The sequence below is a fragment of the Polyangium jinanense genome, from assembly GCF_028435365.1.
Map to the genome: position 1 here is coordinate 57,672 of NZ_JAGTJJ010000014.1, position 57,671 is coordinate 115,342.

Annotated in this window: 43 protein-coding genes and 2 tRNA genes (2 of these 45 cut by a window edge); 16 read left to right on the plus strand and 29 right to left on the minus strand. The window is 69.8% G+C overall.

Features of this window, described 5'->3' with window-relative positions:
* The 3 genes in view from KEG57_RS23550 to KEG57_RS23560 are tightly spaced (each overlapping or abutting the next) and all read right to left on the minus strand, a layout consistent with a single transcriptional unit that may run on beyond the window.
* Positions 1 to 1,086: the 5' portion of a carboxylate-amine ligase gene (locus KEG57_RS23550; protein WP_272423120.1), read on the minus strand. The gene continues 42 nt to the left of window position 1, outside the view; only the first 1,086 of its 1,128 coding nucleotides appear in the window; it begins with the start codon at positions 1,084 to 1,086; its stop codon lies beyond the left edge, outside the window.
* Positions 1,083 to 2,474: a hypothetical protein gene (locus KEG57_RS23555; protein ID WP_272423122.1), complete on the minus strand. Its 1,392-nt coding sequence runs from the start codon at positions 2,472 to 2,474 to the stop codon at positions 1,083 to 1,085. The genes KEG57_RS23550 and KEG57_RS23555 overlap by 4 nt, the downstream gene beginning before the upstream one ends.
* On the minus strand, positions 2,471 to 3,451 hold the full coding sequence (locus KEG57_RS23560; RefSeq protein WP_272423123.1) for an ATP-grasp domain-containing protein: 981 nt from the start codon (positions 3,449 to 3,451) through the stop codon (positions 2,471 to 2,473). The genes KEG57_RS23555 and KEG57_RS23560 overlap by 4 nt, the downstream gene beginning before the upstream one ends.
* A gap of 185 nt (positions 3,452 to 3,636) precedes the next feature.
* Here KEG57_RS23560 and KEG57_RS23565 point away from each other — a divergent pair.
* Both KEG57_RS23565 and KEG57_RS23570 read left to right on the plus strand, forming a co-directional pair.
* Positions 3,637 to 3,708 (plus strand) — tRNA-Val (locus KEG57_RS23565).
* A 138-nt stretch (positions 3,709 to 3,846) separates the two neighbouring features.
* Positions 3,847 to 3,920 (plus strand) — tRNA-Asp (locus KEG57_RS23570).
* Between the two features lie 124 nt (positions 3,921 to 4,044).
* Here the strand turns inward: KEG57_RS23570 and KEG57_RS23575 are convergent.
* Together KEG57_RS23575 and KEG57_RS23580 are read right to left on the minus strand one after the other, a co-directional pair.
* The gene (locus KEG57_RS23575; protein WP_272423124.1) at positions 4,045 to 4,779 is read right to left on the minus strand and encodes a LysM peptidoglycan-binding domain-containing protein; all 735 of its coding nucleotides are present in this window, start codon (positions 4,777 to 4,779) and stop codon (positions 4,045 to 4,047) included.
* A gap of 92 nt (positions 4,780 to 4,871) precedes the next feature.
* Positions 4,872 to 5,699, minus strand: a complete 828-nt coding sequence (locus KEG57_RS23580; protein WP_272423125.1) for a hypothetical protein — start codon at positions 5,697 to 5,699, stop codon at positions 4,872 to 4,874.
* Between the two features lie 148 nt (positions 5,700 to 5,847).
* Here KEG57_RS23580 and KEG57_RS23585 point away from each other — a divergent pair, with 148 nt between their 5' ends.
* Complete coding sequence (locus tag KEG57_RS23585) at positions 5,848 to 6,636, plus strand: exodeoxyribonuclease III (protein ID WP_272423127.1); 789 nt, start codon at positions 5,848 to 5,850, stop codon at positions 6,634 to 6,636.
* Here the strand turns inward: KEG57_RS23585 and KEG57_RS23590 are convergent.
* From KEG57_RS23590 to KEG57_RS23630, 9 genes are read right to left on the minus strand one after another with little or no spacing between them, the layout of a single operon-like run.
* The gene (locus KEG57_RS23590; RefSeq protein WP_272423128.1) at positions 6,633 to 7,670 is read right to left on the minus strand and encodes a hypothetical protein; all 1,038 of its coding nucleotides are present in this window, start codon (positions 7,668 to 7,670) and stop codon (positions 6,633 to 6,635) included. The two genes, KEG57_RS23585 and KEG57_RS23590, sit on opposite strands and share 4 nt — an antisense overlap.
* Positions 7,671 to 7,722: 52 nt before the next feature.
* The gene (locus KEG57_RS23595; protein WP_272423129.1) at positions 7,723 to 9,072 is read right to left on the minus strand and encodes a serine/threonine-protein kinase; all 1,350 of its coding nucleotides are present in this window, start codon (positions 9,070 to 9,072) and stop codon (positions 7,723 to 7,725) included.
* An 18-nt stretch (positions 9,073 to 9,090) separates the two neighbouring features.
* Entirely contained in the window at positions 9,091 to 10,557 is a 1,467-nt protein-coding gene (locus KEG57_RS23600; protein ID WP_272423130.1) for a chemotaxis protein CheB, read from the minus strand.
* Positions 10,557 to 13,280 carry a response regulator gene (locus KEG57_RS23605; protein WP_272458811.1) on the minus strand — a complete coding sequence of 908 codons (2,724 nt, stop codon included), beginning with the start codon at positions 13,278 to 13,280 and terminating at the stop codon, positions 10,557 to 10,559. Before KEG57_RS23605 ends, KEG57_RS23600 begins: the two co-directional genes overlap by 1 nt.
* Positions 13,280 to 13,885 (minus strand): chemotaxis protein CheW, encoded by a 606-nt coding sequence (locus KEG57_RS23610; RefSeq protein WP_272423132.1) that lies wholly within the window; start codon positions 13,883 to 13,885, stop codon positions 13,280 to 13,282. The genes KEG57_RS23605 and KEG57_RS23610 overlap by 1 nt, the downstream gene beginning before the upstream one ends.
* Positions 13,882 to 15,285 (minus strand): CheR family methyltransferase, encoded by a 1,404-nt coding sequence (locus KEG57_RS23615; protein WP_272423133.1) that lies wholly within the window; start codon positions 15,283 to 15,285, stop codon positions 13,882 to 13,884. Before KEG57_RS23615 ends, KEG57_RS23610 begins: the two co-directional genes overlap by 4 nt.
* On the minus strand, positions 15,272 to 15,682 hold the full coding sequence (locus KEG57_RS23620) for a chemotaxis protein CheW (protein ID WP_272423134.1): 411 nt from the start codon (positions 15,680 to 15,682) through the stop codon (positions 15,272 to 15,274). The genes KEG57_RS23615 and KEG57_RS23620 overlap by 14 nt, the downstream gene beginning before the upstream one ends.
* A 14-nt stretch (positions 15,683 to 15,696) precedes the next feature.
* On the minus strand, positions 15,697 to 16,782 hold the full coding sequence (locus KEG57_RS23625; protein WP_272423135.1) for a methyl-accepting chemotaxis protein: 1,086 nt from the start codon (positions 16,780 to 16,782) through the stop codon (positions 15,697 to 15,699).
* A 60-nt stretch (positions 16,783 to 16,842) separates the two neighbouring features.
* Positions 16,843 to 18,030: an FIST signal transduction protein gene (locus KEG57_RS23630; protein WP_272423136.1), complete on the minus strand. Its 1,188-nt coding sequence runs from the start codon at positions 18,028 to 18,030 to the stop codon at positions 16,843 to 16,845.
* 336 nt (positions 18,031 to 18,366) lie between these two features.
* Here KEG57_RS23630 and KEG57_RS23635 point away from each other — a divergent pair, with 336 nt between their 5' ends.
* Complete coding sequence (locus KEG57_RS23635) at positions 18,367 to 20,079, plus strand: serine/threonine-protein kinase (RefSeq protein WP_272423137.1); 1,713 nt, start codon at positions 18,367 to 18,369, stop codon at positions 20,077 to 20,079.
* Positions 20,079 to 21,146, plus strand: a complete 1,068-nt coding sequence (locus tag KEG57_RS23640; RefSeq protein ID WP_272423138.1) for a PEGA domain-containing protein — start codon at positions 20,079 to 20,081, stop codon at positions 21,144 to 21,146. The genes KEG57_RS23635 and KEG57_RS23640 overlap by 1 nt, the downstream gene beginning before the upstream one ends.
* Positions 21,147 to 21,283: 137 nt before the next feature.
* Here the strand turns inward: KEG57_RS23640 and KEG57_RS23645 are convergent, their stop codons facing one another.
* The 3 genes from KEG57_RS23645 to KEG57_RS23655 form a co-directional block, all read right to left on the minus strand.
* Positions 21,284 to 23,017, minus strand: a complete 1,734-nt coding sequence (locus KEG57_RS23645; RefSeq protein WP_272423139.1) for an ABC transporter substrate-binding protein — start codon at positions 23,015 to 23,017, stop codon at positions 21,284 to 21,286.
* Positions 23,018 to 23,131: 114 nt separating this feature from the next.
* Positions 23,132 to 25,672, minus strand: a complete 2,541-nt coding sequence (locus KEG57_RS23650) for a dynamin family protein (RefSeq protein WP_272423141.1) — start codon at positions 25,670 to 25,672, stop codon at positions 23,132 to 23,134.
* Between the two features lie 31 nt (positions 25,673 to 25,703).
* Positions 25,704 to 27,152, minus strand: coding sequence for a DUF8728 domain-containing protein (locus KEG57_RS23655; protein ID WP_272458812.1), 1,449 nt, complete (start codon positions 27,150 to 27,152; stop codon positions 25,704 to 25,706).
* A gap of 101 nt (positions 27,153 to 27,253) precedes the next feature.
* Here KEG57_RS23655 and KEG57_RS23660 point away from each other — a divergent pair, with 101 nt between their 5' ends.
* On the plus strand, positions 27,254 to 29,611 hold the full coding sequence (locus KEG57_RS23660) for a PQQ-binding-like beta-propeller repeat protein (RefSeq protein ID WP_272423144.1): 2,358 nt from the start codon (positions 27,254 to 27,256) through the stop codon (positions 29,609 to 29,611).
* A gap of 720 nt (positions 29,612 to 30,331) precedes the next feature.
* Here KEG57_RS23660 and KEG57_RS23665 read toward each other — a convergent pair.
* A complete protein-coding gene (locus KEG57_RS23665) occupies positions 30,332 to 30,799 on the minus strand; it encodes a septal ring lytic transglycosylase RlpA family protein (RefSeq protein WP_272423145.1) in 468 nt (155 codons plus the stop codon).
* 72 nt (positions 30,800 to 30,871) lie between these two features.
* On the minus strand, positions 30,872 to 31,390 hold the full coding sequence (locus KEG57_RS23670) for a hypothetical protein (RefSeq protein ID WP_272423147.1): 519 nt from the start codon (positions 31,388 to 31,390) through the stop codon (positions 30,872 to 30,874).
* 183 nt (positions 31,391 to 31,573) lie between these two features.
* Here KEG57_RS23670 and KEG57_RS23675 point away from each other — a divergent pair, with 183 nt between their 5' ends.
* Positions 31,574 to 32,392: a hypothetical protein gene (locus KEG57_RS23675; protein WP_272423148.1), complete on the plus strand. Its 819-nt coding sequence runs from the start codon at positions 31,574 to 31,576 to the stop codon at positions 32,390 to 32,392.
* 28 nt (positions 32,393 to 32,420) lie between these two features.
* Entirely contained in the window at positions 32,421 to 34,901 is a 2,481-nt protein-coding gene (locus tag KEG57_RS23680; RefSeq protein WP_272423150.1) for a hypothetical protein, read from the plus strand.
* Positions 34,902 to 35,032: 131 nt separating this feature from the next.
* Here the strand turns inward: KEG57_RS23680 and KEG57_RS23685 are convergent, their stop codons facing one another.
* Both KEG57_RS23685 and KEG57_RS23690 read right to left on the minus strand, forming a co-directional pair.
* Positions 35,033 to 35,815 (minus strand): sigma factor-like helix-turn-helix DNA-binding protein, encoded by a 783-nt coding sequence (locus KEG57_RS23685; protein WP_272423152.1) that lies wholly within the window; start codon positions 35,813 to 35,815, stop codon positions 35,033 to 35,035.
* A 209-nt stretch (positions 35,816 to 36,024) separates the two neighbouring features.
* Positions 36,025 to 36,549 (minus strand): MerR family transcriptional regulator, encoded by a 525-nt coding sequence (locus KEG57_RS23690; protein WP_272423153.1) that lies wholly within the window; start codon positions 36,547 to 36,549, stop codon positions 36,025 to 36,027.
* 285 nt (positions 36,550 to 36,834) lie between these two features.
* On the opposite strand from KEG57_RS23690, the gene KEG57_RS23695 reads away from it, so the two are divergent.
* Genes KEG57_RS23695 through KEG57_RS23705 form a run of 3 tightly spaced genes read left to right on the plus strand, consistent with a single transcriptional unit; the run spans position 36,835 to position 41,320 of the window.
* On the plus strand, positions 36,835 to 37,686 hold the full coding sequence (locus KEG57_RS23695) for an alpha/beta fold hydrolase (RefSeq protein ID WP_272423154.1): 852 nt from the start codon (positions 36,835 to 36,837) through the stop codon (positions 37,684 to 37,686).
* Positions 37,683 to 40,295, plus strand: coding sequence for an ABC transporter substrate-binding protein (locus KEG57_RS55695; RefSeq protein WP_272423155.1), 2,613 nt, complete (start codon positions 37,683 to 37,685; stop codon positions 40,293 to 40,295). The genes KEG57_RS23695 and KEG57_RS55695 overlap by 4 nt, the downstream gene beginning before the upstream one ends.
* Positions 40,286 to 41,320, plus strand: a complete 1,035-nt coding sequence (locus KEG57_RS23705) for an ABC transporter permease (protein WP_272423157.1) — start codon at positions 40,286 to 40,288, stop codon at positions 41,318 to 41,320. The genes KEG57_RS55695 and KEG57_RS23705 overlap by 10 nt, the downstream gene beginning before the upstream one ends.
* On the opposite strand, the gene KEG57_RS23710 is transcribed toward KEG57_RS23705, so the two are convergent.
* The 3 genes from KEG57_RS23710 to KEG57_RS23720 form a co-directional block, all read right to left on the minus strand.
* Positions 41,321 to 43,864, minus strand: coding sequence for a response regulator (locus KEG57_RS23710; protein ID WP_272423158.1), 2,544 nt, complete (start codon positions 43,862 to 43,864; stop codon positions 41,321 to 41,323).
* 113 nt (positions 43,865 to 43,977) lie between these two features.
* On the minus strand, positions 43,978 to 45,543 hold the full coding sequence (locus tag KEG57_RS23715; protein WP_272423160.1) for a serine/threonine-protein kinase: 1,566 nt from the start codon (positions 45,541 to 45,543) through the stop codon (positions 43,978 to 43,980).
* A 287-nt stretch (positions 45,544 to 45,830) separates the two neighbouring features.
* Positions 45,831 to 47,066 (minus strand): SPFH domain-containing protein, encoded by a 1,236-nt coding sequence (locus KEG57_RS23720; protein WP_272423161.1) that lies wholly within the window; start codon positions 47,064 to 47,066, stop codon positions 45,831 to 45,833.
* 100 nt (positions 47,067 to 47,166) lie between these two features.
* Between KEG57_RS23720 and KEG57_RS23725 the strand changes: the two genes are divergently transcribed.
* The 3 genes from KEG57_RS23725 to KEG57_RS23735 are packed head-to-tail and all read left to right on the plus strand — an operon-like array spanning position 47,167 to position 49,498.
* On the plus strand, positions 47,167 to 48,285 hold the full coding sequence (locus KEG57_RS23725; protein ID WP_272423162.1) for a hypothetical protein: 1,119 nt from the start codon (positions 47,167 to 47,169) through the stop codon (positions 48,283 to 48,285).
* Positions 48,286 to 48,305: 20 nt separating this feature from the next.
* Entirely contained in the window at positions 48,306 to 48,782 is a 477-nt protein-coding gene (nikR, locus tag KEG57_RS23730; protein ID WP_272423164.1) for a nickel-responsive transcriptional regulator NikR, read from the plus strand.
* Positions 48,779 to 49,498: an SDR family oxidoreductase gene (locus KEG57_RS23735; RefSeq protein WP_272423167.1), complete on the plus strand. Its 720-nt coding sequence runs from the start codon at positions 48,779 to 48,781 to the stop codon at positions 49,496 to 49,498. Before nikR ends, KEG57_RS23735 begins: the two co-directional genes overlap by 4 nt.
* 4 nt (positions 49,499 to 49,502) lie before the next feature.
* Here KEG57_RS23735 and KEG57_RS23740 read toward each other — a convergent pair whose 3' ends face one another.
* The 3 genes from KEG57_RS23740 to KEG57_RS23750 all read right to left on the minus strand — a co-directional run bounded on the left by KEG57_RS23740 (position 49,503) and on the right by KEG57_RS23750 (position 53,691).
* Positions 49,503 to 50,336 carry an SPOR domain-containing protein gene (locus KEG57_RS23740; RefSeq protein WP_272423169.1) on the minus strand — a complete coding sequence of 278 codons (834 nt, stop codon included), beginning with the start codon at positions 50,334 to 50,336 and terminating at the stop codon, positions 49,503 to 49,505.
* A complete protein-coding gene (gene argS / locus KEG57_RS23745) occupies positions 50,333 to 52,150 on the minus strand; it encodes an arginine--tRNA ligase (RefSeq protein WP_272423170.1) in 1,818 nt (605 codons plus the stop codon). The genes KEG57_RS23740 and argS overlap by 4 nt, the downstream gene beginning before the upstream one ends.
* A 77-nt stretch (positions 52,151 to 52,227) precedes the next feature.
* The gene (locus KEG57_RS23750) at positions 52,228 to 53,691 is read right to left on the minus strand and encodes a chorismate-binding protein (RefSeq protein WP_272423172.1); all 1,464 of its coding nucleotides are present in this window, start codon (positions 53,689 to 53,691) and stop codon (positions 52,228 to 52,230) included.
* Between the two features lie 81 nt (positions 53,692 to 53,772).
* Between KEG57_RS23750 and KEG57_RS23755 the strand changes: the two genes are divergently transcribed.
* A complete protein-coding gene (locus tag KEG57_RS23755) occupies positions 53,773 to 55,146 on the plus strand; it encodes a hypothetical protein (RefSeq protein ID WP_272423173.1) in 1,374 nt (457 codons plus the stop codon).
* 8 nt (positions 55,147 to 55,154) lie between these two features.
* On the opposite strand, the gene KEG57_RS23760 is transcribed toward KEG57_RS23755, so the two are convergent.
* Positions 55,155 to 56,057 (minus strand): nucleotidyltransferase family protein, encoded by a 903-nt coding sequence (locus tag KEG57_RS23760; RefSeq protein WP_272423175.1) that lies wholly within the window; start codon positions 56,055 to 56,057, stop codon positions 55,155 to 55,157.
* A 117-nt stretch (positions 56,058 to 56,174) separates the two neighbouring features.
* Between KEG57_RS23760 and KEG57_RS23765 the strand changes: the two genes are divergently transcribed.
* Entirely contained in the window at positions 56,175 to 56,672 is a 498-nt protein-coding gene (locus KEG57_RS23765; protein ID WP_272423177.1) for a hypothetical protein, read from the plus strand.
* A 1-nt stretch (position 56,673) separates the two neighbouring features.
* Here KEG57_RS23765 and KEG57_RS23770 read toward each other — a convergent pair whose 3' ends face one another.
* Positions 56,674 to 57,671, minus strand: the 3' portion of a protein-coding gene (locus KEG57_RS23770; protein ID WP_272423179.1) for a hypothetical protein. The gene runs 100 nt beyond the window's last position; the window shows 998 of its 1,098 coding nt (coding positions 101–1,098); its start codon lies beyond the right edge, outside the window; it ends in the stop codon at positions 56,674 to 56,676.

Genomic DNA, 57,671 nt, shown 5'->3' on the forward strand with positions numbered 1-57,671 from the left:
GGCCTGCACGCTCTGCGTCTTCTGGAAGACGGCGAGCTGTTTGTCGGCGCTCGTGCCCTCCCTGAGGATGCCGCGGATGCGGTCGAGATCGGCCTCGGACTTGAAGATCGCCGCCGCCTCCTCGACGAAGTCGAGTAGCTCGCCGATGAGCACGCGCACGGGCAGTTGCTCCTGCTTGCCGAAGTCGATGAGCTGGCCGTCGATGCCGTAGCGCAGCGCGCGCCACTTGTTCTCCTCGATGAGCTCGCGCGCGTACTCGCGGAAGCCCATGTTCTTCCGGTAGAGCAGGTAGAGCTTGCCCATGAGCGCCTGGATGAGCGCCGTCAGCGCGACGGTGTCGTCGATGCGCGTCGTCATGTCGCAGATGCGCACCTCGACCGTGTCGAAGAACGGATGGGCGCGGACGTCCCACCAGATCTTCTTCGCGTTGTCGATACAGCCCGTCTTCACGAGCAGATCGACGTACGACTGGAACTGCGCGTACGAGTCGAAGTGACCCGGGATGCCCGTGCGCGGGAAGCGCTTGAAGATCTCGCTGCGGATGCTCTTCAGGCCCGTCGCGCGTCCGAGCCAGAACGGCGAGCTCGTCGAGAGCGCGAGGAGGTGCGGCAGGAAGTAACGGACCTGGTTCGCGAGCGCCATCGCGACCTCCTTGTCCTTGATGCCGACGTGGACATGCAGGCCGAAGATCAGGTTCGCGCGCGCGACGTCCTGCAGGTCCTCGACGATCACCTTGTAGCGCTCGCCGTCGGTGATCTCCTGCTTCTTCCAGTCGCTGAAAGGGTGCGTGCCGGCCGCGACGATGCGCAGGCCGTGTTTGCCCGCGAGCGCGCTGAGCTCACCACGCAGCTCGCAGATCTCCTGACGCGCCTGCCGGATGTCCCGGCAGATGCCCGTGCCCGTCTCGACGACGGACTGGTGCATCTCGGGCCGCACGCGCTCGCGCAGGATCGAGTGCTTCCCGCCCTCGAGGAGCTGACTCACGTAGGAGCGGAGCTCGCGCGTCTCGGGGTGGACGATCTGAAACTCTTCCTCGATGCCGAGCGTGAATTGACCGTCGAGCAGACCCTGGACCGTGGTGCTCATGAATCTCCCTCGATGATGAACGTGGGGACCGTTCCCGCCCCCGCATGAACGTTGCACATGTTCGTCGCGGATAACCTGCCCAGCATACCGCCGAGCTCGCCGCGAAACAGGATCGGATCGAGCTCGATGTGACGCCGCGAGAAGTAGAGCTCGCCCGCCGCGCCAACTTCCGGAAACATCGACGTCGGTAACGAAACGCGGAGCTGCAAAACGGACGGATCGACGAGCGCGAGCTTCAGCGCTCGCTCCCACACGCTGCTCTCCACGTTCGCGCCGATCACCACGCCACGACCGCCGACCTCGTCGTTCGGCTTGAGCACGAGGCGCGCGCGGTTGTCACGGGCCCACGGGACGAGGTCGATCTCCACGCCGTCCGGCCCTTCGGTCTTCATCTCCTCGACGCGCCTCGTCCACGGGATGAACTGGCGCACGGCCGCGCCCTCGTCCTTCGTGTAGAGCGCCGTCACGCGCGGATCGAAGAGCAGGGCGAAGAGGACCTTCTTGTCGAGCAGCTTCGCGCGGAAGCTGTTCACGACGCACACGACGCGCGCCTTGTACGCCTCGATGAGCGGGCGCACCTCGTCCTCGCGGCCGAGCAGCTCGCTCGTGAGCACGCGGCGGTAGACGAGGTCGATCTCCTCGCCCTTCGCCGAGAGCTTGCCGTCGCGGTACTCGAGCTCGCGCGGATCGACGAAGCGCGCCGGGATGCCGTGCAGCCGGAAGCGCTCGCAGATCATGTCGAACTCGGTCCGCGTCGCGACCTCCTGCCAGTCGACGACGGCGACTTTGGGGACGTGCGTTCCGCCGAACTCGTGCCACGCGTCGAGGATCGAGCCGACGAGGGAGTTGCCCGCGTAGACGGGCGTGATCGGCGAGACGCGGGCGAACTCGCGCATCGGCTGGAAGGCCTCGAAGAGCTCGGTGAGCCTGTCGGCGTAGCTCGGGCCGAAGGCGCCCTCGGCGTTGAGCTCGACGAACGAGAGCTCGGACCCCGCGAGGACCGCGTCGAGACGCGTGACGACGCCGACGGACTCGAACGCGGGGTTGTAGGAAAGGAGCCGTCGTTCGCCGTCCGTCAGGCCCATGAGCTCGAGGAGCGTGGGGTCTGCGAGGACGAGGTCCTTCGCCTTGATGACGGCGCTGCGGAAGTGCCGGAGCGCCCCGAGGAGCAGGTTGTACTGGGCGCGGAGGACGAAGTTCGGACGGAGGAACGTGCAGAGAGGCCGACCGGCGAAAACCGCGCCTCGCGCCACCATGCGTTCGAGCAGGGCGAGGTGATCCTCGCCCCCTCGATCCACGTAGGCCGTGAGCGCGTCGTGGTAGCGGTCGACGGCTGCGTCGAGCGCGGCGGTGAAGGGGTGCTTCGACGGCCGCTCGTGGGTGGTCACGTGCCTCTATCCCACCGGATGGGTTCGACCTCGGCGGCCATCTTGCTCCAGGCGTAGCGGTCGCGGATCGTGCGGCCCTCCTTGGCGGCTTTGACGCAGAACTCGACCATCCAGTCGGTGACCGTGTCGAAGAAACGCTCGCCGAGGTGCTCGATGTGCATGTCGGGCGCGGGGTTCGTGAAGTCGATGGCGTAGGGGACGCCGTCCTTGATGGCGAACTCGACCGAGTTCATGTCGTAGCCGAGCGCGTGGTTCAGGCGCAGCGCGTCGTTGACGATACGGTCGTGCAGGTCTTGCGGGAGCCAGCGCTCCTGGTCGCGGAAGATGTAGCGACCGCGGAGGCCCGTCGGGCCGATCTGCTTCGGGTCGTACTGGATCGTGAGGACACGCTCGCGGCCGATACAGATGCAGCGCGCGTAGTCGTCGAAGTCGATGAACTCCTGCAGCGTCATCACGTTGAGGTTCGAGGCGTCGTAGGCGCGCAGCAGATCCATCGGGGTGCGCACGACGGTCACGTCCTTCCAGCCGCCGCCGTCGGCGGGCTTCAGGATCGCCGGGAACCCCACGTACTCGACGATGGCGTCCCAGTTCAGCGGGAACTCGAGGTTGCGGAGCGACCGGTTCTTGTCGATCGCGGGGATGTAGTCCTTCTGCGGAAGCATCACCGTGCGCGGCGTGGCGACGCCGAGGCGCGAGGCGAGCGAGTAGCCGAAGAACTTGTCGTCGGCGCTCCACCACAAGGGGTCGTTGATCACGTACGCGCCGCCGAGGGCCGCGGCCTTGAGGTAGAAGCGGTAGTGCTTGACCTCCTGGCTGATGCGGTCGACGAGCACGCGGTACGGGGAGACGAAGCGCTCCGGCGTCCCTCCGATCTTCGCGAACTCCGCCTGGATGCCCGGGACTCGGTTGCAGCGCTCGATGAACGCCTGGGGGAAGGACTGCTCCCAGCCCGCGAGAATGCCGATCCGCTCCGTCATGCGACTCTCCGTTCCTCCTTGGGCCGCCCGTCGCGGCCAAGGCGCGCGCCGTCGATCGTGCGCCCGCGCATCGACTCTAGCCCGATTGTTCGTGCAGGCGGAAGTTTGGCGTGGCGTGATCCGCCCCAGAAAAAAACCTCTTGACGGAAAAGGTCCCCCGAGTAGACTCCGCGGCCTCTCCGTCGGGGCGGGTAGCTCAGCGGTAGAGCATTGGCCTTACAAGCCGATGGTCGCAGGTTCGAACCCTGTCCCGCCCACCCGGCTCCCCATCGAAGTTTGATGAGAGTCGGAGGCGGAAAAAAAAAAGAAAACAGGGGCTTGCAAACGGAGAACAAGGCTGGTAGACACCGGCCCCGTCAGCGAGAACGAAACAGCGACGCGCAGTTCGACACCATGGGGTGGTAGTTAAGTCGGTTATAACGCCGGCCTGTCACGCCGGAGGCCGCGGGTTCGAGTCCCGTCCACCCCGCTCTCTTGTATGCAGTACCAAAACAGCCGATCCCGAAAGGGTTCGGCTGTTTTGCTTTTGTCCGCCCGCTTCGCGCTCCCTCCCCACCCGGTTCGCCCGGCGCGGCGAGGAGAGCGTCGGGGCGCTAGTGCAGACGCCGCGCTGCGGCCTCGGCCTCGTTCTGCTCGATGACGTCGGGCAGCACGCGCAGCCGCACGAGGGTCCCGGGCAGGAGCTCGTCGTGGATGTGCAGCCGGTTCTCCTCGGCCACCTGCTCGACGTCGAGCGCGAACTCCCGCGCGATGCCGAGCAAGGTGTCGCCCGCGCGAACACGGTAAAGCACCTCCTCGCGCGGCCCCGGCAGGTTGCTCCGCGGAGCGGGCTGCCGCGCCGCTTCTTGCGCCTCGCCCGAGGTCGCGCCGATACGCGGTAGCTCCGTGGAGTCCGGTGCCGCGTCGGCGCCGGGGCGCACGTGTCGCTCGATCGTGGCGAGGTCGTATCGCCCGGGCATCCGACGGATCAGCGCGAGGATCATACCGCTGCGGACCGTCGTGTACTCGTGGCGGATCGAGCCGAAGGTCCACGCGTCCTGCAGGAGCTCGATGAGCACCGGCGAGAAGACCGGCCGACCCGTGTGCCCTCCCGGCAAGGCCGCTTCGGCAGCAAGGAGCGCATGCCGGAGCGCCGCGCGGTCGATGCCCTGCTGCTCGACGACCCTCGAGAGATCACACGTCACGTCGTCGAGAAGCGCGAGGAGCATGTGCACCAGCGTTACCTCGGGGTTCTTCGCGTTCACGGTCCGCAGGACCGCACCCTCGAGCGCCGTCATGCAGGCGCGAGACAACTTCCGAATCAGCCGCTTGATGTCGACGACGATCATTCGAAGGCTCCGGGCACGGGCGCGATGCGGGTCGCGAGGGATCGATCACGCCCGCTGCACGGAGTCTACGCTCGCCACGTCGCCCCGGGGAATCAGGACTCGGAGACGGCGCCCGCCTTCGAGACGTTGAACGAGAACGACTTCGCGCCGCTCGTCACGGTGACCTTGATCGTGTCCTCGTCGACGCGCTCGAAGCTCATCGCGATCGAGCGCTCCTTCGGATCCGCGAGCCTGTAGGTCCCCGCCTGCGGCACGGGGTCGACCCAGCGGAACTCGACGCCCTCGATCGAGAGGTCCCACGTCCCGCCCTGCCCCGTCCACGCGCGTGAGCCGTCGACCTGAAAACCCTCGGCGAGCCCGCCTTCGAGCGGGCGTTGCGTGCGGTCGCCCGTGCCCTTGCCGGTCTTGCCGTCTTCGATGCGCGTCCAGTCGAGCTCGTGCACGACGTGGCGCGTCTCGTTGGCCGCGCTCCACGTGACCTCGGCCGTGCCACTCACCTCGACGCGGCCGTTCGAAAGCTTTGTCCACGTATGATTCACGACGACGTCGCTCATGTCGTTCTTCGTCACCGTGATCTCGTGCGTGCCGCTGTACGTGTTGCCCTTGTAGGTACAGCTCCCGGGGTTCTTGCCGTACTCGACCTTGAGCGTCGGCCCCGTGAGCGTGACGGCGGCGCACGGGAGCTGTGAGGTGACGAAGTCGCGGATCTCCTGCGCCGCGGCCTCGGCGGCCTGACCGATGGTGAAGTCGGTGGTGATCTCGATGCTGCCCGCGGTGACGTTCTCGGCGTCGCCCGAGATGCTGGCCTCTTGCACGGCCTGTAGCGCCTCGGCCGTCGTCATCTCTTCTTGCTTGCGGCAGGACGTGGTGGCGAGCGTGGCGGGGATCAACAGGGCGATGACGAAAGCGCGCGTGTGCATGCAAGTCCCTCCTCGATGAGATGTCCGGGTGCTTGGGACACGCGAGCCGTCGCGCGGGTAAAAAACGAGCGAGCGTTCGGCGGCGACGGCGGGAGAGCGGATTCGCTTGACATGGCCCGGCCAAACCCTAGAGAGCTGTCTTCGACGCATGAAGATCGTGAGCTGGAACGTGAACGGGCTGCGGTCGGTCCTGGGGAAAGGTTTTTCCACGTGGCTCGCAAACGAGCGGGCCGACATCGTGGGCATCCAGGAGGTGCGCGCGCAGGAGGCGCAGCTCGGGCCGTGCCTGGAGTCGATCGGCGGCGCGTGGCTGCGCGCGTTCTCGGCGGCCGAGCGGCCGGGCTACAGCGGCGTGGGGCTGCTGTCGCGTTTGCCCGCGGACAAGATCTCGACGTCGCTGAAGGACGCGACGTTCGACGCCGAGGGGCGCGTGCAGATCGCGCGTTACGGGCGGCTCACGCTGGCGAACGTGTACTTCCCGAACGGCAGCGGGCCGAACCGCGACAACAGCCGCATCCCGTTCAAGCTCGCGTTCTACCGGCGTCTCTTCGACGTGCTGGAGGTGCGGCGGCGCCGTGGTGAGCCGATCCTCGTGATGGGCGATTTCAACACGGCGCATCGCGAGATCGATCTCGCGCGGCCCAAGGAGAACGTGAAGACGAGTGGCTTCACGCCGGAGGAGCGCGAGGAGCTCGATCGGTGGATCCGCGCGGGCTACGTGGACACGTTCCGCGTCTTCGAGCCGGGGCCCGGGCACTACTCGTGGTGGAGCCAGCGGTTCGGCGTGCGCGCGAAGAACGTGGGGTGGCGCATCGACTACGTGCTCGCGTCGGAAGGCGCGGCGAAGCACCTCAAGGGCGCGTTCCTCTCGCCGCACGTGACGGGCAGTGATCACTGCCCTGTGGGCGTCGAGCTGGACGACGCAATCGTGGGTTAGCTGCGGGCCGCGAGCGAGAACCAGCACGCCGCCGCGAAGAGGTGCAGGGCAGCGCGTGGCGGCGTGCTCGTGCGGCGCGTGGCGTCCTCGACCCAGGGCGCGATCGAGGCCATCGGCGCGGGGACACGAGGCAAGAGCTCCGGGCCTTCGGAGAGCCAATCTTCGAGATCACGTTCGTCCGCGAGCGTCGTGAGCATGCCGCCCGCGAGGGCGCCGCCCGCGTCCACGCGCACGCGCGCGAGCGTGAGAGAACCATCGAGCGGGCTCTCGACGGAGAGCACGGCCGTGCGCGCGCCGTCCTCGCTCTGCTCGGAGGCGAACACGAGGGCGCGCAGGCCCTCTACGTTCGTACGTGCCGACGAACGAAAGACACGCGCGAGGACGTCGGCCCAGCGCGCGCGCGGCGCCTTGCTCGGCGCCTCGTGCCAGAGCGATTCGCAGAGCCACACGGCCGCCGCTCCGCCCTCCTCGACGATGCGATCGACGGCGACGTCGCCGATGCCGAGGTCGTCACGACGAACGAGGTCCTCGTAAAGAAATGCCGCGGGGACCCGAGCGCGCTTGCGCAGGCGATCGATCTGCTCGAAGCGCGCGAGGCGGGACTCGAGCGGCTGGCGGACGATCTTTTCGGTGATCTCGGGCAAGCGCGCGGGTGTCGCCGCGAGGCCCGCGATCACCACGAGGAGCTGCGCGTCGTTCATCGCGAGGAGCTCGGCCTGCGTGACCTGCCGCGCGAGCTCCTGCGCGCGCGTCGGATCGACCGATCGCACGAGCGCGAGCGCGACGGCGCGCCCCTCGATCGGCGCCCGTGTGTCGAGCAGCACGCTCGTGAGCGCGGGCAGGTCCGACGTGGTGAGGCCGAGGAACGAGAAGGCGCGCACGTACAGCGGGACCTCGCGCGGGAGCGCACCCTGCGCGGCGAGGCGCGCGACGAGGTCCCTGCGGAGCTCATCCTTCGTGATCTCGGCGAGCCGCTCGTAGAGCTCCTCATCGGAGCGAGGTCGCTGTCGGAACAGGCGCTCCGTGTCGTTCATGCCGCGCTCCCCTCCCCCACGAAATGACGAGCGGCCGAACGATCGGCTCCCGTCACGATTCGAGAATCTTCTGCAACGTAGCTTCGAGCTGACGTGGATCGAAGCGCTTCGGCAGGACGGCTTGCACGCCGATCACCCGCGCCTCCGCTTCGAGCTCGGGCGTGATGTCGGACGCGAGCAAGATGAACGGGACGTCGGCGAGGCGCGGATTCTCGCGCATGACAAGGCAGAGCTCGAGTCCCGACATGCCCTGCAGCGTCCGCTGACAAACCACCGCGTCGGGGACGGCGCCACGCATCGCGGAGCGCGCCTCGTCGCCCGTGGAGGCCTCGATGACGTTGTACCGCTGGCCGAGGCTCGCACGCACGAGCGCGCGGAGCGTGCGCGACTCGTCGACGACGATGACACGCGGTTTCGCCGGACGAACCGTGGCCCGATCACGCGCCTCGTGGCGGTGGATCGGGAAGAGGCGTGTGATCGTCTCCATGAGCAGCTCGCTCGGCGGCGGCGAGGTGTGGAGGCGGAGCGTGCCGATCGCGTCGACGATCTCGAGGCCGCGTGAAGGCCGGTTGTCCGGGTCGCGATCGAGCAGGCGATGGACGATCTCGTCGAACTCGGGCGGGACGGCGCGGTTCTGGCTCGACGCGGGGGGCAAGTCCTCGGTCGTGACGCGCTGGATCGTGTGCGCCTCGGTCTCGCCGGTGAACGCACTCCGACCCGTGAGCATCTCGAAGAGGACCACGCCGAACGAGAAGAGATCCGAGCGCGCGTCGAGGCGGCCGCGCAGGATGGTCTCGGGCGCCATGTACGCGAATTTGCCCTTGAGCGTGCCGGCGCCGCCCTGCGTGGGCGAGAGGCGCTCGCGGGCGCGCGCGATGCCGAAGTCCGCGAGCTTCACGACGCCCTCGCGCGAGAGGAGGATGTTCGAGGGGCTCACGTCGCGATGGACGATGAGGAGCGGGCGGCCGTCCTCGCCGAGCTTGTGGTGCGCGTAGTCGAGTCCGCGCGCGGTCTCGACCGCGATGTGCGCGACCTCGGGGATGCTGAGGCGTTCGCCGCGCTTGCGGAGCTCGTAGAGCGTGGCGCCGAGGCTCGGGCCGTCGACGTACTCGAGCACGAGGTAGTACTGGCCGCCCTCCTCCGCGAACTCGACGACCTGCACGATGTTGCCGTGATGAAGGCGCGACGTGATGCGCGCCTCGTCGCGGAACATCGCGATGAACTCGTTGTTCGACGCGTACTGAGGAAGCACCCGCTTGACGACGACCTCTTTCATGAAGCCGTCGGTCCCCGTGAGGCGGCCGAGGAGCACCTCGGCCATGCCGCCATAGGCGAGCCTGCGAATGATTTGATACTTCCCCAGCCGCTCCGGGAGCTCCGGCTCCTGCATCGGAGGAACCATATCAGCTCCTTTGCTCCTTCAATGACGCGAGCGCGCCGGTGCACGGACGCGCTCGACGATTTCGGGGCCGAGTTCGTCGAGGGACAGAACGGCATCCGCGTAACCACGGGAAATCGCTGCTCCGGGCATGCCGCTCACCACGCAGGAATCCGGCGACTGGACGAGCACACTTCCGCCGGCCGCTTTGATTGCGCGCAGTCCCTCGACTCCATCGTTGCCCATCCCGGTGAGCATCACGCCAAGAGCACCGTCACCAAAATGCCGGGCGAGCGACTCGAAGAGCGGCGTGCCCGAGGGCCGATGGTTGCCGACGGGCGGGCCCTCGATGACGCCGATCGTGAGCGGCGATTGCGCGACAAGATGCTTGCCTTCGGGCGCGAGCGCGATGACGCCGGCACGCAAAGGCATGCCGTGCGTGGCAAGGCGAACGGGGAGCTGCGTGACCTCGGCGAGCCACTCGGCGAGCGCCTCGTCGAAGCCCGCGAGGACGTGCTGCACGATCAGGACCGGGACGGACGAGGTGGCAGCGGCGAGGCCCGGCAACATCGCGGCGATGGCCGCAGGGCCGCCGGTCGAAGCGCAGATGCCGACGACGGTGGCACGGTTCTGCGCGCGGTGGCTGCTGCTGCGGCGTGATCGCACCGAGCGTGGTCCGTCGGCCCAGCGACGAACCACGGGGATCTCGGCGAGCATCTTGATCTTGTCGCGCAAGGCGACGGCCTGCGGGCCCATCGGATCACCCCAGCTCGGCCGCGCGATCACGTCGAGCGCGCCAGCCTCGGTCGCGGAGAAGATCTGCGCGGCGGGGCGGCTTCCTTGCTGATCGGAAACGATGACGACGCGTGTCGGCGCGAGCGCCATGATGCGGCGGGTGGCGGCGACGCCGTCGAGGCCGGGCATCATCGCGTCGAGCAGGATGATCTGCGGGTTCTCGCGCACGGCGAGATCAACGGCGCCCTGACCATCGCGCGCCATGCCGACGACGTCGATCTCGGGATCGGCCTTGAGGACACGCGCGAGCAGCGTGCGGCCGACCTCGGTGTCGTCGGCGATGACCACGCGGATCACGGGGCGCACCCTGCGACTCGAAGGAACGACCGGCGCGCTCGGGATGGTGAGCGCGAGGATCGTGGAGACACGCGCTGCGAGCTGCGAGCCGTCGACGGGCTTCGGGAAGAAGGCGTCGATGTAGCCCGTGGCGAGAAGATCTCGCTCGCGGAGCTCCTTGTTCGCGCTGATGAGGATGACCTTCGGCGCGAGCGTGCCTCCCCTCTCCTTCACGCGACGCGCGAGCTCGAGCCCGTTCATGTTGGGCATCGCGTAGTCGGTGATGACGAGGTCGAAGGGCTGGCTCGACGTGCCCATGCGCGTGAGCGCGTCCTCCCCGTTGCTCGCGACCTCGAGTTCGAGGGCGAGTCCGGCGAGGTGGGCGCGCACGATGTCGCGCATCACGACCGAGTCGTCGACGATGAGAACGCGTGCCATCAAGCCCTCCCCACGAGCTCGTTCACGGTCTTCACGAAGACCTCGTGATCGAACTCGCTCTTGACGATGTAGGCGTCTGCGCCGACCGCGAGGCCAGCGCGGCGATCATCGTCGGACCCGAGCGACGTGACCAGGACGACCGGGAGCCTCCGAAGCCGTTCGTTTTGCCGGATCTGCGAGCAAAGCTCGAGTCCGGACATCTCGGGCATCGAGACGTCGCTGACGACGATGTCGAACGTCTCGAGCTCCAGCGCCGCGAGCGCTTCGTTGCCGTCTGCGACCGCGACGACGTCGAAGCCGGCGACCTCGAGCACCGATCGCTCCAGCGCACGGGTGGTGAAAGAATCGTCGACCAAAAGGAGCCTCGGCTTGGGGCGGTTTTCGACCCTCGGCAAAAGCGCCCGGAAGCGGTCGGCATCGCGTCCGGAGGCCGAGCGGAGGAGATCGATGGGATTTAACATCAACACGACGCGGCCGTCCCCAAGGATGGTCGCACCTGCGATGTTCCGTACACGAACAAGCGGCGGTTCGAGGTTTTTCGCCAGGACCGTCTGATCACTGACGATCTCCCGGACCGCAAGCGCGCACCGGGTCTCGCCGATGCCGATGACCAAAACCGGGATGCGCTCGGGCGGCGGGGGCAGCTCCACAGGCAAACCGAGGAGCGTGGCCAGCGGGACGAGCGCGATCGGGCGGCCATCGACGACGATCGCGTGCGTGCGCTCGACCTCCAGCACATCCGAGGCGCTGATGCGCAGAATGCGCTGGATCGAGGAGATCGGCATCGCGAACTGCTCCTCACCGACACGCAGGAGCAGCGAGTGGACGACGTAGATCGTGAGCGGCAGGACGATGACGAACGAAGTCCCGACGCCCTGTCGTGACTCGACCGTGACGGTGCCATGGAGCCGCTCGATGTTGGTGCGAACCGCGTCGAGTCCGACGCCGCGACCCGAGAGCTCGCCGACCTCGGAGCGCGTCGTGAGGCCCGGCGCGAAGAGCATTTCGAGGACGCGGTGCTCGGGCAACTCCGCCGCTTCGAGCGCGGTCGAGAGGCCCGACGCAATGGCCGCGCGGCGCACACCGGCAATGTCCACGCCGGGGCCGTCGTCGCTCACCGTGATGGTGACGACGTCGCCGCGATGCTCGGCACGAATGCGGATCGTGCCGCGCGAGGGTTTGCCCGCGGCGGCGCGCGCGCCCGGGTGCTCGCAGCCGTGATCGATGGCGTTGCGGAGGAGGTGGTAGAGCGGATCGCGGAGCTCTTCGAGGACCTTCTTGTCGAGCTCGAGCTCGGCGCCGGTGATGACGAGGTCGACCATCTTGCCGGCCTCGCGCGCCATGTTGCGAACCGCGCGCGGGAGCGGTTCGAGCACGCTCGCGAGCGGGAAGGTCTGGATGCGGCGGATGTCCTCCTGGAGCTGGCCCGAGAGGATCGTCGACTGGAGCGCGTCGGCCTCGAAGGCGCGGACGATCTCGCGCAGCCTGCGCACGAGGAGCCGCTCGTGCTCGAGGTCCTCGTTCTGGACCTCGACGAGACGCTCGGACCAGCCTTCGAGCTTCGCCGGCGCCTCGTCGCGCACCATCGCGCGGATCGCGGTCTGCGCCTTGAGGCGCTCTTCTTCCGCGGAGAGGACGGCACGAAGCTCGGCGAGGCGCTGATCGGTGCGTACGCGCGCGGCGAGGAGCTCGCCGACCTGCGCCATGAGCGCCGAGAGTTTTTTCATGGAGACGCGAAGCGTCTCTTCGGTGCTCGAGCGGAGCGGCGCAGGGGCGTTCTGGATCTTCGGGAGTTGCCCCGTCGGGTTCGGGCCGCGATCGCTGCCCGCAGCGTTCGCGCGGCCCGCGGCCACCGCAACGCCGGCCGAGGTGCCGGGTGAGCCCGCGGAGGTGCCGGGTGCGTTGCCGCCGCCCGAGGTGCCAGGCGTGACGACGGGCGCCGGCGGCGGCGTGACGCCGCCCGGGATCCCGATCTCCGCGCGCGCGACGTATCCCGTCGGTGGTCCGTAGGGGCCGATCGCGGGGGGACTGAACGCGACGGGCGGAGGACCGAAACCCGCAGGGAGCGGGGCGGCATCGTAATGCGAGGACCCGAGAGGCGCGCCCGCGTGCGGGTTCGGCGGCGGCTCGCTGTGCTTCGTCTTCGGCTCGTTGTAGCCCGCGCTCACGTTGCGCGACGGCGCCGCGGGCTCGGCGGCGGCTCGGTGCTGCCGCAGGATCGACTGGGGGCTTCTGGATCGCGTCGCGACGGTGATCCCATCGACCGGTCGCACGACGGGCGGAGGCGGCGGCGCCGGCAGAGGCAGGCCCGGCGAGGGTTTCGACGCGAGGAGCACGGCTTCGAGCCCCTCGATCGCCTCCATGATGACGGGATCCGGATCCGGGTTCGGATCCACGCGGAGCGCGTGATGCACGGTCGAGAGGCCCGCGTTCAGCGTGTCGAAGACCTCGGGCGTGCGCTCGTAGTCCATCGCGCGGAGCGAGGCGAGGACCGACTCGATCGCGTGCGCGAGGCGCGCCGTGTGCGCGAACCCGAGCGAGCTCGCGGCGCCTTTCATGTTGTGCGCCTGCCGGAACGCCTCATCGATGAGCTGCTCGCGCGCGCTGCCCTCGGCGCCTCGTTCCACGAGGAGCAGGGCCGTCCCGATACGCTCGACCTGCTCGACGGCCTCGTTGCGAAGGGTCTCGCAGAGGGCCTCGAACGCCGCGTCGTCGAGGGCCATCAGCCGCGCTCCTCGACGCGCAAGGAGCGGTCGGAGAGGAGCGATCCGAGATCGAGGACGACGGTGCGATCCTCGAGCACGCCCAGCGTGTGACGCTGGACCAGCGGGGGAAACGTAGGCATGGCCTTGGCGATCGTGCGGCGGTTGACCTCGATGATATTGTGGAGCGCGTCCGCCGCCACCGCGCAGACGACCTCCGCATTCGACGCCATGACGAGGTGCTCGGCGGACGTCTCGGCGCGCGCATCGGGCGTGAAGAGCAGCGGCAGATCGACGACGGCGACGATGCGGCCGCGACGTGCCGCGACGCCGAGGAAATAATCAGGCACGCCGGGGACACGCGTGATCCGGCTCATCGGGCCGACCTCGTCGACGGACTCGAGCTGCACCGCGTAGCGCCGGCCGCTTCGCTCGAAGACGATGCAGCTGATGGAGTCGGGCGCGCGATCGAGGCGCGTCGGCTCGCGCGCGATGCGGCGCGTACGTTCGGCGAGGATGCGCGGATGGACCTCGCGTTCGCCACTCTTGCCTTCGCGCAACTTCTCCTCGAGCTCGGCGAGCGAGGTGCGCAGCTTCTCGTAGACGCTCTCTTCCCGGGCGCTCATTGAATCTCGGTGTCTCGAAACAGCCGGAGCAGCCGGCCCACGGTCATGCCGTCCCATCCTTCGATCGGCGCGTCGACGCCCTTCCCACGCGCGACCGTGAGGGCGCGCAGGCGTGCAGCATGGCGTTCGACGAGATCGGGGCGGCCGAGGCGGAGGCCCGCGACGGCCGCGCCCGCGTGCGCGAGCATCATCGACGGATCGAGGTACACGCAGCGGCGGAAGGCGTCGAGCGCTGCTTCGAAGCCGCCGAGCTCGACCAAGAGGAGCCCTTCCAGCAAGTGCGCCCGCGGCTCCTCGGGTTCCTCTTCGAGGAGCGCTTCGAGCTCGGCGAGGGCGTTTTCGAGGTTCCCCGCGTCGGCGTGTGCGAAGGCGCTCGCGAGCGAAGGCGCCGCGGCCGGGGCCGGAACCTCAGGCGCAGGCTCGGGCGACGGGGGCGGCGGCGCCGCGGGGGCGACCGGAGGCGCGGCCGCGGCCTCCATGCGCAGCTCGGGCAAGGGCACAGGAGGGATCGAGAGGCGCGCGTACCTGCGGCCGCGCGGCGAGGAAGGCGGCACGCTCACGGGCCCGAACCGCTCGTGCACCACGACCTCGCCGACGTGCACCGCTCGACACCCGGGCACGTCACCGGCGTGGTCCACGGGGCCGAACATCAAGATGCCGCCCGGTGCGAGCGCGGCCGCGAGCGAGGCGATCACCTCGGGCCGCGCTTCGGGCTCCAGGTAGTAAAGAACGTTCTGGCAGAGGATGAGATCGAAGCCCTTCGGAAAGACGTTCACGAGCGGGCCTTCGGTGAGCCCGAAGCGGCGGAAACGCACGAGGCGGCGCACGTCCTCGGAGAGGTGCCAGGTCTCGCCTTCGGTGCGGAAATACATGCGGCGCACGACCTCGGGCACGTCGCGCAGCGACCACGCCGAGTACCGCGCGGATTCGGCCTTCTGCAAGGCGCGCGGGTTGAGGTCGATGCCCGTGACCTCGACGCGGAAGCCGTCGTTCATCGCGGCCTCGCGAAGCACGATCGCGAGCGAGTAGGCCTCTTCGCCCGTGGCGCAGCCAGCCGAGAGCGCCGTCAGCACGCGCTCCTTGCGCCGCTTGTGGAGGAGCGACGGGACGATCTCGTTGCGAAGCGCTTCGAATTGCGGAGGGCCGCGGAAGAAGTGGGTCTCGCCGACCGTGATCTCCGCGATGAACGACTCGAGCTCGGCCGTGTCGTGCGAAAGGATCACGTGCTCGAGGTACGCGCCCACGGGGGCGCCACGCTCGGCCGCACGACGCTCGGCCACGCGCTCGATGATCTCCATGTTGCGCGGGCGCATCTGCAGCCGCGTCCGCGCGCGCAAGAGCTCGCCGAGGCGCCGCACAACCCCCGGATCCGGGGCGCGCCGGGCCTCAGCTCGAGCCATGGTAGGCGTCCTCCGGACCGAGCACGAGCACGAGGTCGTCCTCGATACGCACGACGCCCGGCGAACGTACGCCGGCGATATCGCCCGGCTTCTCGATCGCGTCCTCCTGCACGGTCACCACGTCCCGGACCTCGTCGACCGCGAGCCCGAGGAGTTTTCCCTTCGCGGCCCGTACGATCACGAGGTGCTGATAGAACGGCAGCGGCTTCACTTGCGAGAGCCGCCCGCGCAGATCGATCACGGGCACCACGCGGCCGCGGAGGTTGATCACGCCGAGCACCTCGGGCGGCGCGTCGGGCACGTGATCGAGCTGCACACGCGGAATGATCTCGACCACGTGCTCGCACGGGATCGCGCACGGGCGGCCGCCCATCCGCGTGAGGACGAGGTTCGTCACCCCGCCGTCCAAGCTCAAGCCTCCGTGCCGTGGTCGTGGGACCGGATCGGCTCCGTCAATCGGGCCAGCCGATCGAGCGCGATCTCGGCTTGCTCCACGCTGATCTTCGTCTCCTGCGTGGCCATGTTGATCTGCTTCATGCCCTGGGCGATCTGCTCGAGCCCGAGGCTCTGCTGCCGCATCGCGCCCGTGATCTGCCGAGCCGCGCGCGTCGTTTGGTTGATGACGTAGACAAGCTGCCCGAGGCGCTCGCCGATGCGGCGCACCTTCGAGCTACCCTCCGTCGCGGCCTTCGAGCCCTCCTCGGTGACCATCGCGGCGCTGTGGCTCGCCTTCTGGATCTCGCCGAGGATCGAGCGCACCTGCTGCGTCGCTTGCTTCGACTGCTCGGCGAGCGTGCGGATCTCAAGCGCGACGACCGCGAAGCCGCGCCCGTGCTCGCCGGCCTTCGCCGCTTCGATCGAGGCGTTCAGGGCGAGCAGCTTGCTCTGCTCGGCGATCTCGTTGACGCTGCTGATGATCTCGCCGATCTGCTGCGTGCGCTCGGTCAGGTCGAGGATCTTGGCCGCGATGAGCTCGACCTGCTGGCGCAGCCGGTCGATGCCCTCGATGGCGGCGACGACGTCGCGCTGGCCGTCCTGCGAGATCTGCTCCGATTGCTCGGCGATCTGGATGATCCCTTCGGCCTTCTCGACGTTCTGGATCCCGACCTCGTTGAGCTCCTCGATGGTCGTCGTGATGTCGTTGACCATCCCGGCCTGCTGGCTGCCGCTCGCGGCCTGCTGACGCGTGCTCGCGAGCAGCTCCGCCAGCGTGCCCGCGACCTGCTGGCCCAGCGTGCGAAAGCGCGTCGCCGCGACGATCCCGCGGCCGGCCTTCCGGTTCGACTCGACGAGCGAAGAGAGCGCCGCGTGCAGGCGGGCCGCGCGAGGCTCGTCCGCGGGCGGGGCCGAGAGCTCGCGCCCGTCATCGCCTCGCGCGATGGCCTCGACGTCGTTGACGATGCGATCGAGGTAGACGTCGATCTTGCGCCGCGTGACCGCGCGGCGGGCCGCGGGATCGCGTTCTTTCTGCTCGTTCGAATCCGTCTTGTCAGCCACTTGGTCTCCGCTTCTCAGCTTCGGCTCGGTCGGACCGTTTTTCAACCGGGATCGTCTGCCTCAGTCGGGCAAGATCGCGACGACCGAGGTCGAGTTGTGCCAGCCGGACTGCTGGCCGGGCGTGAGCGCGATTTCGCCGTACGTCTCCCAGCCGATCAACGGCACGTCCTGACCCACGACCGAGCGGAACGCGGCGACCTGACGCTTGTACTGCTCGCCGAGGAAGATCCGGCGGCAAATGCAGTCGAAGACCAGCACCGCGCCCGGCCGACCCCCCGCGAGGTTCGCGAGGGCGCTGCGGGCGGCGTGCTCCGCCGCCGAGACGAGCTTCTCCTCGCTGCCGCGCATGATCGTGACGCTCGCGCCCACCGGCACCTCGGAGGCCATCACGATCGCGCCTTCCTCGGTCGCCTTGAGCGGCGCCCGGATCTTGTACTCGCCGCTCGACGTCAGCATGCCGAGCTCGTGCGTGATCATGAACGCGTCGCGGTTCGCCTCCGTGAACGGCTCGCGGCTATCCGCCGCGAAACGTTCGTAGGCGAGGAGAGCCGGGCGGCCGTCGATCTCGTGGATCACGTTGTTCACGGCGCGCGTCACGATCATGCTCGGACACGCGGGCGACAGGCCGTGCCGCACGCCGATGCCGATCGGCGTTCTCGAGAACGCGGACACCACGACGATCGCGTCCGTGTAGTGCCGATCGTCGAGGAACACGTCGGTCCGGGCGAACGCCGCGTCGTCCGCCGCGGCGCCGCCGACGACCTGCGCGAGCATCCCTGCGCCCGCGTGGACGGACTCGACGATGTCCTCGCCTTGCCCCGCGAGCCCGTCGCTCAGCACGATACACGTCGCGTGCCCAAAGCCGGCCGTACGCGCGGCGCGGTGCTCGGCGGCGAACGATCGGAGCGCCTCGGTCGTCGCGCTCTGGCGCGCGCTCTTGAGCCCGCGGCCGAAGCCCACGCGGAACCGGATCACGTCGCTCTTGACGGCCATCACGGCCACTGAGCCGTGTCCGACGTGGGCGTGCGTGAACTCGCCCGCGGTGGAACACCCGACGAGCGGCACGGGGCCGGTGATCTTGCGGATGGCGGGCAGGAGCTTGCCGTAGTCGTGGTTCGTCGACGCGAAGACGAAGACGATGTCGGCTTCCCCTCCGCCGAGCGTGCGCAGCGCCTCTTGCGCGGCCGCCGTCCCTGCGTCGGTCGAGGACGATTCGTTCGAGAAACCGACACCGGCCCTGGTCGTCATGCGCGCCTCCCGTCGATGCGACGAGAGCCACGGTGCCCGACCTCGGGGCCCTCCGTCAACCGCCCCCCGGACAGCCTCGGACGGCGAGCCACGCCGCGCGAGGACCTCCCTTTCGGTCCTTTGCGGAGCTCGATGTACCCTGCGCCACCACGTGACGCGCGAGCCTGGATCCACGCTTCCGGTGCGAACCGTGAGCCCGTTTTTTTTTGCGCACCGAAAACTCGCATCGATTGCGCTCTAGGGGCACTCTTCGGTACCATGCTTTGACGTGGGGGTGCGTACTGGAGCACGCACGCCCAGATCCGATCCGGCTCTCCAGCGAGGTGAATGTCGACCATGGAGGGGTCCAGCGTCACGAAGGGGCCCGAGGCCAATACCCTCGGCAAATACAGGCTCATCGCCGAGCTCGGCCATGGCGGTATGGCCGAGGTCTATCTGGCCGTCGTGCAGGGACCTGCAGGGTTCAACAAGCTCTGCGTGATCAAGCAGATCCGCCCGCAACTCGCGACGGATCCCGAGTTCCTCGGCATGTTCCTCGATGAAGCACGGCTCGCGGCGCGTCTGTCGCACCCGAACGTCGTGCAGACGAACGAGGTCGGTCAGGAGGGCGATCGGTACTTCATCGCGATGGAGTACCTCGAAGGGCAGCCGCTGAACCGCGTCCTGCACCGGATCGGCCGGGACGGCGGGCTCACGCTCGCGATGCACCTGCGCATCATCGTCGACATGCTCTCGGGCCTGAATCACGCGCACGAGCTCACGGATTTCGATGGCACGCCGCTCAACGTCGTGCACCGCGACGTCACGCCGCACAACGTGTTCGTCACGTACGAAGGTCAGGTCAAGGTCGTCGACTTCGGCATCGCGAAGGCGATGAACTCGTCGGCCGAGACGCGCCTCGGCGTGGTGAAGGGCAAAGTCGCGTACATGGCGCCCGAGCAAGCGCGCGGCGAGCGTGTGGATCGGCGCGCGGACATCTTCTCCGCGGGCGTGATGCTCTGGGAAGCCGCGACGGGCCGGCGCCTCTGGAAAGGCATCCCGGATCTGACGGTCCTGCATCGCCTGATCAACGGCGACATCCCCTCGCCTCGCTCGGTCGATCCCGACGTGCCCGAGGGCCTCGAGAAGATCGTGATGAAGGCGCTCGCGCTGCGTCGCGAGGATCGTTATGCGACCTCGACGGATCTCGCGGCCGCGCTCGAAGAGCTCCTGGATCAGATGGGCGACAAGACCTCGCTACGCGAGGTCGGCAAGCTCGTCGCGAAGCACTTCGAGGAGAACCGCTCGAAGATCAAGCAGATCGTCGAGGCCCAGCTCAAGGCCGCGAAGTCGCTGGCGACGACGGAGTTCCAGTCGATCAACCTCCCGCACCTCGACGGCACGTCGGCGTCGGGCCCGATGTCCGTCGATCGGACGGGCGCGCGCGAGGCGATGTCGAGCCAGGATCTCTCGTCGCCCGGCACGCGCCGCACGAACGGCGTGTCGTCGCCGACCTCGCTCACGGCCTCGACGGCGTCCGCGACGAACACGGGCGCGCAGACGGCCGCAGGCCCGAAGCGTGGGGTGCTCGGCGCGGTCGCACTCATCGCGGTCGCCGCGATCGGCGCGGGCGTCTGGTTCATGACGCAAAAGCCCCCGCCTGCACCGCCGACGCAGGCGACGGCCGCGCCGGTCGCGGGTGACATCGAGGTGACGATCACGGTCACGCCGCCGAACGCGAAGATCTTCCTCGACGGCAAGGAGCTCGCGACGAACCCCTTCGTCGGCAAGTTCCCCCGCGAGGACAAGACGCATATCATCAAGGCCGAGGCTTCGGGTTTCACCACGCGCAGCCGCGACGTGACGTTCGACAAGGACCGCACGATCGAGATGGTCCTCGAGCAGCAGGCCGCGGCGCCGCTGGCGACGCCGCAACCCACGGACACCTCGAAGGAAAAGACCAAGGTCATCTTCGTCCCGCAGCCGACCACGACCGCCGAGGATCCGATGAAGACCGGCGGCACCAAGAAGACGAACCGCACCGTCGACCCGAACAACCCGTATCAGTGATGAAGACATCCCGACGTATCGCCCTCGCGGTCGCCCTCTCGCTCCCCGTCATTCCCCTCGCCGTCTCGGCCCAGCAGCCCGCGGGCCCGGCCGCGGCGCCGGCCCCGGCGAAAGCCGAACCCTCGAAAGAAGCCAAGGAGGAAGCGTCGCGGCGCTTCAAGCGCGGCATCGAGCTGTTCGGCGAAGGTGACTACCGCGCCGCGCTCATCGAGTTCCGGCGCGCGAACGAGCTCGCCCCGAATTACAACGTCCTCTACAACATCGGGAACGTCTACTTCCAGCTCCAGGACTACGCGAACGCGCTCGTCTCGTTCGAGAAATACCTGGCCGAGGGCGGCGCGAACATCGACGCGAAGCGCCGCGCCGACGTGGACAAGGACATCGAGAAGCTGCGCACCCGCGTGGCGCGCGTGGAGATCGTGACGAGCGTCCCGGACGCGGACGTGACGATCGACGACGTGCCCGTCGGCAAGTCGCCCTTCGCGAAGCCGCTGCTCGTGAACCCGGGTCGCCACCGGATCGTGGCGACGAAAGAAGGCCGGACGAGCGCGTCGCGGACCATCGAGGTGGCGAGCTTCGACTCGGAGAAGGTGACGCTCGATCTGCAAGAGATCGCAAGGCCGTCCGAGACGGGAACCACGCCCACGGCGCTCCCCACGGCCTCGGCGACGCCAACAGCGCCGGCGACGAACAGCGCGCCCGTGACCCCGCCTCCCCCGCCGCCGAAGTCGGTCCCGTGGGCCGGCTGGGGCGTGACGGGCGCGCTCGCGATCGGCGCGGTCGCCACAGGCGTGCTCGCGCTCTCGAAGAACGGCGAGCTCGCGGATCTGCGCAAGCCCGACTCGGGCGCGACGAAGACGCAGCTCGACGAGGCCTCGAGCTCCACGGCAACCCTCGCGCTCGTCAGCGACATTTTCACGGGTGCCGCCGTCGTGGCGGGCGCCGTGACGCTCTACTTCACCGTGCGTGATCCCGCGCCCGCGAAGGAGCAACCGAAGACGGGCTTGATCAAGCGCGTCGACGTCGGTGTTTCGCCGACGGGTTTTACGCTCAAGGGCAGCTTCTAGCCCCCTTCCCCGCCCCAAAACGAAGGCCGCGGCGCCCGAGAGCACCGCGGCCTTTTTCGTGTCCGCACATTGCAAGCGCATTCGAAACGAAAACGCCGCCCCGGAGGACGGCGTTTCGTTCGTTTCAGCGAGCCGCTTTACTTGCAGGCGTCGGTGAACAAGCCCTTGAGCGAATGCGAGTCAGCTTCGTAGTACAGGCCTGAGAGCTGCTCCTTGGTCTTGCCGGTTCCATCGTCGGACAGGCAGAACACCTGGATGTTCGCCACGGGATCATTCGTCTCGGGGTCGAAGTCGAGCGGGCCGAAGGCGCCGTTGTAATCGATGGACTTGTATTCGCCCAACATGAGCTTCTTCATCGTATCGCTGAGCTTGGTCGGGCCGGAGTTGATCTCGTCCCCGGGAGGATCCGCTTTCGACATCTTCGTCATCCCCGCGGCGAGTTTCCGGCCCGTGATGACGCCGTCGGCGATCGTCGACGCGCTGTAGAACAGCAAGTAGGCGGCGTCATACGCGCTCGCTGCGCCGAGGATCGAGGGGTCGCCGTTCTCGGTCCCGAACGTCGTCCCGTACAGGTTCACGAAGAGCTGGTAGTTCTGGTCGGTGTTCTGCGGACCGGGCACGACGCCCGTGGTGCGCCTGCGCCAGTCGGCCTTGGCCGCGGCATCCGCCCCGACGTCGATGGCACCCGCGAGCGCGCCGGTGTTGTAGTTCGAGTCGGAGAAAACGTACCGCGGCTTGTACCCGAGCGCGCTGTTCCACCCGATCTCGATGGGGCCATACAGCGACGACACCGCCTCGCCCGTCCCGATGAGCAGGACGATGTGCGAGCCGTGGTTCTTCACCGCTTCGAGCGTCTCGGGGTACTTGGTCGTGCCGTCAGGATCGCCGTAGTCGACGATGAGGAAGTTCTCGCCGTTGTCGAGCGCGGGCTTGTCGTTGAAGGTCAGCGTCGTCTGGAGGGCGGTTCGGAGGCCCTGGCCGTATGCGTCCCCCTTGTGGACGAGCGCGAGCTTGATCTGCTCATCCATCAGCCCGAGTTCCATGCGGATCCGCTCCTCGAGCTTCGGCACGTACTGCACGATCGCGTTCGCCTGGAAGATGTCCGAAGGGACGGTGCGCCACACGAGCCCGGCCGTCGCGCCCGCGGGCTTGTCGGAGAGGTCCGTCAACGCGATGCCCGTGGCGGACGCGCTGATGAACAGCGCGCCCCCTGGGACCGTCGCCTCGTTGGCCGTCTGGATCGCGACGCCGCTGAAGGCGCCGCCGATGATGGCCTGGACGCCGAGGTTGTCGATGAGGTGCTTGGCCGCCTTGACGCTCACGCTGCCCTCGCCCGCATCGGTGCAGCCGATCATCGCGACGGGGCGCGTGGCCCCTTCCCCGACCGGCGGCAGACCGCCGACGTTCTGCTTCATGTCCCGGACCGCGAGCCGGATGCTGTTCTCCATCGACACGCCGATCTCGCCGTCGAAGCCCGTCGCCGTGGTCGGGTGAATCGAGCCGATCAGGAAGACGTTGTCGGCCGTCGGATCCCCTTCGACGACCTGACACTCGGGGGACAGCAGCGACCTGCAAACGCCGGACGCATCACCAGGCCCCTTGCGGCAGAACTGATCCTGGCCGAGCGAGCCGCAGTCGCTCGTCTTCGCGCAGAGAACGTCGCCGCCGCCGACGCAGACACCTGCCTCGCACTTCATGCCGTTCGGGCAGTCGGTGTTCACCTCGCACTGCTTCGTGCCCGTGTCGACGATGACGGAGCAGGAGGGCGTGATCGCGACGATACCGAGCGCGAGCGCGAGCCCGCCGAGGAGGCCGCGCCGATACGAATTTCGCTTCTGCGTGTCACTGCTTCCGCCAAACGACAAATCCATGATCTTGCCTCGATCCCGCAAAATTCTTGGGCGCGATGATACCCGCGTGCAGACGAGCGGGGTACGAAATACGCGGCCCGCGAGCCTCCAAAGTGTTTTTCCGGGCCGGGCCGCTCACGTCTTTGCGGAGAGTGCGCGCTCCACCATCGCCGCACGCTGCTCGATAAGCGCGAACGGCGCCGCAGGCAGGCCCACCTCCGTCGCGGCCACGAGCGCCGCCGCGAAGGCCACGATCGCAGCTTCGATCACGCGCCCGAGCGGCTGATCGACACGCTCGGCAGGCCTCTCCAGCGCAGCCACCGCGCCCATGAGCGCGGCGCGCACGGAGGCCGCGGCCGCGGGCGGTACCGCGACGCCGGCGTGCTGCGCGATCTCGTGTACCAAGGGGTCCGTGAGCCTGGAAACGAAGCGCTCTTCGACATAGGCCTCGAGCCCCGGATCGGTGCGCTTTCGCTCGTCCGCGAGATCGCCGAGGGGGCGCAGATCCGCGGCGAGCACGCGCCGCGCATGCTCGAGCCCTTTTTCGATCGAGGCCGCGATCGTGCGTCGATCGTGGCGAAGCTTGGCCGCGGACGCGAGGAGCACCTCGTGCATCGCGCGCGCCTCCTGGATCTTCGCCCGATCCTCCGCGGCGCGCGCGGCCGCGACCGACGCGAGCTCGCGCGCGATACGAAGCGCCCTGCGGCGGAGGGCGCGCTCGCGCAGTTCCGCCGAGCGATCGACGATCCGCTCGGCGAAGAGCGCCTCGACGCCCGCCCATCCCGAAGCTTCGAGCGCGGCCGCGTCGCCGAGCTTGCCCTTCAAGGAGAGCCGCGCGGAGAACGCGAGCGGAGCCGCGTAGGAGCCGATCCCCGTCTCTTCGAGGCTCTTCTGCACATGCACGAGGACATGTGCGAGCTCGTCGGGCGAGAGGCGATCGGCCTTGTTGACGAGGATCTGCACGGGCACGCCGAGGCCTTTGATCTCGGAGAGCACGCGCCGCTCGCTCTCCTTCATCGGTCCGCTCGCGTCGAGCAGCCAGACGGCGACGTGCGCCTCGTCGAAGGCCTGCCGCGCCGCCGCGATGTGATCGGGATCGGGCGCGTTGAAGCCCGGCGTGTCGAGGATCTCCACGCGCTTGAGTCGCTCGATCGGCGCGTAGATGAAGACCCGCTCGACCCGCTCGCCGCTGCCCGCGAGGCTCTTCAATGCAGCCTTCAAGCCGGCGTGCGGTACGACGCGATCGGGCGCGCCGCGCACCACGATCCGCGCGAAAGGATCCGGCGCCCACGCGACCCAGTGCAGCGTCGCGGTCGTGGGCAAGACGCCCGTCGGCGCGACGTCCTCGCCGAGGAGCGCGTTCAGGAAGGTGCTCTTGCCGGCGTTGAACTCGCCCACCACGGCGACACGCAGCGGACGCTCGCGCTCGACGGCGATCGCCTCGACGCCCGTGACGACGTCGAGCCGCTCGAGCGCGCGCGCGGAGCGGCCGAGCTCGTCGAGCAAGTCGGGCCAGGAGGCGATGCCATCGCCCGGGACCCAGCTCCGGATGATGCCGCTCGCGATCTCGGCCGCCCACGCCGCTGCCTCGCCTGATACGCGCTCGAGCTTGGCGAGGGCCGCGCGATGACGTCCCTCGGCCGCGAGCACGGCGCCCTCGCGAAGCGTGCCCAGGTCCTCGGGCAGGCGGCCCGGATCACGCGCGGCGAGCGCATGCAGCGCGTCGAGATCCCGCGTCTCGGTGGCGAGCCGGAGCAGCGCGGCGGCGGCGCCCGCGTGCCCGGCGGAGAGGCCTCGTGAAAGCGCGGCGCGCGCGTCGGCCCGCCGGCCCTCGGCGAACGCGAACGCCGCGGCCCACGCGGGCTCCTCGATGAGGCCCGCCGCCGTCACCACGCGTCGCGCACGATCGACGAGTACGACGTCGCGGCAGCCTGCGATGAGCGCAGAGAGCAGCTCCGCGGAGCCTGACGCGTCGAGGATGCAGGCGCGCAGGCCGAGCTCGAGCGCGGTCGACCACTGCCCTGCGGCGAACGCGAGCCGCGCGCGGACGAGCGCGCCGCGGCCGTCGATTCGCTCGGGGTCGATGACGGGCGCATACCGCGCAGCCGCGTTCACGTCACCGAGCGCGAGCGCGCACTCGGCGCGTCGCAGCGCAACCTCGCGATCGGGCGCTGCAGGCAGCTCGGTCCCGGTCGTCGCGGCCACCGCGAGCGACGTGCCGATACGATCGAGCCAGCGGCCGGCCCGCGCCGGATCGCTGGCCCAGAGGTCACGATCACACAGGTCGAGCAGCGCGAGCCGCGCGGCCTCGCGTTCCTCGGGCGCGTCGGCGGCGCGCTCGAGCGCCTCGGAGGCACGCACGTCGCCCATGCGCGCTCGCGCCTGACCGAGCCGGAGCCACACGTCGGCGCGCCAGGGGACGAGCGTGGCGAGTTCCGCGAGCGCCTCGGCAGCCTCGTGATCGAGGCCCGCATCCTCGGCAGCGTCCGCCCAAAGCGCGAGCCCGAGCGGCGAGCCGGGCACGCTCGCGAGGATCGTCCGCGCGAGGTCACGCGCTTCGAGCGGACGGCCCCGCGCGAGCGAGAGCTCTGCGGCGCGGCGCTCGTTTTCGAGGCCGCGGGCCAGGATTTCGACCCGTCCGAAGAAGTTCGAGAGGCTTTCGACGAGCCGCGCCATGGCCGCATCAAAGGCCGGCCGTGGCCTCGGATCAAGGGGCTTCGCCCCTGACGTCCCTCGCCGCGTCGGCCCGAAGGCGCAGCACCACGTACGGCAAGCCGGGCACGCGGCTCTCCGCGGTCACCACGAAGTTCGCGGCCATTTCCGGGAAACTCGCGATCCGCGCCTCGACGCCGCGATCGAAGATCGAAGCCGTCCACGGCGTCTCGACCCGCGCGCCCGGCGCGAGCAGGAGGACGAGCGTATCCACGCCACGCGCGTCGAGCATCGCCGGCGCGATGCGCTTCGTCGTGTGCCCGCCGGGCAAGGCTGCGATCGCCGGATCCGTGAGCCCCGCGAGATCCACGATGCTCGCCTCGGTCGCCGCGCCGACCCAGCCGGCGTCGAGCGAAGCCACGACACGAGCGCCTTCGAGCGCGGGACCGAGCTCACGCACGAGCGCGGTCCGAGCCGCCCCGACACGCGCGGCCACGGGGCCGATCTTGATCATGACGAAGAGCTCGCCCGCGAGCGCGAGCGCGACGCGCGCCGCCGTCACGCGCGCGTCCGCGACGGAGGCAAGATGCGCAGCGGCGAGGATCACCGCGGGGAGCACGGGGACGACGAGGCGCGAGAGTGGCATCCAGTCGCCGCCCGCGACGGCGACCGCGGCGAAGTGCACGGCGACGGCGAGCACGAGCCCGCGCACGAATGCCGTCGATCGCAGGAGCGCGCGCGGCGCGACGAGCGCGAGCGGGCCCGTGAGCAAGAAGCACGCGAGGGCGTACTTCGCGCCGAGCGAGGGATCCGAGGGCTTGGCGAGCACGGCGAGCGGCGTGGGACGACCAAACACGGCGAGGCGGATCGCAACGACGAGAAAAAAAGGAGCCGCTGCGAGAGCCCCACGAACCACCTCGGCGCGTCCGAGGCGCATCGGCTCCCCCGGCGGCGGGGTCATCGCGACGACGAGCACGAACGGCAAGAGCTCCGGCCGAAGCGCGGCTGCGAGCCCGAGCGGAAACACGCCCGCCCCGGGGCGCCCGAGCGCGACGAGGCACACCGCGATCGACACGAGCGCCGTCGCGAGGCCCGTTTCGAGCCCTGCGACGCTCCAGGCCGCGAGCGGCGCCGACGCGGGCAACATCACGAGCGCGGACCAGCGCGCGCGAGACGAAGAGGCACGATCGATCGTGACCGCGAGCAGCGCCGCCGCCGCTGTCCATGCGAGCAGCCCAAGAAACTTCGCGGCTGCGAGCGCGTCGAGGGGTCCACGCGCGGCGAACGGCGCGAGCAAGTAAGGAAACCCGAGCGGCGTCACGGCGTCGGTGATCGGCCCGTGCATGTTCCAGCGGTAGCCGAGGCCACGTGCGATGTGCGTCGCGTAGCGCGCGGGGATGAGCGCGTCGTCGACCGTGAAGCCGTACAGGACGAGCGCCGGCAGGAGCGCGAGCACCGCGCCGAGCGCGGCGAATCCAAGGGCGCGCGGCCAAAAAACCGGCACGGACGGGCTCCTAGCGACACTCCATCGGTTTGTCCACTCCGCGACGATCGATGCACAAAACTTAGGAAGCGACAGAAGCCTCTCTAGCATTCGGCCCACGGATGACCGGCCTCACTCTCGTTGCCCGACGCCCCGAGATCCAGCCTGCCTCGACCACCTCGGTCGACAGCCCGGCGCTGCGCGCGCTCTTCGACCTCGTGCTCGATCGCGCCCCTGACGCCACCGTCCTTCCCGAGCGAGACGCGACCTCGCTCGTGATCGACCTCGCTTATTCCGTCGCGGACCTCTGCGCTTCGCGCAGGCGCCGCGCCGCCCTCCGCGTGAGCCTCTGCGGCGAGCCCTGGGAGCTCGGCCTCGAACGCGCCGGACGAGACGTGCTCGTCTCCCTCGCGCAGACGAGCTCGAAGCCCGAGGTGGCGATCCACGAGCGACGTGTCGACGGCGACGCGCTCTCCACGCGGATCCTCGGCGCGCTCGACGCGCTCGCGGGCCGCTCGGAGCAGAGCGCCATCGCCTCGCTCGCCGCCCTCGACGGCGAAGGGCCGCGGTCGCAGCTCTACGGCGAAGCCGCGCGTATCGCCGCGGCCCGCGAGCACCTCGCCGCGAGCGCGCCCTTCGGTTCGGGGGAAGACCTCCCCGAGCCCGCCGTCGTCGCGGTCGAGCCGACGGGTGACGTGCCGATCACCATCGCGGCCGACATCCTCATGCGCACGCCCGTGCCTTCGGCCACGGCGGAGACGGCCGTGCAACGCGCCGATCTCTTCGCGCTCCTCTTCCGCGGCAAGCTGCGCGTCATCGTCGCCGAGCATGCGCGCGAGCTGCCCGACGTGTTCGTGTTCCTCTTCGCGGAGCAGCTCGTCGAGATCACGCTCGAGGCGCTCTCGGCGTGGGCGCTCGGCCGGCCCTACTACCGGCGCCTCACCATCGGCGGCGCCATCTGCGCCGTGCGTATCCAGGGCGAGGGCCACGCCTCGCTCACGATCGGCATGCCGCGCCGCGGCGCCGACGAGCGTGGACACGTGTGGACGTTCCCCGCCGTCGACGTGGGCGCGCTCGTGCAGAGCGTCGTCGCCTTCGGCCGCGCCCTCGCGCGGAGCGTCGTGCGCCGCGACCGCGCGCAGGCGCAGAACCTCCGCCTCTCCGCGTTCCGCACGAAGGTGCGCGAGCTCGGCGAGCGCATGCGCGACCTCACGCGCGACGACTCCAAGATCAACGACGCGCCCGAGGGCTACCGCGCCTTCGCCGCGTCCCTCCGCCAGCCGCCGGCTCCGCCCGAGGACGAGACCCTCGCCTCGAGCCGCCTGCGTTACACCCCGCGCTGGTTCGCCGCGATCCCCTCGATCGACCTGCGCGCCACCTTCCTCTGCGGCGACGCGCTCGTCGTCGGCGCCACGCGCGAGCTTTCCTGCATCGATCGTCGCACCGGCGAGCTCGCGTGGACGCGGCCCGTGCCTCGCGCCGCGAGCGTGATGACGCCCCTCGGCCTCGCGCGCATGGAGGCGGAAGGCGCGCTCCACCTGCACGACCTGCAGACGGGCGACGTCCTCTGGACCACGAACCTCACGCCGCGCACCGGCGCGAGCGCGTCGGGCGTCGTCGTGAGCACGCAGGGCCTCCCGCGCATGCTCGTCGTCAACGAAGGCGCGCGCCACCTCGCCGCGATCGATCTGCACGGCGGCGAGGTGCGGTGGCGCTACGCGTCGCGGAGGAGCGGCATGTTCCGGGTGCGTCGCGCGGGCAAGTTGCTCGTCGTGGCCTCGGGCGAGTCCGCGCTCGTCGCGCTCGACGTGCTCACGGGTGAGGTCGTCTGGCGGTTCTGCGATCGCCGCCGCTTCGCCTCGCACGTCACCGTCGATCACGACGCGCTCTTCGCGGTGAGCGGCGACGGCGCGTTCGTCGATCGCGGCAGCGCGCGCCTGCACCACATCGATCCCTGGTCCGGCGCCGCGCGCTGGAGCATCGATCTTCCCGCCGAGACGCGCCCACTCGGCGCGCCCCTGCTCGCGCCGGACACGGTCGTCATCCAGACGCACGGCCGCCGCGGCACGGGTCTCGTCGGCTTCGATCGCGCCACAGGCGCCCCGCGCTTCGACATCGTCGCCTGCGCCTCAGCGGCCTCGTGCCTCGTCGTCGACGGCACCGTCATCCTCAACAGCGAGGGCGGCGAGCTCGTGGCCATCGACGCGAAGGACGGCGCGACGCGTTACCGTCACGTCTTCGGCGGCGCCGAGGGCGACAGGCCGCGAAGGCTCGAGCCGATGCTCCGCTCGGGCGCGCTCTTCGTCCCGCAGAGCGAGCTCTTCGTCGTGCGTCCTCGCGATGGAAAACTCCTCGGCCGCGTCCCGGCCGATCTCGTGCCCGATCTCTTCCGCGTGGACGAGCGTTGCGACGTCTACGTCGTCGAAGAGAGCGGCCACATCGCCGCGTTCTCCACCGGCCCGCGGCTCCGGCTCGTGTGAGAGGGGCTCTCGGGGCGGCGTAGCGCTGGGGCGTTGCCCCAGGCCCCACCAGGGGCTGTCCGCCCCTGGACCCGGACCAGCCAGGGGCTGGACCCGGGGTCGATGAACTGCGCAACGCGCAGTTCATCGAACAGGCCGTGGCAAGACCAAGGGCGATTCTGCCGACCAAGACCAAAGTCGCAGCGCTGACAGGCGACATCGGCCCTCGTCCTCGTCTGTTCTGCTCCGCGACATGCCACGTCACCGTCGCCGGACCTCGGTCGCGAAGCCGAACAAGGCTCGTCGGCGCGACAGGGCAAGTATCTCGCCGCCGGACAAGTGGCGAGGCGTGTTCCCCGGGGAAGGTCGAGCCCGAAGACACGGGTCGGAGGCGGCCGACGAGCCTTGTCGAGCAGCCGAACACGGACCGTCGGCCGTTGATGTGCCTTGTCGCAGGGGACGATCAGCCAGCGCCGAGGCCAACGTCAGGAGGGCGGGCAACGTCCCTCCGGCGGTCGCCGGCCGGAGGCATCCGTTGCGCCGCCGAACACGCGCCGTCGACGGCAGAGGGCACGTGTTCGGCAGGATGACGGGCCTCTTGACGGCGACCGTTCGATGAACTGCGCATCGCGCAGTTCATCGACCCCGAGTCCAGCGCTTGCGCTGGTCCGGGTCCAGGGGTGGACAACCCCTGGTCGGGTCCGGGGTGAAACCCCGGCGCAACGGCAGGCGATGCCTGTATCAGCGACGCTTCTTCTTCTTCGCCGCTGTCTTCGGCGGCGGCATCGACACCACGCGCAGCACCACGTCGGCGACGCCCATCCGCACGATCCCTAGCGCCTCGGCCGCGCGCCGCGACAGATCGATGATCCGCCCTCGCACGTGAGGACCCCGATCGTTGATCCGCACCTCGACCGAACGTCCCTCGCGCTCGACCCGCACGATCGCGCCGAACGGCAGCGTCTTGTGCGCGGCCGTGAGCTCGGTCGGCTCGTATGGCTCGCCGCTCGCGGTTGGCCGCCCCTTCAACTTGTCCGCGTAATAACTCGCCTTGCCGCGCTCTTCACGCCCCGCCCCGGCTCCGCCCGCGGACGCCGCATCCGGCGTCACCGCGCCTCGCCCCGCCGTTTCCGCGCCGCCGCCGCAACCCGTGGACAGGCCGAGGAGCGCTGCGAGCGCGAGCCCAGGAAAGAGACGTCGAACCAGCATGATCGGGAGGCGCGCCCGAGGCGCGGCCGTATCTCCCGTCTATCCCGACATGCTGGGGGCGAAAAGCAAATCCTACGTCGGAGCCGTCGCCGGAGGATGCTCGCGCTCTGCCGGTGCTGCCTCCGCGTCTTCCGTGGCCGCCCGGGCCATGACGCTCGGCGCCGGGAGCTGCTTTGCGCCGGCCTTCGATCGCACGAACCGAGCGAGTTCGACGAAGGGCACGCGTGTCGGGCAGATCTCTTCCTTCTGCGCGAGCACCTCCATCGGCACGTGCGCGAGCGAGCGTGCCGCGGCGTCGTAGTCCGGCATGCTGCGCGACGACGAGAGCACGATCGTCATGAGCCCGGGGTACTCCCCGTTCGAGGCCGCGATGCGATCCGCCTCGCCCACGTCGCAACGCCCGCACGCGATACACCGCGAAAAACTCGCGACGCGCTCGCGCTCCGACGGGTCGAGCGCCGGCAGGCCGTCGGCGTCGTAGTTCTCGTGGAACAGCGGGAGGCCCGTCTTCCGCCCGAACAGCCTCCCGACGAGGACCTTGAACAGCGACCAGGCAAGCACCACGAGAGCGAGCGCGCGACCGGAGAGCACGTTCTCCCTATAGCAACGTGCGCGCCTCGGGGCAGGCATGGTTTCGCGGGCGACACGAACGAGCTGCCCGGGCCTTTGGATCCAAGCATCGCCCGAGACGTGGTAAGACCCGGGCAGGAGATGCGCTTGTTTCGCGACCGCTTCGCCCCGTGCGCCCCGACCCGCGTTGCCGCGCGGACTTCCTTGTTTGCGCTCCTCGTCGCCCTGGCCACCTCGGCCTGCAGCGGCACGGGTGACGGCGGCACGGGAGATCCGCCCAGCAAGCCCGCCGCCGATCCTTGTGGCGGAGGCGACCGACTGTCCGACGTCGTCTCGGAGCCGACCTGGGTCGATCCCGACCAGGCGATGAGCAATTTGTGCAGCTACCCGCCCGATCGGCCGGTCAACCTCTCGGGCCTGCGCATCGTGGCCATCGATCGCTTCGACGAGACCGGGAACGGCGCGTCGGGCAACTACTACGTGCAAGACGGCTGCGCTGATCCGATCGGCCCCTACTCCGGCATGACGGTGTACGCGCCCTCGTTCAGCCCGCCGGATCTACGCCTCGCCGAGGGCGACGTCGTCGACGTGCTCGGCAACCTCATGGAGTTCCCCGGTCCCACGAGCGGCCCGTTCCCGCAGTGCCGCACCTTGCCGGAGATCGGCGGCACCATGACGTTCCGCTTCGAGCTCGGCCCGGACCTTCCCGCGAGGACGATCCCGACCACCGACCTCAAGACGTACGAAGGCGCGCGCCAGTGGCTCGGCATGCTCGTGCGCATCGAAAATGTCGAGATCGCCGACAAGGCGTACGAGAGCAGCGGCCGTTACTCCGCGCCGATCGACGTCGGCGGCGGCATCAGCCAGATCGACGTGCCGAGCATCTCGAACGAGCTCTTCGACCTGAAGAACAAGGGCCCGCTCCTCGCCGAGGGCGTGAAGTTCAAGGCCGTCACCGGCGTCGTCACCTACTTCTACGGCTTCAAGATCGCGCCTCGCTCCGCGGCCGACTTCGAGCTCTGATCCCCCGAGCTCGCGCCTCGCACCGGCCATGAAGACGACGCCCGAGACCCCGCCCGACACCCACCCGCGGCGGCCTCCGTCGCGAACGTTCGTGCGCTTCGCCGCGCTCGCCGCGCCCCTCGTGCTCACCTCTTGCAGCGGCGCGAATGCAACGTCCACGCGGGGTGGTCCTTCGGTGCTCACCGCGCCCGGGGGCGCGCCGATCGCGGGGATCGAGGTCCATGCCCTCGACGAACGCCCGCGCCTCACGCTCGTGAACCGCGACGGTGATCCCGCGCCCGCCATCGCCGTCGCGTTCGCCACGGATCCGGGCCCGGCCACGGCCGCTGTGCTCTCGGCGCTCGTCGAGGCGCGCCTCACGACCGCGGGGTTCGAGACGCGCGTGCGCGCCGATCGCACCGGCTTCCGCGTCGAGTGGCTCGTCGACAACACCACGCGCATCACGCCCTTCTTCGGTGCGCTCGTCCGCGCGATGCGCGATCCCGTCGTCGCGAACGGGCCCGAGACGCCGCTCGTCACGCGCCGCCTTTTGGCCTTGCGCAAGACGCCGCTCGACGCGCCTGAGCTCGCGGCCGCCTCCGCGTGCACGGGGCGCCTCGGCCTCTCGCCGAGCGAGCCCGTGCCCGATCCCGCTGCGCCCACGTTCGCCGGCGAGCTCGAAGGACAACGCCGCGAAGGTCTGCACGCAGGACGCGCCTCCATCGCCGCCGTCGGCCCCGCGTCGTTCGGCGCGCTCGTCGCGAAGGCGCTCGAAGCGAGCGAAGGCTGGCCCATCGGCGAGCCCGCCGCCGATCCCTTCCCGACCGCCGACACCGTTGCGAGTTACGTCGCGCCGCCGCAGAGCGCGCCGCGCGGTCAGGTCACGCTCGCCGTTCGGCTCGGCGATGCCCTCGGCGCGGTCGCGACCGCTGAGCGCCTCGCGGCTCCGGGCTCACCGCTCCATGCGCGGCTCGGCAGCTTGCCGGAAGCGTTCCACGCCGTGGAGGTCGTCGGCGTCGCGCGCGCCCGCGGCGGCTGCGTGAGCGTCACCATCGAGCCCGACGTGCGCATCGATCCCGCTGCGCTCGAGCGCGCAGCTGCCCGCGCGGCTGCCATCACGCGTCACGAAATCCGCCTCGAAAGCGCGGCCCCTGCGAACGCCTCTGTCGCGATGCGCCAGATCCTCTCCGCGGCCGACCCGCGCGACGCCGCATCCCGCGCTGCCTGGTGGGATCTCACGACGCCCGTTCCTTCTGCGCCTCCGCGTCTCGCCGTCGCGCTCGCCTTGCCGCCACGCGCAACGACCGCGCCTGGATCGTCCGGACGCACCTTCGCCGCCGAGCTCGACAGCGCGTGGGCGAAGGCGAACGAGCCTGTCGTCGAGCGTCGCGCCGCTGTCGAGCGTGGCCAGGGTGAGCTCTGGGCCCTCGTCGCGAGCCCTTGTGGCGTCGTCGACGAAGGCGCGACCGACGCGGGCTTGACGGCGCTCGCGATGCTCGCGGCCGCGGCCTCGCGTGATCCGAACGCGGGTGTCGCCCTCGAACCTTGGGTCGGACCGGATGGCGTCGGCCTCGTCGCGCATGCCGCGCCGCGTGACGAACACGAAACGCCCGTCGAACTCGCGCGGCGTGTCGGCGATGCGGCTGCGCGTGCCTTGTCGCCGACTGCGCTCACGTCGCTCGCGCTCACCGAAGCGCGCACCTCGGCGCTCGCGCACATCGAGCGCACGACCGGCCGCGGCGGCGTCGCCTTCGAAACGCTCGCGTCCGCGCTCGTGCCCGAACATCCCTCGTGGCTCGATCCGCTCGGCGTCTACACGCGTGTCTCTGGTGCGGGCCTCGAAGGCACGCGCCTCCGGCTGCGCACGCTCCTCGAAGGACCGCTCCGCCTCGCGGTGCTCGCGAATGCGGACGCCGCGCAAGCTGCGGAGGTCGCGCAGGCCGTGGATCGATGGCTCGTCCCGCGACCGCCTGCGCGCGCTTGTCCGACCTCGACACGCGGCGCGCCTCGCACGGGCCCGCTCACGGCGCGCCTCGCGCGTGATGCAGGCCTCGCGCAGGCGCTCGTCGCGGCGCCCATGCCGGCCGTCTCTGCGTCTGGCCACGACCTCGCGCTCTTCGTCGCGCTCGCGCTCGGCGGCGACGGTGGCCTCCTCGAGGCTGCGCTCCCGCCTTCGAACGGCGTCCGCGCGACGGCGCGCATCGTCGGCACGAATCAAGCTGCTGCGCTCGTCATCGACGTCCGCGCGCCTTCGGATTTGCTTGCGTCTGCGGTGAACGACGTCCGCGCGCTCCTTGGCCGGCTCTCGCGCTCGGGCCTTGGCGCGCCGGAGTTCAGCCGCGCTGCGGCGCTCGCGTCGCGACGTGACACCGAATCACGCGCCGACCCGCGCCGCCGCCTCATCCAGCTCTGGTCTGGCCGCAGCCAAACGCCCCGCGAAACGCCCACGGCCCAAGCGATCGCCGCCTTCCTTGCGACGTCCCTCGCCGAAAACGCGCTCCTCGTGGTCGAGACGCACCCGGATCCCTGATCCCATGCATCGACCGCATCGCGGTCGATGCACCTGAGGTCCAGGGCTTGCCCTGGTTCGGGTCCAGGGGCGAACAGCCCCTGGTCGGGACCGGGGTGAAACCCCGGCGCTACGCCGCTGCGGGGCTCCCCTCAGAACAGATCGTCCGACTCTTCGAGAAGCTGCGGCTCCTTCGAATCCGAATCCGAATCTGCCTTGGCCTCGGCGGCGTCGTCATCATCGAAATCGTCGTCGTCCTCGTCCTCGTCGCGCTCTTCCTCGTCGATGTCCTCGTCGTCGCTCTGCGCGAGCACGGGCAGACGACGCTTGCCGACGGGACCCTCGTCCACGTAGTCGCGCAGCCCCATCATGTCGCGCAGCGCTTGCAGCTTTGCGAGTGCCTTCACCTCGACCTGACGGATGCGCTCGCGCGTCAGGTTCATGATGGCGCCCACGTCTTCGAGCGTCGTGCCACCACGATCGGCCACGTCGAGCGCGCAGCTCTCGCTCATCTCCCAGGCTTCGAGATCCGGGAAGTTCAGCTTGATTGCGCCCGTCCTTGCCGACACGTCGAGGAACAGGTGGTGCTTGCACGACACGTACGGGCACGGCCGCGGACCGTCGGCGCACTCGGCGCGCGTGCGCGGCTTCCAGTAGTCCACCTCGGGATAGAGCATCCGCCCGATCTCGAGCTCGCGCTTGGTCATGCGCTTGACGCTGATCGTCCGGGCGCGGACCTCACGCTTGCGACGCGAGCGCCTCTGCTCGCGCGTGATCGCGGTTGCGGATGTTGCGGGGGCTGCCTTTCGGGCGAGCGCGCCCTCGACGAGGTTCTCGTCGCCGGTCTCCCTCGTCTGCGCGTCGTTCATGCCGCTGTCCATATCGTCCTCGAGCTCTCCGAAACCGCCGAGCTCGCCATCACCCATCGTTGCCATGCGCTGCCTCCCGCTGGTCCTTCCGTACTGCGCGCGCACGTCCCCCTGCCCGTTCGGAGACCGGTCCGGACGAGTGCAGGGGTCCTGCTCCCTGTCGATTACGTTTTCGTCTTCATCGATGGAGGACGGTCCAGCCGTCCTTCATCGACTTGAAATCAGCCCCGAGGCGTCAACCGCGACGCCGCGGAAAAATCTTTTTTTTCGGTCCTTCAGGAGCCTGTTGCCGCTGCTCTTCGCGAGAGCCGGGCCTGGGCCATCAATCGCTCTTCGATCGCCGAGAGCTTGGCCACGAGGTCCTTGGCGAGCCTCTCCGCCATGGAGAGCTCCTGATGGATGGCTCGATCGCTCGTGTCGCTTCGCCGATCCTTGGCTGCGTCACGAAGCGCATCGAACACTTTACCGATTGTCCGCTCGAGCTCCTCGATGTCACCCCTCACGAAGAGGAACTCCCGCTGGATCTCCTCGATCGTGTAGTCCTGCGCCATCATTTCCTTGATGCGCTGGATCTGCCTGACCACCGTCGCCGGGTAGAGCCCTTGCGAGCCCTGGTGCTTTCCCTTTTTGCCGACCCGGACGCTCCGGGGCAGGAGGCCGAGCTGTACGTATTTTCGAAGCGTGGCCTCACTGAATTTGATCCCGTGGGCGGCGAAGATGTCGAGGATCTCGGCCGACGTGATGCCTTGTTCGTGTTCGCGTTCGAGACGATCGAGCGCGTCGTCCGAGATCCGCTGCAAGGTTCCGCCTCCGCCCCGTTCGGGGCAGCTCCCTTAACGACGCTCGTGAATGTATTCCACTCAGTAGAATACAGTCAATCTAACGGACTGTGATTATTTCCGGATGCGCGAAGAGCCTGCGCCTCCCGCATTTTCCGAAACGCACTAGGACATTTTCGGTCCGCCCTAGGATCGTTTTTTCTTGACCGTTTTGTGCATCTGAGGATCCCCCCCTCCCCCGTCAATGAGTGCATCTCCCTACACTGACTGCCGCTTTCCGCACGACTGATAGGCTTGCTCCCTCCCATGGCCGACAAGAACCCCGACCCCCCTGCGCGGGTCCTGCGGGATGTGAATGCCCGCGGCGTCCGCATGCGTGTCCTCGAAGCAGGCTCGGGGCCCGCGCTCTTGCTCGTGCACGGCTTCCTCGTGAGCCACCGCTCGTTCGACGACATCATCGACGCGCTTGCGCCGCGCTTTCACGTCATCGCGCCCGATCTGCCCGGGTTCGGCGAGAGCGAGAAGCCGAGCCCGACACGTTATCCGTACGGGATCGAGGCCTTCGCCGAGTCGATGGCCGATCTCATCGCGGCCTTTGGCGTCGGCCGCGCGTCCGTCATCGGCCACGGGATGGGCGCGGCCGTCGCGCTCACGCTCGCGGCCGAACACCCTGAGCTCGTGACGCGCCTCGTCGTGGAGGACGCGCTCTGTTACCCGTTCCCGCTGAGCCTCCGCGGCCGCTTGCCGCTCTTGCCCGTGCTCGGCGGCGCGATCTTCAAGCAGCTCTACGGACGCAGGACGTTCCGCTCCTACTTCCGCGACGAGTTCTTCCGCCCCGGCGCGGCGCTGCCGCACGAGCGCATCGATCAGCACTACGACTTCTTCAACGGCCCCTCCGCGCGCGAAAGCGCGTACGCAGTGCTGCGCGCCATCCTCGACACGCGACCGATCGTCGCGCGCATCACGCGCATCACGACGCCCACGCTCGTCGTGTGGGGCCGCGACGATCGCATCTTTCCGGCGGCCTCCGCGCAGCGCCTCGCGCGCGAGCTGCCCCAGGCCAAGCTCGCGATCCTCGACGCCGCGCACGCCCCGCACGAGGAGCGCCCGCGCGAGTTCGCCGACCTCGCCGCGCAATTCTTGGAGGGCAAACGGTGAACCTCCGCGAGGCCGCGCGGACCTTCGCCAAGAACCCCGCGCAACGTACGGGGTTTTTCCTCGTGCTCGGGCTCGTCGGTTTTTCCCTCCTCGGTCCCCTCCTCGTCCCGCACGATCCCAACACGAGCGACTTCACCCTCGTGCGTGACGCGCTCGGCGCGCCCCCCGGTCCCTCGCGGACACACCTCCTCGGCACCGACGCGCTCTACCGCGACGTGCTCGCGCGCCTCGCGCACGGCGGACGGCTCTCGCTCGGCATCGCAACCCTCGCCACGCTGATCGCCACGCTCGTCGGCACCGCCGTCGGCGTGACGGCGGGGTATGCCGCACAGACGCGCGCCGCGGCGATCGACGTCACGCTCATGCGGATCGTCGACATCCTGCTCGCGCTCCCGTTCCTGCTCGTCGTCACGGCAATCGGCGCGTTCGTCGGTCGATCCGACACGCTCACCGTGCTCTGCGTGCTCGGCCTCTCGGGTTGGGGCGGCTTCGCGCGTGTGCTCCGCGCGAAGACGATGCAGATCCGCTCGCTCTCGTTCGTCACGGCTGCGCGCGCGCTCGGCGCGGGGCACGTGCGTATCGTCTTACGCCATGTCCTTCCCAACGCCGCGAGCTCCATCGTGGTGCTCGCGACCACGAGCGTCGGACAGATGATGCTCGCCGAGGCCGTCCTCGGGTACCTCTCGCTCGGCGTGCCGCCGCCCGAGGCCACGTGGGGACGCATGCTGTACGAGGCCGAGCCCTTCGTCGGCACGCGCCTCGGCCTCGTCGCCGCGCCCGCGATCGCCATCCTCATCTCCGTGCTCGCGTTCGGTCGCGTCGGCGAAGGTTTGCGCGACGCGTTGGAAGCTCCGTCGGGACAAACCCCGCCGAAGGCACGCGTGCACGCCGATCTCCTGCTCGTCGCGGCCGCGCTCCTTCTCCTCGCCGTCATCCGCCCGGCGCCCGTCGCGCCGCCGCTCACCTCGCATCCGCCCGATCGCGCACCCATGCGTGGCGGCACGCTCCGCGTCGCCACCATCGTCAACGTGCGTACGCTCGATCCCGCGCTCGCCTACGACGAGGCCGCCACCGCGCTCTCCGACCTCGTCTTCGCGCGCCTCGTCACCTTCGCCGAAGACGGCCGCATCGTCCCCGAGCTCGCGCGCGACATCCAGATCGCAGCCGACGGCCGCACGTACACCTTCTTCCTTCGCGACGGCGTCGTCTTCCACGACGGCGCGCTTCTCCGCGCCGCCGACGTCGCGCGCTCCCTCGAACGCACGCTCCACCCGCGCACGCCCTGCCCGGCCGCGAGCCACTACGCGTCCATCCTCGGTTTTTCCGCCTTTCATGCGGGCAAAACGCCTCACCTCGAAGGCGTGCGCGCCACGGGCGACCTCACCGTGGAGATCACGCTCGAGCGCCCCGACCCGACGTTCCTCCCGCTCCTCACGCTCGCGTTCGCCGCGCCCGTGTGCCCGTCTTCCGGCGCAACCGTCGACGCTGCCCACCCGCCCTTGCCCTGCGGCGCCGGTCCTTTTCGCGTCGCGTCGTGGGAGCCCGAGGCTCCGATCCGGCTCGCGCGGCACGTGGCCTACTTCGAGCCGGGCAAACCCTACCTCGACGCGATCGAGTGGCACACGAGCGAGCGCTCCACGTCGCAACGTTACAAGTTCGAACGCGGCGCGCTCGACTACACGCGTGATCTCGGCAGCCAGGATGCCGCCCTCTACCGCGCGAGCTCCGCGTGGTCGGGGCAGCACGCGTTCTCACGTTCCCGCGCGACGAACGCGATCTTCATGAACACCGAGCTCTCGCCCTTCGACGTGCGCGCCGTGCGTCGCGCCGTCGCGCTCGCGGTCGATCCGAGCGTGCTCGAAAAGGTGCGCAGCGAAGTGCGCGCCACGTCGCGTGTGCTCCCCGAAGGCATCCCGGGGGCCGAGGGCATCCCGCCCATGCGCCGTCACGACCTCGCCGCGGCGCTCGAAGAAATGCGGCGCGCGGGATACGCCTTCGACCCGGCCACGGGCCGCGGCGGCTACCCGCATCCCATCGACTACCTCGCGCCCGCGGACACGTTCGAGCAGCAAGCGGCCGAAGTCTTCGCGGAGCAGCTCGCGCGTATCGGACTTCGCGTGCGGCTGCGGCTCACGAGTTTCGCGACGTACCTGGCGGAAGCTTCACGCAGGCGCACGACCCCCATGGGCTGGGCCGGCTGGGAGGCCGACTTCCCCGACCCCGGAAACTTCTTCGAGCCCACGCTCTCGTCCCGCGCGATCGACGACGACCACTCGCAGAACTACGCCTTCTTCGCGCACGAGGAGTTCGACCGCGTCCTCGAAGCCGCGTCGAGCGAGCGTGATCCCGAAGCGCGACGCCGCCTCTTCGTGCGCGCCGAGGAGATCGTCCGCGACGAGGCCCCGTGGGTGCCGGTGTATTCCCCGCGCGCCTTCGAGATCTGGCAACCCTACGTGCGCGGCTACACGCCGCACCCGATCGTCCCGCAGCGCTTCCGCGACACCTGGATCGACACGGTCGCCCTCGCCGAGGCACACACACAATCGAAGCTCGGGCCCGCGTCGCTCTTGCTCCCCTTCGCTTCCCGACGAGGTTCGCCATGGCGATGAGCCTCGCGCGTTTGGCGCGCCGCGTCGGCTGGGCGCTCGTCGTCATCTACGGCGTGACGATGGTGTCGTTCGTCCTGGTGCACGTGCTGCCCGGTGATCCGGTGCGCATGCTCGTCGGGCCGCAGGCCTCGGCCGCCGACGTCGCGCGCGCGCGCGAGCTCTACGGACATGGCGGCCCGCTCCGCGTGCAGTACCTGCGCTTCATGCGAAGGCTCGTGCACACCGGCGCGGGCCCCACGGCGGAAGCCCGCAAGGAGCGCGAGCACCGGAGCTGCGCGGCGATCGGGCCGGTGCACATCGATCTCGGGCAGAGCTTTCATTATCGAAGGCCCGTCGTGGACCTCGTGGCTGCGAAGCTCCCGCGCTCGCTCGAGCTCGCGCTCGCCGCGCTGCTCGTGCAGCTCTCGCTCGGCCTCGGCCTCGGCATCACCACGGCCGCGCGCCGCGGCAGCCGATGGGACGAGCTCGGCGCGGGCCTCTCGCTCCTCGGCATCAGCGCGCCCACGTTCCTCACCGGGCTCGTGCTCCAGTACGTGCTCGCGCATCGCCTCGGCGTGCTCCCGTACGACGGGCTCGGAAAAACCCCCGGCGAGCATCTTCTTTCGCTCGTGCTACCGGCCCTCACGCTTGGCATCTACGGCAGCGCCCTCTACTCGCGCCTCGTCCGCGCCGAGCTCGGCGCCGCGCTCGCCGAAGACCACGTGCGCACCGCGCTCGCCAAGGGCGCCTCACGCGTGCGAGCCCTCATCGTGCATGGCCTGCGCCCGACGCTCGTCCCGATTACCACGCTCGCCGCGCTCGATCTCGGCGCGCTCGTCGGCGGCGCCGTCGTGACCGAGCGGCTCTTCCGGTGGCCCGGCATGGGGCAGATGGCCGTCGAGTCGCTCCTCAACCGTGACGGGCCCGTCATCGTCGCGACGGTGCTCGTGGCCTCGACGGCCGTCGTGCTTTCGACCTTGCTCGTCGATCTGCTCGCGCCGCTCCTCGATCCGCGAATCGACCGCGCACCGAAGAACGACGCGTGATCACATCCCGGCGAGCGCGCGGCACTCGGCGCCGCGCGCCGACTCGGGCCCCGCGATCTCGGCACACTTGCGGAACGCGGACGCGCCTCCGCCCGCCGCGCCGAGCAGGTACCAGGCCTCGGCGCTGCCCGGCGATTGCTGCGTGTACTGCTTCGCAAGCTGCCGCGCCTTGCCCATGTTGCCGGACTCCATCGCCTTCTGGATCCGCACCGGCAGCGGGCCCGAGTCATCGGCGGGCGTGGGCGGAGGCGTAGGCTCCGACGCGGGTGCCTCACCGCCCGAAGGTTTGCCCGTCGACGCCGGCTGCGAGGTCGGCGCGGACGACGGGGCCGCCGTGGGCTCCACCGTCGGCGCGGCCGTGGGCTCTGCCGTCGGCGTGGTCGTCGGTGTCGGCGCGGGCGCAGGCGCTTGCGTCGTGACCGCGGGCGCGACCGTGTTCTGCGTGGTCGTCGGCGTCGGCGCGGGCGGCGTCGGCAGCGTCGTGCTCGTGCCTTTCGTGTCGGTTCGTCCGGACAATTGCTGCTTCGCGATGCCGATGAGCACGAGCACTGCGAGCACGGCGAGCACCCCGCCGACGATCTTCATCATCCGCGCCTGACGCGCGCGTTGCTCGGGCGACGGGCCGATCGGGAGCACGTCGCTCGACGGAGGCGGCTCGCTGATGCGCGCCATCTCCGCGCTGGCCGCATCCTCCAGCGGCTCGCCCGATCCCTCCGCGTACGCCTCCTCCGCGGGAGGCGCCGCGCCCTCGTCGCTCGCGCTCTCCTCGGCCGGAGCCGCTTCCGCCGATGCCTCTGCGGCCGCTGTTTCCTCCGCGGCAGGCGCCTCTTCTTGCGTCGCCTCCGCGGCCTCGGCAGGCGCCTCTTCCTGCGTCGCCTCCTCGGCTGGCGCCTCGGCCGCCTCCGACGCGGCCTCCTCCGGTGCAGCCTCGGGTTCCGGCAGCCGCACGGCTTCACGCTCGGTGGGTTGCGTCGTCTCGGCGGCCTTCAGCGGCTCGGGCGGTGCTTCTTCCGGCGCGGCGTCCGCGGCTGCATGGGCCGCTGGCTCCGGCGCCGACACGGGCGGCGGTGCTGCGCCCGGCGCTCGACCTGACGCCGTCGTCGGCGGCGCGGTCTCTTCGCCCTCGTCTGCAGCGAGCCGCCCCGGCGCGCCGAGCGCACCCTTCCCCCCTGCGCGACGCGTCTGCGGCGGCCGCTCCTCCTCGACCGCGCGCGTCGCTGCCACCGCGCTCGCGCCGGGCGTCCCTTGCCGGATCGTCTCCGGCCCGCGCGGCGGATTCAGCCGACTCTCCGGCGCGGGAGAGATCCCGATCGATCGAATCGGGCTCGTCACGCCGCCCCATGCGCCTCGCCCGCGCGTGCTCACCGGCGCCGTCGCCGACAGCATCATCGACGACGCGGCTGGCACGACCGGATCCTCGAAGAGCAGATCCCCCGGCATCGGCGCGATCGGCTCGCCGGGGATGACCGCGCGTTGCGACGACGTCGCGCCGAGCAGCGAACGCGCCATCGCGGTCTGCGGCGCCGCCTCGTCGTGCGCGCCTTCGCCTACCATCGCGTCCTCCGGCGGCGCCGGCGGCTCCGAGGGTTCCATGCGGGGCACGAGCAGCCCCTCGAAATAGAGCTTCGATATCGTCGACAGCGTCGAGAGATCCTCGAACGGCGACGCATCGACGACGCCCATCAGATCACGACGGCCATCGAACAACCGAAGAATCCCGTTCAGCTCGTCGGGGATCTCGTTCAACCGATCGACGAGCTCCTCGGCGTTCACCTCGAACACCGTCGTCAGCGACGGAAGCGCTTCGAGCAGCCGCCCCCACTCGTCGACGCGCCGCATGCCTTCCATCAGGAGGCCCTGCGTCGAGGCGCCGATCACGTCGACATTGTCGACCTTGCAGAACTCGACCTCGAACGACCCCTCGTTCCACAGGAGCGCGCGATACACCGCCTCCTCTCCCATGAGACGCCCGAGCGTCGCGTCGACGACCTTGCCTTCGCGGAAGTAAATGTGCGCGTCGTGCCGCTCGTAGCGAATGTGCACGATGCCGCTCTTGCGGCTGACCTCGAAGGTCTGCAGCAAGTCGACCACGCCCATGTCCGAGACGAGCCCGCTGAAGCGCGTGCGGCCGCCGGTCTGGTTCTGCTGCTTCGTGGCGATGCCCTCGCGCGTGCGCCGCGCGATCAGCAGATTCACGCGCGCGATGAGCTCGCGGACGAAGATCGGCTTCGTGAGGTAGTCCTCGACGCCGAGTTCGAGGCCCCGGATCTTGTCCTCGATCGACTTCTGGCTCGTGAGGAAGACGACCGGGATCGAGGCCCAATCGCGGTTTTCCTTGAGCCGCCGCACGAGCGCGTAGCCGTCCATGTTCGGCAGGCGCGTGTCGGTGAGGATCAGGTCGGGCGACGAGAGCTCGATCTTCGAGAGGGCATCCGCTCCGTCTTGCGCCGTCGTGACGCTGAAACCGGCCTTTTTGAGGCTTACTTCGAGCACCCGCAGGCTGCGGGCGTCAGCGTCGACCAGGAGGAGCTGTTGTTTTGCCACGAGGGTTTTCCGCCCAGGAAGGATGGCGAGGGCGCGCGTCGGGTGTCAAGTCGGGTGATCCCGGCAGCAAGGGCCCGTCATTCGCAAGTGATCGAGAACGCCGGCGGTCCTCGCTAGCCCCACGGATCGACGACGTCCCCACCGCCGCCCGACTTCTTCTTCGTCGTCGTGGTCGGCGGCGGCGTCGGCGTGGTCGCAGGCGCGGTCGCGGTGGGCGGCGAGCCCGTGCTCTTCCACGTGCCGCCGGTCGTCGTGCCAAACGGACGCACCACGGCCGTCTGCGCGCCCGTCGGCGTCGGCGGGACCTGCGCGGTCGGCGTCGGCGGCGTCGGCTCCTCCGTCGTGACCGCGGGCGGCGTCGTCACCGTGGGCGTCGGCGCAGGCGTCGCGACTGCGGCCGGCGTCGTCGGCGTCGCGGGAACCGTCGCCGTCGGCGCGGTCGGCGTCGTGGGAGCCGTCGCCGTCGCCCCTGTCGTCTGCGGCGTGAGCGGCGGCTGGATCGCGAGATACGCGACCACGCCGAGCGCGATCACCGTGGCCGCGGCGAGCACCACGACGAGCGGCCCCCGCGCGGCCGACGCGGCAGGCGCCTCGCGTTTTTCCGCGCGCGGCGGGCCAATCGCCTGGCCTTCCTCGCCGAACATGAGATCGCCGCTCTGCGGAATGAGGCCCATCGCCTCTTCGAGCGCCGCTGCGAGCTCCGCCATCGTGGCGAACCGCTCGGCCGGGTTTTTCGCGAGGCAACGGTTGATGATCTCGCCGAGCGGCCCGATCTGCGAGGGATCGGGGACACGTTGCTCGACGGGCACAGCCGCGCCGTGGATGTGCTGATCGAGCACGCCCTTGAAGCTGTCGGCCTCGAAGGGCACGCGGCCGGTCAGGCACTCGTACATGATCACGCCGAGCGCGTAGATGTCAGTGCGATGATCCACGGGCTGCCCCATCGCTTGCTCGGGGCTCATGTAGTGTGGCGTGCCGAAGATGATGCCCTGGCGCGTGACGCGGCTCGTGCCCGCGATCTTCGCGAGGCCGAAATCGAGTAGTTTTACGAACTCGCGATCGCCGCTGCGGACGAGGAAGACGTTGTCCGGCTTGAGATCGCGGTGGATGACGCCCGCCTCGTGCGCCGACGCGAGGCCGAGCGCGCACTGAAGCCCGATCGCCGCCGTGCGATCCGCCGGCAGGATCCGCTCGCTGCGCAGCACGCTCGCGAGGGAGCTCCCCGTGAGCAGCTCCATCACGAAGTACGGGACCTTCGAGCTGAGCGGCGCGCTCTTGTCCGGAACGACCTCGCCGAAGTCGCTCACGGCGACGATGTTCGGATGCCCGATCGCCGCGGCCGCCTTCGCTTCCTGGATGAACCGCGTGACGATCTGCGCGTCGCGCGCGATGTCGGCGCGCAGCACCTTGAGGGCGAACCTGCGCCCGAGCGTGGTGTGCCGAACCTCGTACACCGAGCCCGTCCCGCCCTCGCCGAGCACCGACACGACCTCGTAACGGCTGTCGATGATCTGGCCGATGAGCGGATCGGCGTTCGGGTTCCAGTCCGGCGCGTCGATGAGCGCGTCGCCGTCGTACGGGCAGAAGCGCACCTCGCCGGAGAAGCACTTGTCGCAGGCGGGGCAGCGCCGGGCGCGCGCCCGCTTTTGCTTCCCGTCGGTCACGAGCGATGCGTCCACGGCGGCTCCGTTCGGCTCGCGAGGAGGGGCGGGCGAAGGCGCCGGAGCGTCGTTCCCTATGCGGATGGTTCGCGCCACTGAACAACTCTAACCGAGGAACCGGCAGGCCGCGTCCTCAAAATGGGTGTCCCGCGCGGGGACAAACCGTCGGCTTCCACCGCCCTGCCCCCGAGTCCCCACGGTATCAATGCGCCTGAGGGTTGGGCAACCTTCTCGAACGTACGAAGCACGAGCGCCCGCGGTTCTCGCGAGGCGCCCGTGCCCTTGGGTCGAGGCCGCTCGGCGGCTCAGATCTCTTCGAGGATCTTCGCCTTGCGCGCGTTGAAGTCCTCATCGCTGATGAGGCCCTGCTGCTTCAGCGACGCGAGCTTCTGGAGCCGCGCCTCCACGCTCTGCCCCCCGCCCGGCGCCTGCTGCTGCGGCTGCTGCTGCGGCTGCTGAGCGTATTGCGGCTGCTGGAAGTTCTGCGGGTGCATCATCTGCGCCATGCCCACGCCGATCGCGGCCTGCGCGCCGAGCTGCGCGACGCCCGTGTTCCCGCCGCCCTTGGCCATGCCCTCGCCCGCGCCCATCATCGCCTGCCCGGCCGCGTAGTTGTTCCACGCCGGCGAGCCCGCGAGGTGCTGCACGTACCGCGCATCCTGCTGGAACTTCTGATCGAGCTGGAACTGCTGCGCCCGCGCCGTGTCCGCCGCGATCCCGACGCCACGCCGCGCCTCGGCCCGCGCCTTGTTCGCCTCCGTCAGGCGCTTCTGATCGTCGGCCGCGAAGTTGATGTTGAAGTTGCCGATCTGCAGGATCTTCACCCCGATCTCGTCGAGGTTCGGCGCGCTCTGCTGGATGCGCCCCGAGATCTCCATGCTCATGCCGCCGAGGTTGAGCAGGCTCTTGCCCTGCTGCGCACACATCTGGCCGATGACCGTCTTCACGCTCATGAAGAACAGGCCCTTGATCCAGTTCAGGATCACGTCGTTGTCCTGCGCGCCGGCCGCCTGGCCGTGGTAGCCGATGACGAACCGCACCGGGTCCGTCACGACGAGCGAGAACTCGCCGAAGATGCGGGGCGTGACGAACTCGTAGAGGATCGGATCCTCCATCGACTCGAGCGGGCCGCCGAACGGGACGCTCCGGATCGGCTGCATCTTCACGAAGTAGATCTCCGCGATGAAGACGTCGCCGCCCGTGAAGCTGTTGATGAGGTTGTTCAGGAACGGGATGTTCTGCGTCTGCAGCGTGTGACGCCCCGGCGGCAAGTAACCCATGTACTTGCCGTCCTTGAAGAAGAGCGCGCACTCGTCGCTGTCGACGGTGAGCTGCGACCAGAACGGGATGTTCTGATCCGGGTGCTTGTAGACGATGAGGTTTTTGAACCTATCGGGGCGCGCAATCATCATCTCGCGCACGCCACCCTTGACGAAATCCATGATCCCCATGTCGAGCTCCCTGCTCTCCGCCCGCGAGCCGGCGGGACGGACGCCTTGCCACGTCACGCGAAACCCGCTTTCGGCAGGCCCGCTTCCCATGGCTCGAACTTTTCGCCGCGACGGACCGCGACGTCGGTGAGAATAGTGCCGAGCACGGTCTCCAGCAATGGCAAGCCGGCCGGAAGAGCACAGGTCCACCATGAGCGCCCCGATCGACATCGGCTCCCTGCCAGGCCCCGCCCAGAAGCTCGTCGACCCGAGCGCGCCACCAAAGCTGCAAGAGCTCGCCGCGCGTGGCGTGGCGCCGGGCCTGAAGCCGGCCGACGTCCTCGCCGTGGTCGTGCACCTCGCGCAAAGCGAGCGCGCCGAGGTCGCCACGACGGCCCGCGCGACACTCGCCGCCCTGCCCGCGCCGCTGCTCGCCGCCGCCCTCGCGAGTGACCTCCAACCGGCCGTGATCGACGCCCTCGCGCGGGCCTCGGTGGACAAGCTCGACGTCCTCGAGAAGCTCGTCACGATGCGGCGCGTCGATCTGGCGACGATCGAACATCTCGCGCGGACGGGGACCGAGCTCGTCACCGAGCTCGTGGCCACGAACGAGGCGCGCCTGCTCGCCCACCCCCGGCTCATCGAGCTGCTCTACATGAACCGCGCGACGCGCATGTCCACGGCCGATCGCATCGTCGACCTCGCGCGCCGAAACGGCCTCGAGCTCTCCGGCATCCCCGCCTTCCGCGAGGCCGCGGCCGCGCTCGAAGGCGAGCTCATCCCCGAGGCCTCGGACGAGCCCACGCCCGACGACGTCCTCTTCGCCGAGACAGCCGCCCTCGCCGACACGCTCGCCTCGCCCGCCCCCGAGGACACCCACGAGGTGAGCGACGAGGGCGCAGAGGCCGTGAAGCCGAAGTTCAAGCCGCTCTACAAGCTCATCGCGGACATGAGCATCAGCCAGAAGGTGCGGCGCGCGCAGCTCGGCTCGAAGGAGGAGCGCCTCCTGCTCGTGCGCGACCGAAACCGCCTCGTCGCGAGCGCCGTCGCCCGGAGCCCCATGCTCCAGGAGGACGACGTCAACCTCATCACGAAGAACCGCAACGTCTCCGAGGAGGTGCTGCGGATCCTCGGCTCGAATGCCGAGTGGCTGAAGAGTTACACCATCAAGCGCAACCTCGTGGAGAACCCGAAGACGCCCCTCACCATGTCGACGCGCCTGATCCCGCTCCTCCGCGACGCGGACGTCCGCCAGCTCGCCAAGAGCAAGAATGTCACCCAGGCGATTCAGGAAGCCGCGCGCAGGCACCTCGACCGGAAGAAGCAGTGAGCTGATACGGTGTTCGAACGATGAGCGATCTCGTCCGCTTCGGCGTGGCCATGGACCGCGCGCTGCTCACCGAGTTCGATCGGCGCATCGCGGCGCTCGGCTACGAGAACCGCTCCGAAGCCATCCGCGATCTCGTCCGCGCCGATCTCACGCGCGCCGCCTGGGACCGCGGCGCCCCCGTCGTCGCCACGCTCTCGGTCGTCTACAAGCCCCACGTGCGCGCCGAGGTCCTGCGCCTCTCCGAGCCCGAACCCGGCAGCGCCGAGCTCGTCGTCGCGAGCCAGCACGTGCGCATCGATCGTGATCGCTACCTCGACACGATGGTGCTGCGCGGCCATGCAGAGAGCCTCTCCGCGCTCGCCGGCAAGATCGCCGGGACGAAAGGCGTGCTCTCCTGCGAGCTCCACGTCGCCGCCTCCGTGGCCGACGAGACGCGCCCGAACGACGTCCAAGCTTCCCCTTCCAGAGACAGAGACCGAGAGCAGGAGCAGGGATGACGATCCCCCACGATCCGAAGCGTATCCTCGTCGTCGGCGCCACCGGTAGGCTCGGCGTCGCCATCGCCAAGGCGCTCGTGCACCGCGGCGATCACGTCGCGATCACGGCCCGTAGCCAGGAGCGGCTCGACGCCCTCGCCGACGAGCTCACACGCGCGCCGGGCAGCCGACCCACCATCGTCTGCGCGGACCTGCGGGATCCCGAGGCGCCCGAGCGCATCGCGAGCCGCGTGCTCGAAGGCGGTCGGCTCGACGGCATCATCCTCGCCTGCGGCCCCTTCCCGCACACACCGCTCGAAAAGCTCTCGCGCGAGGATCTCGAGAACACGCTCGCCGTGCACGCGGTCGCGCCGCTCCTGCTCGTGAACGCGCTCTCCGAGGAGCTCACGCGCACCGAGGGCGCGGTCGTCGCGCTCGTCGACGCGGGCGTCACGCGGCCCTTCCCGAACCACGTCGCGTACCTGACCGCGAAGGGCGCGCTGCAAACGGGCCTGCGCGCGCTCGCCGTCGAGCTCGCGCCGCAGGTGCGCGTCAACCTGCTCGCGATCGGCATCGTCGCCGACCCCGAGGCCGACGCCGATCCGACACGCCTGCACCGACTCGCCGCGCGCTCTCCCCTCGGCCGCTTCGGCACGCCCGCGGAGGTCGTGCACGGCGCGCTGTCGTTGCTCGACGCGACCTGGGCGACGGGCGAGATCTGGGGAATCGGGCGGTAGCCGTTTACTGCGCGGCGCTCTCGTCCGCGAGCTTGCCGGCGGCGTCCTTCTTGGGCGGCTCGACGATGAAGGTCACCAAGCGCTCCTTCGCCTCGAAGTCCTGCCGGTAGATCGTGGCGGAGTGCTTGTACTTGAAGGGGCCGATGCGCACGCGGTACCAGAGGCCGCGGCCCTTCACCATCGCGGGCTCGACGTAGGCGCGGTGGCCACGTCGACGCAGCGCGGCGGCGAACTTGTCGGCCTCCTGCTGCGTCTTGAACGAGCTCACCTGGAGCTGGTACTGCCCCGGCCCGCCGGCCTCCGCGGCCTCGGCGCCGTCTTCCCGCGCCACGTGTTTCGCCATCTGCGTGAGCGTGTCGCGACCCGCGGCCGAGTCCGGCGGCGCCTGCAAGATGTGCTGCGCCGGCAACGGCGACGGCGGGAGCCTGTCCGCGACCGTCTCCGGCGGCGGCAGCGGGAGCGGCGCATCGGCCGCCTCCGGCGGCGGCTGCTTTGTGGACTGCGGCGAGCGCACGGCTTCGAGCGCCGTCGTGTTCTTCGTGTCGGAGAGCATCCCCGGGAAGGTGATCTCGTGGCCGGCGAGATCCGGCTTCTTGTCCACCTTCACGCCCGCGGGGTGCGCCTTCGCCACGAGATCGCCGAGCGGATCCACGTTCGTCGGCTTCTCCTTCACGGGCGCGCGGAGCAGCGCGACGGCCGCGAACACGATGCACGCGCCGCCGAGCGAGGCGAGCACGAGCGCCGAGGCGCGCGACGGGCGCGAGGCGGGATCGGCCTCCTGGATGTCCTCCAGGTTCTTGATGGCCCCGCCGTCCCCGATGTCCGAACGTACGGTCATGACGCTTCGGCCTCCTCTTCCCCGCTCTCCGCCGCGGCGGCCTCGCCTTCGAGCTTGTGCATCCGCTCGAGCGCGGTGATGCCGGCGAGCTTGAGCCCCGCGGCGTACACCGTGCGGATCGCCTCGATCCAGAGCAGCCGCGCCTCGCTCTTCGGCCGATCCCACTTCTCCTGCCAGCCCGCCTCCGCCATCTGCGCGTCGAGGGGCAGGATCGTGTCGCCGTCCTTCTTCAGCCGCGTGAAGTAGCTCTGGAAGTCCTGCGAGAGCTCCTGCAGGTAGAACAGGATCCGGTGCGGCTCGCGCAGCGCCGCGGCCTCCGCCACCACGCCGGGGAAGCGCCCGAGCCGGCCGAGGATCGCGAGCTCGTCCGGGTGCTCGAGGCGCGCCGCGAGCGCGGACGAGTGCCGGGGTACTTGGAGCCCAAACTTCTCCTGGGCGCGGCGCAGGATCGAGCAGAGGCGCGCGTAGCCGTACTGCAGGTAGAAGACGGGGTTGTCCATCGAGGCCTTCTTGGCGAGCTCGATGTCGAGGTCGATCGTCGTGTCGCTCCGCCGCGCGAGGTAGAAGTAGCGGAGCGCGTCGGCGCCTGCGCCCTTTCGCCGCGCGGCCTCGTCGATCTCGTCGACGACCTCCTCGATCGTGACGAGGTTGCCGAGCCGCTTGCCCATCTTGTAGGGCTTGCCGTCGCGGAGCAGGTTCACGAGCTGGTAGAGCACCACCTCGAAGCGCTCCTTCGGCAAACCGAGCGCCGCGAGCGCGCCGCGCACCCGCGCCGTGTAGCCGTGGTGATCGGCACCGAGCACGTTCACGAGCCGGTCGTAGCCGCGGTTGATCTTGTCCGCGTGGTACGCGATGTCGCTCGCGAAGTACGTGTAGTACCCGTCGCGCTTCTTCACGACGCGATCCTTGTCGTCGCCCTCGTCGGTGCTCTTGAAGAAGAGTGCTCCTTCGCGCTCCTCGAGGTAACCGCGCGTGTTGAGCTCGGCGAGCGCTGCGCCTACGCGGCCCCACCGGTGCAGGCTCTCCTCGGAGTACCAGCCGTCGAACTGGATCCTGAGCGACGCGAGCGTCTTCTTGATGCCCGGCAGCGCTTTCGAGCCCGGCACGCCGTCGAGCATGCGCGTCACGCAGACGCGCGCGAGCTCGTCGACCTTGTCGTCGGCGATGAGCTCGGGGTGCGTCTTCTGCAGCCAGGCGACGAGATCCTCGAGGTAGTCGTTCTTGCCGTAGCCGCCCTCGGGCGGCTCGCGGCCGAGCGCCACGGCGAGCACGCTCGCGGCGAGCAGACGGATCTGGTTGCCGAAGTCGTTGATGTAGTACTCGCGCGTGACGCGGTGCCCCACGGCCTCGAGCAGCGTCGACACCGCGTCGCCGAGGATCGCGCCTCGACCGTGCGAGATGAGCAGCGGGCCCGTCGGGTTTGCGCTGACGAACTCCACGAGCACCCGCTCGCCGAGCCCTGCGGGCCCTCGCCCGAACGAAGGCCCTGCGGCGAGCACGTCGCCGAGCGCGCGCTGGTAGATCGCGGGCGCGAGGCGCAGGTTCAAAAAGCCCGGACCGGCGATCTCCACCGCGCGGATGTCGGGCTCTTTGCCGAGACGCTCGGCGAGCAGCGTCGCGATTTCCCGAGGCGGCTTCTTGGCTGCCTTCTGGATCGCGAGGGCCGCGTTCGTCGCCAGGTCGCCGTGCTCAGGGCGCTTCGGGCGCTCCACCGAAAACGCTGCCGACGTAACTTCCGACGGCAGGACCCCACTCCCCGCCAGATCGGTGAGTGCACCCACCACCAGATTCCGAACTTGCTCTTCGACGCCCATCGTACGGGCGGATTAGTACCCCGAGGCCGCTCGGACCACCAACTTTCTGTCAACACATAGTCTTACATCGGCGTACATCAGGATGCCACGAAGGCCCGATTTGCCGCTTTTTCGAGTTGCAGGGCCTTCCAGCGGGTCTCTTCGAGCTCGCGGACGGGGTCGGAGTCGGCGACGATGCCGCCGCCGGTGAAGTATTCACCCTCACGGCCCTGGAGCACGACGGTGCGGATGGCCATGGCGAGGATGACGCTGCCGTCGTGGGCGACGTGGCCGAAACCGCCGGTGTAAAGGCCGCGGCGGGCGCTTTCGAGGCGCGCGATGACCTCCATGGCGCGGACTTTGGGCGCGCCGGTGACGCTGCCGCTCGGGACCATGGCGGAGAGCACGTCGTGCCGGGTCGCGCCGGGTCGGGTCCACGCCCCGAGCAGGGCCTCGCGGTGGTGGATGGTTCTGTGCGTCACCACACCGGGCCCGTGGAGGACCTGGACCGATCCGACGGCTGCGATGCGACCGAGATCGTTACGTTCCACATCCACGATCATCGTTAGTTCGGCGTTTTCCTTGGGATCTTGGTCGAGTTCCTGGACGAGCGCGGCGTCCTCGCGGGCGTCTTTTCCGCGCGGTCGCGTACCCTTGATGGGACACGTGAACAATCGGCCGAAAGAGACCGAATTCAGGATGGCCCTCTGCCGGGGATCCCCTCCCCGATCCGGCCGATTTCGACCCTTTCGCAGGTTCGACATGAAGGGTTGCATTCCATCTGCTGGAAACTCCATGCCTCCGGGAGAATGCCTCGTTTGGGCGTCGAGCAGAAGCTCCGGTGAGGTGGACACCACAGCTAATTCACGGTCGAGGTGCAGGCACGCGGCGAACGGAGACGGCGCGGCGGCGCTCAGGCGGCGGTGCAGATCGAGCGGCTCGCCACGCACGAGCGACACGAGGAGCCGTCGCGCCAGGTTGACCTGGTAGAGCTCCCCCCGGGCAATCAGCTCCTTGGCGGCGAGGATCCGTTCCAGATGAAGCCGCGTCGGCTCCGCGTCCGCGACCTCGACGGCGAACGGCCCCCGCCCCGCTGGTGCAGGCGTCGAGAGCAGGCGCCGCGCGAGCGCCTCGACGTGGTCGTGCGTGACGCCCACCGCAAACACCCGCCCCTCGGCATGGTCCACGACGACGACGGCCGGATACCGGAGCCAGAGCGGTCGTTCGAGCATCGCCCGCGGTCGGCGATCGCCCTCCCGGGGTGTCCATCTGGGACGTTCGAGGTGCCGGTGTCCCTCGTAGGGCAAGACGCCGATCCAGCGGGGCACGGACCGAAAGGTGCCCGTCGCGCCGCCGAGCGGAAAATCGGAGTCGTCGGCGAGCGGATCGAGGGCGCTCGACTGGCGGTCGGGATCACACGCGATGTACGAGAACCGCGCGTAGGGGCCGGGGGTGCGGTCGGCGGCGTGGAGCAGGGCGAGGCGGTCCGCGCCGGCGGCGCGCAGTCGATCGGCGAGGGCGATCGGATCGGGCGCGAGGGGGAGCTGTCGACCGACGAGCACGGCGAGATCCTGCTAGCACGGGGCGCGCCTTTCGCGGCGGCGAGATGAAAAGCAGCCGCGCTCGGGCTACGCTCGCGCCGCGTGAGCGCTCGAATGGACCAGCGCGCTGGGTGGCTCGTGGCCGCGGCGCTCCTCGGGAGCGGATGCAGCGAGGAGCCGCTCGAGCGGACGTTGCAGATCGTGACGGGCCACGAGACGGACACGTTCTCGGCCGCGCCCGCCGTGACGAAGATCCGGATCGAGGCGAAGACCGCGACCGGGACGACGTTCGCCGCGGAGACGACGCCCGGCGGGACGTTTGATCTCGGCGAGGTGCCCGAAGACGAGCCGCTCGGGGTCGAAGTGACGGGGACCACGGCCGAAGGGGCGACGGTCGTGCGAGGTCGGTCGCTGACGGGGCTCGTGCCCGGCGCGTTCGTGAATGACGTGCCGGTGTTCGTGCAACGCGTGGGCAAGTGGGCGCGGCCGCCGGGGGAGCTCCTGCGGGCGCACGTGGACGCGCCGGGGGCCGTGCTCGGCGAGCAGTTCCTGGTGACGACGGGCGGGAGCGCGGCGGCGGGTGTGGACGGCGCGGCCGACGTGCGGCTCGGGGATTTTTACGATCTGCTCGGCTGGGGGCCGGCCGTGATGGACGCGTTTCCGCTCACGGCGCGGACGATCGTGGGACGGCCGGGCGGGATGATGCTCGTCGGGGAGACGGGCGCGAGCGCGGTGGGCGGGAGCGGAACGTACGCGGTGGCGTGGCCGGAGAGCGCGGGCTCGTTCGCCGACGTGGCCGGAGGGCTCGTGGTGGAGTCGCCGTCCGGCACGAGTTACGTGGTGGGGGCGACGCGGGCGGAGACGGCGACGGACGAGGTGCTCGTGGTGAGCTCGGCGGGCGCGCTGTCGGTGCTGCGTCTGTCGGCGGCGCGGAAGGGCGCGGCCGCGGCGTGGGCGCCGGGCGTGGGGCTCGTGGTGGCCTCCGGAAGCGCGAGCGCGGCGGGGTTCGAGGTGCTGCCGGAGGGCGGGACGGCGTTCGTGCAAAGGGACATGCCGGCGGACGCGACGGAGGGCGCGGCGGCGGTGGTGGCGGGCGACGGGAAGATGGCGCTCGTCGGCGGGATCGATGCGGCCGGAGCGGCGGCGAAGGTGCGGACGTGGAGCCCGAGCTGCACGTCCGGATGCGCAACCGAGGAGGTTTCGGGCGCGACGCTGCCCGTGGGGCTCACGCGGTCGCAGGCGTTTTCGCTGGGCGGATCGCGGATGATCGTGATCGGGCACGAGGCCTCGACGGAAAAACGCGTGCGGGTGTTCGTGATCGATCGGAGCGTGCCGACGGTGGAAGAGCGGCCGCTGCGGGAGCCACGATCGGGCGCGACGGTGGTGGCCGCGCCGAACGGGACGCTTTCGATCCTGGGCGGCGTGCTCGAGGACGGCTCGCCCGCGCTGCACGTGGAGACGTTTTTCCCGGACTGAAGGACGCCTCAGACGCGGACGATCGTGCCGCTCCCGAGCACGATCGCGCGCGCGAGCGGCGCCTCGAACGTCGCGCCGGGCCAGGCCACGACCTCGCGGACCTCGCCCTGCCCTCGCACGGTGACGCCGTCGCCGAGGACACTCGTCACGACGGAGACCGCGGGATCGACGTGCACGTCACGACCCACGAAGGAGCCGTGTGTCGCGATCCAGCGGAGGTTCTCTTCGAGGTAGGTCGTCGCGGTTCCGAGATCTGAAAAACCCCCGCCGATCGGAAAGGACGCGACCCGAGCGCCTTCCCGCATCGCCGGCAGATACACGTCGCCGACGAGACAGCCCTCCGCGGGCAACCGCGCGCGCGCCCGCTCGCCGACGATCTGCACGCCCACGAAATCCGCGCCGCGCACCTCTTCCCCAAACCGCTCCCCGCGCAGCCGCACGACCGATCCATCCGCGCCGATCCCGGCCGTCCCCTCCCCGATCCGCGCCTCCGTCGGATGCCGCCATGCCACGGCCAGCGTCGCCAGCGCGCCCGCCGCCACGGCCTTCGCGTGCGCCGCTCCGAGCGCCGCGACATCCACCTCCGCGAGGATGTCCCCGTTCCACACGAGCACGTCCCCTGGCCCGAGCGCGGCCGCGGCGCCGGCCACGCCGCCCGCGGTGCCAAGGATCTTCGGCTCGTGCACGACGCCCGCGTCGAGCGGCAGCGCGCCGAGGATCCGCGCGTCGAAACGATCGGCGAGGTGATGCGTGTTCAGCACGGCGCGACGCACGCCGCCACGCGCGAGCCGCTCGGCGATGTGCGCGAGCAGCGGTCGATCGCCGACCCACACGAGCGGCTTGGGGAGCTCGTCGGTGATCGGCCGCAAACGCGTGCCGAGGCCGGCGCAGAGGATCATCGCGGTCGTCATGGTCAAACGGCTCGATCAGCGCCCTGGACGGCCAGACGTTTCCGTCGGGACGGCGCTTCGGCGCGTAGCTTTGCCGAAAGCTCGACGCATGGCCAAGAGCCATGCTACCCGACCGCCGTGCGCCTGCGCCTCGGACCCCGCCACCTCCTCGCCGCCGCCCTCGGCCTGCTCGCCGGCAGCGTCGCCAGCGCGTGCGGCTCGAACGCCGTGGGGATCGACGCGTGCCGGGAGATCGAGACGGCCCGGTGCGAAGCCACGCAGGCCTGCGGCGCCACCGAGGCCGAGGCGACGTTCTGCATCGACCTCTACCGCGATCAATGCCTGCACGGCATCCAGAACGACGTCGAGCCCAGCGCGGACGCCACGGCCCTCTGCGTCGAGGCCGTGCGCGCCGTGGCCGGCTGCGCGCGCGCAGGCGCCGCGACCATGGCCGACTGCCCCGCCGAGCCGCTCGTCGCCTCCGCGGATCCCGCCGCGATCGCGCCGTGCCTCGTGATCACGCGCAAGCCCGAGCAACTCGCCGACTGCGCGTTCGTCGTGAAGCCCGCGGACGCGGGCACGACGACGCCCGCCACGACCGACGCGGGCGACGCGGGCGACGCCGCGACCGATTGAGTCAGGGATTCGGCGGCGGCGGACAGCCGAACATCTGGAACGACGCGATCGGATCGGTCTCGGGCGGGCAGCCCATCGTGTCGGGGTTCGGATCTTTCGGCATGCCGAGCAGCGCGGGATCGGCATCGAAGCCGGCCGCGAACGAGACCGCATTGCAAGGCTTGTTCGGCTCGGGCGGGCCGGTCTGCACATCGAGGCCGCGGCAGAACGCGTCCTGCGTCGCGCCCCAGAAGATGTTGTCGGTGCAGAACGGCGCCCCCGTATCGTCGCGGAAGCTCTGCACCATGCGGAAGAGCTCGAGCTGCGGGATACGGCCGGCGATGAGCCCGTCGCGGAGCACCCAGCGGCCGAAGTCGTCCTTCTGGATCTTCGCGGTGATCGTGCCGGAGGACAGGTTGATGTGCAGCCGCGTGTTGCCGCCAGCGACCGCGATCCCGCCCGTCGGCGCCGAGATCACGAGCGTGCCGTCGGTGACGTAGGCGTCGTTGTCGAAGTACTTCGGCAGCCCGTTCTCGAGCGTGCTCGTCGAGATCGGCCAGGCGTCGTTGCCATCCCACACCGGCGTCGCCGCGGTCCCCTCGCTCCCGTACCAGGCGACGCGCACCTTCGAGTCGTCGAGCTGGCCGTTGTAGTTGCTGACGTGGAAGACGATGCCCCAGTTGCCGAGCTCGGCGAACTGGCTGTACCGCTCGGACAGGTCCTGCACCTGCAAGGCAAGCTCGACGAGGTTGAACAGCGCAGGCATCTGGTTGTCCCGCCCCATCGCCTTGTCGCAGCTCAGCTTCTCCGGCTGTCCCGCGGGCGGGATGCACGACCGCTCCTCGCCCTGGCAGCTACAAAACCGGTCGAGATCGAGCCCGAGATCACCGCCGTCCTTGTCGGTCTTCAGCCGGAGGACGCGGAGCGCCACGACGAACTCTTCCTCAGGCTCCGCATCATTCGGCGGCGTCGGCGCGGGAGGTCCCGGCACCGAGGCATGGCCGCAGAGCTCCGCGGGTT

Excerpts from the sequence above, each read along its gene's own strand:
- KEG57_RS23560 (WP_272423123.1), bottom strand. The coding sequence starts at position 3,451 with ATGACGGAGCGGATCGGCATTCTCGCGGGCTGGGAGCAGTCCTTCCCC.
- KEG57_RS23575 (WP_272423124.1), bottom strand. The coding sequence starts at position 4,779 with ATGATCGTCGTCGACATCAAGCGGCTGATTCGGAAGTTGTCTCGCGCC.
- KEG57_RS23580 (WP_272423125.1), bottom strand. The coding sequence starts at position 5,699 with ATGCACACGCGCGCTTTCGTCATCGCCCTGTTGATCCCCGCCACGCTC.
- KEG57_RS23585 (WP_272423127.1), top strand. The coding sequence starts at position 5,848 with ATGAAGATCGTGAGCTGGAACGTGAACGGGCTGCGGTCGGTCCTGGGG.
- KEG57_RS23590 (WP_272423128.1), bottom strand. The coding sequence starts at position 7,670 with ATGAACGACACGGAGCGCCTGTTCCGACAGCGACCTCGCTCCGATGAG.
- KEG57_RS23595 (WP_272423129.1), bottom strand. The coding sequence starts at position 9,072 with ATGGTTCCTCCGATGCAGGAGCCGGAGCTCCCGGAGCGGCTGGGGAAG.
- KEG57_RS23600 (WP_272423130.1), bottom strand. The coding sequence starts at position 10,557 with ATGGCACGCGTTCTCATCGTCGACGACTCGGTCGTGATGCGCGACATC.
- KEG57_RS23605 (WP_272458811.1), bottom strand. The coding sequence starts at position 13,280 with ATGGCCCTCGACGACGCGGCGTTCGAGGCCCTCTGCGAGACCCTTCGC.
- KEG57_RS23610 (WP_272423132.1), bottom strand. The coding sequence starts at position 13,885 with ATGAGCGCCCGGGAAGAGAGCGTCTACGAGAAGCTGCGCACCTCGCTC.
- KEG57_RS23615 (WP_272423133.1), bottom strand. The coding sequence starts at position 15,285 with ATGGCTCGAGCTGAGGCCCGGCGCGCCCCGGATCCGGGGGTTGTGCGG.
- KEG57_RS23630 (WP_272423136.1), bottom strand. The coding sequence starts at position 18,030 with ATGACGACCAGGGCCGGTGTCGGTTTCTCGAACGAATCGTCCTCGACC.
- KEG57_RS23635 (WP_272423137.1), top strand. The coding sequence starts at position 18,367 with ATGGAGGGGTCCAGCGTCACGAAGGGGCCCGAGGCCAATACCCTCGGC.
- KEG57_RS23640 (WP_272423138.1), top strand. The coding sequence starts at position 20,079 with ATGAAGACATCCCGACGTATCGCCCTCGCGGTCGCCCTCTCGCTCCCC.
- KEG57_RS23645 (WP_272423139.1), bottom strand. The coding sequence starts at position 23,017 with ATGGATTTGTCGTTTGGCGGAAGCAGTGACACGCAGAAGCGAAATTCG.
- KEG57_RS23650 (WP_272423141.1), bottom strand. The coding sequence starts at position 25,672 with ATGGCGCGGCTCGTCGAAAGCCTCTCGAACTTCTTCGGACGGGTCGAA.
- KEG57_RS23660 (WP_272423144.1), top strand. The coding sequence starts at position 27,254 with ATGACCGGCCTCACTCTCGTTGCCCGACGCCCCGAGATCCAGCCTGCC.
- KEG57_RS23665 (WP_272423145.1), bottom strand. The coding sequence starts at position 30,799 with ATGCTGGTTCGACGTCTCTTTCCTGGGCTCGCGCTCGCAGCGCTCCTC.
- KEG57_RS23680 (WP_272423150.1), top strand. The coding sequence starts at position 32,421 with ATGAAGACGACGCCCGAGACCCCGCCCGACACCCACCCGCGGCGGCCT.
- KEG57_RS23685 (WP_272423152.1), bottom strand. The coding sequence starts at position 35,815 with ATGGCAACGATGGGTGATGGCGAGCTCGGCGGTTTCGGAGAGCTCGAG.
- KEG57_RS23695 (WP_272423154.1), top strand. The coding sequence starts at position 36,835 with ATGGCCGACAAGAACCCCGACCCCCCTGCGCGGGTCCTGCGGGATGTG.
- KEG57_RS23705 (WP_272423157.1), top strand. The coding sequence starts at position 40,286 with ATGGCGATGAGCCTCGCGCGTTTGGCGCGCCGCGTCGGCTGGGCGCTC.
- KEG57_RS23720 (WP_272423161.1), bottom strand. The coding sequence starts at position 47,066 with ATGGGAAGCGGGCCTGCCGAAAGCGGGTTTCGCGTGACGTGGCAAGGC.
- KEG57_RS23725 (WP_272423162.1), top strand. The coding sequence starts at position 47,167 with ATGAGCGCCCCGATCGACATCGGCTCCCTGCCAGGCCCCGCCCAGAAG.
- nikR (WP_272423164.1), top strand. The coding sequence starts at position 48,306 with ATGAGCGATCTCGTCCGCTTCGGCGTGGCCATGGACCGCGCGCTGCTC.
- KEG57_RS23735 (WP_272423167.1), top strand. The coding sequence starts at position 48,779 with ATGACGATCCCCCACGATCCGAAGCGTATCCTCGTCGTCGGCGCCACC.
- KEG57_RS23740 (WP_272423169.1), bottom strand. The coding sequence starts at position 50,336 with ATGACCGTACGTTCGGACATCGGGGACGGCGGGGCCATCAAGAACCTG.
- argS (WP_272423170.1), bottom strand. The coding sequence starts at position 52,150 with ATGGGCGTCGAAGAGCAAGTTCGGAATCTGGTGGTGGGTGCACTCACC.
- KEG57_RS23760 (WP_272423175.1), bottom strand. The coding sequence starts at position 56,057 with ATGACGACCGCGATGATCCTCTGCGCCGGCCTCGGCACGCGTTTGCGG.